37 protein-coding genes are annotated in these 47,254 nt (G+C 35.9%); 10 read left to right on the top strand and 27 right to left on the bottom strand.

Annotated elements, in window-relative coordinates:
- Positions 1 to 160: 160 nt before the first annotated feature.
- Positions 161 to 952: an alpha/beta fold hydrolase gene (locus ABYT26_RS09815; RefSeq protein ID WP_372753350.1), complete on the bottom strand. Its 792-nt coding sequence runs from the start codon at positions 950 to 952 to the stop codon at positions 161 to 163.
- A 468-nt stretch (positions 953 to 1,420) separates the two neighbouring features.
- Between ABYT26_RS09815 and ABYT26_RS09820 the strand changes: the two genes are divergently transcribed.
- Genes ABYT26_RS09820 through ABYT26_RS09830 form a run of 3 tightly spaced genes read left to right on the top strand, consistent with a single transcriptional unit; the run spans position 1,421 to position 4,804 of the window.
- Complete coding sequence (locus ABYT26_RS09820; protein ID WP_372753352.1) at positions 1,421 to 2,083, top strand: succinate dehydrogenase cytochrome b subunit; 663 nt, start codon at positions 1,421 to 1,423, stop codon at positions 2,081 to 2,083.
- 15 nt (positions 2,084 to 2,098) lie between these two features.
- Positions 2,099 to 4,039, top strand: coding sequence for a fumarate reductase/succinate dehydrogenase flavoprotein subunit (locus tag ABYT26_RS09825; RefSeq protein ID WP_372753354.1), 1,941 nt, complete (start codon positions 2,099 to 2,101; stop codon positions 4,037 to 4,039).
- A 3-nt stretch (positions 4,040 to 4,042) separates the two neighbouring features.
- Positions 4,043 to 4,804 carry a succinate dehydrogenase/fumarate reductase iron-sulfur subunit gene (locus tag ABYT26_RS09830; RefSeq protein WP_372753356.1) on the top strand — a complete coding sequence of 254 codons (762 nt, stop codon included), beginning with the start codon at positions 4,043 to 4,045 and terminating at the stop codon, positions 4,802 to 4,804.
- 70 nt (positions 4,805 to 4,874) lie between these two features.
- Here ABYT26_RS09830 and ABYT26_RS09835 read toward each other — a convergent pair whose 3' ends face one another.
- The 3 genes from ABYT26_RS09835 to ABYT26_RS09845 all read right to left on the bottom strand — a co-directional run bounded on the left by ABYT26_RS09835 (position 4,875) and on the right by ABYT26_RS09845 (position 6,536).
- The gene (locus ABYT26_RS09835; protein WP_372753358.1) at positions 4,875 to 5,102 is read right to left on the bottom strand and encodes a septal ring lytic transglycosylase RlpA family protein; all 228 of its coding nucleotides are present in this window, start codon (positions 5,100 to 5,102) and stop codon (positions 4,875 to 4,877) included.
- A 1-nt stretch (position 5,103) separates the two neighbouring features.
- Positions 5,104 to 5,355, bottom strand: coding sequence for a septal ring lytic transglycosylase RlpA family protein (locus ABYT26_RS09840; protein WP_372753360.1), 252 nt, complete (start codon positions 5,353 to 5,355; stop codon positions 5,104 to 5,106).
- Positions 5,356 to 5,432: 77 nt separating this feature from the next.
- Positions 5,433 to 6,536 (bottom strand): hypothetical protein, encoded by a 1,104-nt coding sequence (locus ABYT26_RS09845; RefSeq protein ID WP_372753361.1) that lies wholly within the window; start codon positions 6,534 to 6,536, stop codon positions 5,433 to 5,435.
- Positions 6,537 to 7,006: 470 nt separating this feature from the next.
- On the opposite strand from ABYT26_RS09845, the gene ABYT26_RS09850 reads away from it, so the two are divergent.
- Positions 7,007 to 7,762: a hypothetical protein gene (locus ABYT26_RS09850; RefSeq protein WP_372753363.1), complete on the top strand. Its 756-nt coding sequence runs from the start codon at positions 7,007 to 7,009 to the stop codon at positions 7,760 to 7,762.
- Here the strand turns inward: ABYT26_RS09850 and ABYT26_RS09855 are convergent.
- Complete coding sequence (locus ABYT26_RS09855) at positions 7,730 to 8,656, bottom strand: lysostaphin resistance A-like protein (RefSeq protein ID WP_372753364.1); 927 nt, start codon at positions 8,654 to 8,656, stop codon at positions 7,730 to 7,732. The two genes, ABYT26_RS09850 and ABYT26_RS09855, sit on opposite strands and share 33 nt — an antisense overlap.
- Before the next feature lie 160 nt (positions 8,657 to 8,816).
- On the opposite strand from ABYT26_RS09855, the gene dusB reads away from it, so the two are divergent.
- Positions 8,817 to 9,812 carry a tRNA dihydrouridine synthase DusB gene (dusB, locus tag ABYT26_RS09860; RefSeq protein ID WP_372753366.1) on the top strand — a complete coding sequence of 332 codons (996 nt, stop codon included), beginning with the start codon at positions 8,817 to 8,819 and terminating at the stop codon, positions 9,810 to 9,812.
- A 27-nt stretch (positions 9,813 to 9,839) separates the two neighbouring features.
- Here the strand turns inward: dusB and ABYT26_RS09865 are convergent, their stop codons facing one another.
- The 4 genes from ABYT26_RS09865 to rbfA all read right to left on the bottom strand — a co-directional run bounded on the left by ABYT26_RS09865 (position 9,840) and on the right by rbfA (position 12,860).
- A complete protein-coding gene (locus ABYT26_RS09865; protein WP_372753368.1) occupies positions 9,840 to 10,487 on the bottom strand; it encodes a hypothetical protein in 648 nt (215 codons plus the stop codon).
- 9 nt (positions 10,488 to 10,496) lie between these two features.
- A complete protein-coding gene (locus tag ABYT26_RS09870; RefSeq protein WP_372753370.1) occupies positions 10,497 to 11,171 on the bottom strand; it encodes a hypothetical protein in 675 nt (224 codons plus the stop codon).
- A gap of 95 nt (positions 11,172 to 11,266) precedes the next feature.
- Entirely contained in the window at positions 11,267 to 12,484 is a 1,218-nt protein-coding gene (locus tag ABYT26_RS09875) for an FtsX-like permease family protein (protein WP_372753372.1), read from the bottom strand.
- 40 nt (positions 12,485 to 12,524) lie between these two features.
- Entirely contained in the window at positions 12,525 to 12,860 is a 336-nt protein-coding gene (gene rbfA / locus ABYT26_RS09880; protein ID WP_372753374.1) for a 30S ribosome-binding factor RbfA, read from the bottom strand.
- Between the two features lie 159 nt (positions 12,861 to 13,019).
- On the opposite strand from rbfA, the gene ABYT26_RS09885 reads away from it, so the two are divergent.
- A complete protein-coding gene (locus tag ABYT26_RS09885; protein WP_372753376.1) occupies positions 13,020 to 13,217 on the top strand; it encodes a hypothetical protein in 198 nt (65 codons plus the stop codon).
- Positions 13,218 to 13,274: 57 nt separating this feature from the next.
- Here the strand turns inward: ABYT26_RS09885 and ABYT26_RS09890 are convergent, their stop codons facing one another.
- The 7 genes from ABYT26_RS09890 to ABYT26_RS09920 form a co-directional block, all read right to left on the bottom strand.
- On the bottom strand, positions 13,275 to 14,903 hold the full coding sequence (locus ABYT26_RS09890; protein ID WP_372753378.1) for a RagB/SusD family nutrient uptake outer membrane protein: 1,629 nt from the start codon (positions 14,901 to 14,903) through the stop codon (positions 13,275 to 13,277).
- A 236-nt stretch (positions 14,904 to 15,139) separates the two neighbouring features.
- Positions 15,140 to 18,310 (bottom strand): SusC/RagA family TonB-linked outer membrane protein, encoded by a 3,171-nt coding sequence (locus ABYT26_RS09895; protein WP_372753380.1) that lies wholly within the window; start codon positions 18,308 to 18,310, stop codon positions 15,140 to 15,142.
- A 20-nt stretch (positions 18,311 to 18,330) separates the two neighbouring features.
- Complete coding sequence (locus ABYT26_RS09900; RefSeq protein WP_372753382.1) at positions 18,331 to 19,851, bottom strand: fasciclin domain-containing protein; 1,521 nt, start codon at positions 19,849 to 19,851, stop codon at positions 18,331 to 18,333.
- A gap of 47 nt (positions 19,852 to 19,898) precedes the next feature.
- Positions 19,899 to 21,551: a fasciclin domain-containing protein gene (locus ABYT26_RS09905; protein WP_372753384.1), complete on the bottom strand. Its 1,653-nt coding sequence runs from the start codon at positions 21,549 to 21,551 to the stop codon at positions 19,899 to 19,901.
- Positions 21,541 to 22,998 carry a RagB/SusD family nutrient uptake outer membrane protein gene (locus tag ABYT26_RS09910; RefSeq protein WP_372753386.1) on the bottom strand — a complete coding sequence of 486 codons (1,458 nt, stop codon included), beginning with the start codon at positions 22,996 to 22,998 and terminating at the stop codon, positions 21,541 to 21,543. The genes ABYT26_RS09905 and ABYT26_RS09910 overlap by 11 nt, the downstream gene beginning before the upstream one ends.
- 20 nt (positions 22,999 to 23,018) lie before the next feature.
- A complete protein-coding gene (locus ABYT26_RS09915) occupies positions 23,019 to 26,276 on the bottom strand; it encodes a SusC/RagA family TonB-linked outer membrane protein (RefSeq protein WP_372753388.1) in 3,258 nt (1,085 codons plus the stop codon).
- Between the two features lie 151 nt (positions 26,277 to 26,427).
- Complete coding sequence (locus ABYT26_RS09920; protein WP_372753389.1) at positions 26,428 to 28,734, bottom strand: fasciclin domain-containing protein; 2,307 nt, start codon at positions 28,732 to 28,734, stop codon at positions 26,428 to 26,430.
- 621 nt (positions 28,735 to 29,355) lie between these two features.
- On the opposite strand from ABYT26_RS09920, the gene ABYT26_RS09925 reads away from it, so the two are divergent.
- Complete coding sequence (locus ABYT26_RS09925; RefSeq protein ID WP_372753417.1) at positions 29,356 to 29,796, top strand: YqaA family protein; 441 nt, start codon at positions 29,356 to 29,358, stop codon at positions 29,794 to 29,796.
- A 159-nt stretch (positions 29,797 to 29,955) separates the two neighbouring features.
- Positions 29,956 to 30,945 carry a tryptophan--tRNA ligase gene (gene trpS, locus ABYT26_RS09930; RefSeq protein ID WP_372753391.1) on the top strand — a complete coding sequence of 330 codons (990 nt, stop codon included), beginning with the start codon at positions 29,956 to 29,958 and terminating at the stop codon, positions 30,943 to 30,945.
- A gap of 85 nt (positions 30,946 to 31,030) precedes the next feature.
- On the opposite strand, the gene ABYT26_RS09935 is transcribed toward trpS, so the two are convergent.
- Entirely contained in the window at positions 31,031 to 31,588 is a 558-nt protein-coding gene (locus tag ABYT26_RS09935; RefSeq protein WP_372753393.1) for an outer membrane beta-barrel protein, read from the bottom strand.
- A 340-nt stretch (positions 31,589 to 31,928) separates the two neighbouring features.
- Between ABYT26_RS09935 and ABYT26_RS09940 the strand changes: the two genes are divergently transcribed.
- The gene (locus ABYT26_RS09940; protein WP_372753395.1) at positions 31,929 to 32,681 is read left to right on the top strand and encodes a lysophospholipid acyltransferase family protein; all 753 of its coding nucleotides are present in this window, start codon (positions 31,929 to 31,931) and stop codon (positions 32,679 to 32,681) included.
- On the opposite strand, the gene ABYT26_RS09945 is transcribed toward ABYT26_RS09940, so the two are convergent.
- From ABYT26_RS09945 to buk, 4 genes are all read right to left on the bottom strand, one after another.
- On the bottom strand, positions 32,678 to 35,431 hold the full coding sequence (locus ABYT26_RS09945) for a PAS domain S-box protein (RefSeq protein ID WP_372753397.1): 2,754 nt from the start codon (positions 35,429 to 35,431) through the stop codon (positions 32,678 to 32,680). The two genes, ABYT26_RS09940 and ABYT26_RS09945, sit on opposite strands and share 4 nt — an antisense overlap.
- Positions 35,432 to 35,655: 224 nt before the next feature.
- Complete coding sequence (locus tag ABYT26_RS09950; protein ID WP_372753399.1) at positions 35,656 to 37,962, bottom strand: FISUMP domain-containing protein; 2,307 nt, start codon at positions 37,960 to 37,962, stop codon at positions 35,656 to 35,658.
- Between the two features lie 27 nt (positions 37,963 to 37,989).
- Positions 37,990 to 38,355, bottom strand: coding sequence for a carboxypeptidase-like regulatory domain-containing protein (locus ABYT26_RS09955; RefSeq protein ID WP_372753401.1), 366 nt, complete (start codon positions 38,353 to 38,355; stop codon positions 37,990 to 37,992).
- Positions 38,356 to 38,632: 277 nt separating this feature from the next.
- Complete coding sequence (gene buk / locus ABYT26_RS09960; protein WP_372753403.1) at positions 38,633 to 39,739, bottom strand: butyrate kinase; 1,107 nt, start codon at positions 39,737 to 39,739, stop codon at positions 38,633 to 38,635.
- Positions 39,740 to 39,941: 202 nt separating this feature from the next.
- On the opposite strand from buk, the gene hemN reads away from it, so the two are divergent.
- Positions 39,942 to 41,306: an oxygen-independent coproporphyrinogen III oxidase gene (gene hemN / locus ABYT26_RS09965; RefSeq protein ID WP_372753405.1), complete on the top strand. Its 1,365-nt coding sequence runs from the start codon at positions 39,942 to 39,944 to the stop codon at positions 41,304 to 41,306.
- 351 nt (positions 41,307 to 41,657) lie between these two features.
- Here the strand turns inward: hemN and ABYT26_RS09970 are convergent, their stop codons facing one another.
- The 6 genes from ABYT26_RS09970 to ABYT26_RS09995 form a co-directional block, all read right to left on the bottom strand.
- On the bottom strand, positions 41,658 to 42,656 hold the full coding sequence (locus ABYT26_RS09970) for a 4Fe-4S binding protein (protein WP_372753407.1): 999 nt from the start codon (positions 42,654 to 42,656) through the stop codon (positions 41,658 to 41,660).
- A 181-nt stretch (positions 42,657 to 42,837) separates the two neighbouring features.
- On the bottom strand, positions 42,838 to 43,545 hold the full coding sequence (locus ABYT26_RS09975) for a DUF5715 family protein (RefSeq protein ID WP_372753409.1): 708 nt from the start codon (positions 43,543 to 43,545) through the stop codon (positions 42,838 to 42,840).
- Between the two features lie 201 nt (positions 43,546 to 43,746).
- Positions 43,747 to 43,941 carry a DUF1289 domain-containing protein gene (locus ABYT26_RS09980; RefSeq protein WP_372753411.1) on the bottom strand — a complete coding sequence of 65 codons (195 nt, stop codon included), beginning with the start codon at positions 43,939 to 43,941 and terminating at the stop codon, positions 43,747 to 43,749.
- A gap of 174 nt (positions 43,942 to 44,115) precedes the next feature.
- Positions 44,116 to 44,514, bottom strand: coding sequence for a DoxX family protein (locus tag ABYT26_RS09985; protein ID WP_372753413.1), 399 nt, complete (start codon positions 44,512 to 44,514; stop codon positions 44,116 to 44,118).
- Positions 44,515 to 44,718: 204 nt separating this feature from the next.
- Positions 44,719 to 46,329, bottom strand: coding sequence for a carboxypeptidase-like regulatory domain-containing protein (locus ABYT26_RS09990; protein ID WP_372753415.1), 1,611 nt, complete (start codon positions 46,327 to 46,329; stop codon positions 44,719 to 44,721).
- A gap of 1 nt (position 46,330) precedes the next feature.
- Entirely contained in the window at positions 46,331 to 46,675 is a 345-nt protein-coding gene (locus ABYT26_RS09995) for a BlaI/MecI/CopY family transcriptional regulator (protein WP_372753419.1), read from the bottom strand.
- Positions 46,676 to 47,254 lie beyond the last annotated feature (579 nt).

Below are 47,254 nucleotides of genomic sequence, written 5' to 3' on the forward strand. Positions count from 1 at the left end.
AATAAATCTTTTGGTTCCATAATAAGTGTGCTTTTAATATGAGACTAACGTAAAGTTATTTCCAATTTTTTTCTTGAGCTAGAAAAGGGCTCCGAAAAAATCAGAATAACTTTACTTACACACTTTATGGGATACTGCTCAATTTTTTGCAAACACACTACTAGCATTCATAAATTATTCTAAAAATCTCTCGCAGGCATTCCTGGCGCTGCTCAATAAACCCCATGTGTCCCGAGGTTTGAAGTACGAAAGGAGTTAGTCCGTTTTCTTTTGCAATTTCTCCAGCCACTTTCAAAGGAATAAAATTATCTTCCTTGCCCATAATGCTCACTTTAGGCATATTCAATGCTTTTAACACTTTGTTTCTATCAGGTCGATTCATCATTGCATTTAGAGCGGCAATAATTCCTTTGTCAGATGTTTTGCAGGCAATCTCTGTTATTCGTTTTATTTCGTGAGCATATTTATTCTGATTTTTATTCGAGAAGGTTTTAGGTATATTGCTTTTGCATATCAATTCCTTTTTGCCTTGCAGAACCAGCTCAATTTCTCGCTGTCGATTTGCCTTCTTATCATCAGTGTCGGCATTAGGCGAGGAGTGAAACAAACAGAAACTTTCCAATTTATCTACGTATTTATCGGCGAAAGCCAAGGCTACGTATCCACCCATAGAGTGACCAATAAGGTTGATTTTTTGAAGTTGAAGATGATTGGCAAGCTCATTCACAGCTTCGGCCATTTCTTCAATGCTACAGGAATCATTAGTTAACTCCGATAGGCCATGTCCTGGTAAATCAAGAGTGATTACCCGAGCCAAACGTGACAAATCCTTGGTAAAAGTCTCAAATGTTTCCAGAGATTCTAAATAACCATGCAAAAAAACTACTGTATTGCCTTTGCCTTGGTCTCTATATCGCAGTTTGTAGTCGTTAAGTTCTAAGAATTGATCCATGTGATTGTTGCTTTTTTATTCAAATGTTTTTATTGTTTATATTTTTCATCCATTAAAGGAATTATTATGCTTTTTATTCTGTTCAGGATTTTTGTTCCACTAATCGCGCTACAGCAATTAAATTGCATTTTTTCCCTGTTAATGCTTGAGTTTTTATTAATGATTAACGATTCTAAATTAAAATAATATCTTATAAAGATTGTTCTATAACATATAAATATTTGATAACTTGCGAACTTTGAGGCGAAAGCATTAAGGAATTAATTCTGCAATTCACTAATTATTAGATTCATATCCTTATTTCAACATCTAAAAATCTAATAATCTGAAAAATAGCCTTGTTATAGAATCAATCTAAATAAATAAGGATATGTTCCTAAATATCGTTTCATTGCCTGATTGCATATACATTTGCGCATTAAAATAGTAACGTTTACAAAAAAGCAGTCTAATTAAATCTTTAAACTTATGAGCAGTTTTTTAAGTTCTTCTATTGGGAAGAAGTTGATAATGAGTTTGTCAGGACTTTTTCTTGTGCTATTTATCTTAGTACACCTGATATTGAACTCCTTCCTAATGTTTGACAGTACGGGAGAGTTGTTTAATGCCGGAGCGCATTTCATGTCCTTGCCAATAATTCGTTTTGGTTTGCAGCCTGTTTTGGCGGGTGGTTTTATTATCCATATTATTTATGCGATAATTTTAACCCTACAAAATCAGAAAGCTCGTCCACAGAAGTATGCATCTCAGGATTTGAAAGAAAGCAGTACCTGGTCGTCACGAAACATGTTTGTTTTGGGTGGTTTGGTTTTGGTTTTCATCGCTATGCACTTGATGCATTTCTTTGTACCAATTCAAATTACAGGATTGGGTGAAGTAGCAAGCGACTATGATCTAGTTGTTGCTTTATTTACAACAGGAACTATGGGAATGGTTTATACCGCATTGTATGTATTGGGTGCTATTCTGTTGGGACTTCATTTGGCTCACGGATTTTGGTCAGCTTTCCAATCAGTTGGTTTAAGCAATAGTATTTGGAGAGCAAGATTGGAAAAAGTTGGTTACATCTATGCAATTTTTGTTGCTGCTGGATTCACAATCATTCCATTGTATTTACACTTTTTTGCTTAATAATAAAAAACGGTTATGACAGTATTAAATTCAAAAATTCCAGCCGGACCATTAGCTGAAAAGTGGTCACAGCATAAGGCAGCCATTAAGGTGGTTAGCCCTTCGAATAAAAGAAAGTTAGATGTTATCATTGTGGGAACTGGTTTAGCCGGTGGATCTGCTGCCGCTTCAATGGCAGAAATGGGATATAATGTCAAAGCATTTTGCTATCAGGATTCAGGTCGTAGAGCTCACTCTATTGCTGCTCAGGGTGGTATTAACGCTGCTAAAAATTATCAGAACGATAACGATTCAGTTTTTCGTTTATTTTACGATACAATTAAAGGGGGTGACTATCGTGCTCGCGAGGCAAACGTTCATCGTTTAGCTGAAGTTAGTGGCGATATCATCGACCAATGTGTTGCTCAAGGTGTTCCTTTTGCACGTGAGTATGGTGGAACATTATCTAACCGTTCATTTGGTGGGGTATTGGTAAGTCGTACTTTCTATGCTAGAGGTCAAACCGGACAGCAGTTATTGTTAGGTTGTTACGCTTCTATGAATCGTATGATCGGACAAGGACAAATTGAAATGCACGAACGTAATGAGCTTTTAGATATCGTAATCATCGATGGAAAAGCTCGTGGTATTATTACTCGTAACCTGGTTACTGGTGAAATAGAACGTCATAGTGCTCATGCGGTAGTTCTTGCAACTGGTGGATACAGTAATGTATTCTTCCTATCAACAAATGCAATGGGATGTAACGCTGGAGCTGCATGGCAAGCCTATAAAAATGGTGCTTGTTTTGCGAATCCTTGCTACGTGCAAATTCACCCAACATGTATTCCAATTCACGGAGAACAGCAATCGAAACTGACTTTGATGTCAGAATCATTACGTAACGATGGTCGTGTTTGGACTCCAAAGAAAAAAGAAGATGCAGTTAAATTGCAAAAAGGTCAGATAACTGCGAATGATATTCCTGAAGAGGATCGTGATTTTTACCTGGAAAGAAGATATCCATCTTATGGTAACTTGGTTCCTCGTGATGTTGCATCTCGTGCTGCTAAGGAAAGATGTGATGCAGGTTTCGGAGTTAACGAGACAGGTAAAGCAGTTTATCTTGATTTCAAATATTCTATCGAAAGATTAGGAAAAGATGTAATCGAAGCTCGTTACGGTAACTTGTTTCAGATGTATGAAAAAATTACTGCAGCGAATCCTTACGAATTACCAATGCAAATTTATCCAGCTATTCACTACACAATGGGTGGACTTTGGGTAGATTACAACTTGATGACTAACGTTCCTGGTTTGTATGCAATTGGTGAGGCTAACTTCTCCGATCACGGAGCTAACCGTTTAGGAGCTTCTGCTTTGATGCAAGGTTTAGCTGATGGTTATTTCGTATTGCCATACACAATAGGTGATTATTTGGCTGATGAAATTCAAGTTCCTCGTATTGATATAAATCATGCTGAGTTCGTGAAAAAAGAAAAAGCTGTTAGCGATCGAATGACTCGTTTATTCAATATTAAAGGTAGCAAGACAGTAGATTCTTTCCACAAACGTTTAGGTCATGTAATGTGGGAATATGTTGGAATGGCTCGTAACGAAGAAGGCTTAAAATTAGCAATTAAAGAAATCAAAGAAATTCGTGAAGATTTCTACAAAGATCTTCGTATTCCTGGCGACTATGATGCTATGAATATTGAATTGGAAAAAGCTGGACGTGTTGCTGACTTCCTTGAGTTGGGAGAATTATTAGCTTATGATGCTTTGGATCGTAAAGAATCTTGTGGTGGTCACTATCGCGAGGAATCGACTACTGAAGAAGGTGAAGCTAAACGTGATGATGAAAACTTTGCTTATGTATCGGCTTGGGAATACCAGGGCGAAGGAAAAACTCCTAAGTTGAATAAGGAAGAATTAGTATTCGAGAATGTGAAATTAACTCAACGTTCATACAAGTAAGTTATGGCAGACAAGATATTAAAAGAATTAACGATTAAGGTTTGGCGTCAGAAGAATGCCAAAGCCCAGGGTAAGTTCGAGACTTACAAAATCAATAATATATCAACAGGAACTTCATTTTTGGAGATGCTTGACATCTTGAATGAAGAGTTGATTAATGGTGGAACTGAGCCGATTGCTTTCGATCACGATTGTAGAGAAGGTATCTGCGGAATGTGTAGCTTGTTCATCGATGGACGTGCTCATGGACCAGATGACGATATTACTACTTGTCAGTTACACATGCGTAAATTCGAAGATGGTGCAACTATTACCATTGAGCCTTGGAGAGCTGGAGCATTTCCAGTAATCAAAGATTTAATGGTAGATCGTACTGCTTTCGAACAAATTCTTCAGGCAGGTGGTTACATTTCTGTGAATACAGGTGGTGTACCAGATGGTAACGCAATTGCAATTTCTCAGGACGATGCTGAGGAAGCTATGGATGCTGCAGCTTGTATTGGTTGTGGTGCTTGTGTGGCTACTTGTAAAAACTCATCGGCAATGTTGTTTGTTTCAGCTAAGGTATCTCACCTTGCTAAACTTCCTCAAGGTCGTGTTGAAGCTGCTCGTCGTGCGAAGAGCATGGTGGCAAAAATGGACGAAATGGGATTTGGTAACTGTACCAATACCGGAGCTTGTGAAGTGGAATGCCCTAAGGGAATTTCAATTGCAAACATCGCTCGTTTGAACCGTGAGTTCTTAGTAGCAAAAATTAAGGATTAATTAGACTGTAATCCAAATATCGAGAGCGTTACCCATGGGTAACGCTCTTTTTTTGTACTGATATTTGTAGCTATTCAAAAACAAACAACATTTCCTCTTTGAAAGGAATCGGATCTGAGATGTACTGTATGGGTATCATTTCAAAATCCTTTTGATAAATTTCGACAGAAACAGCAAACACTCCCTCATTGATATTACCTATCTCTTTTATTGCCGATTTTGATAGATCTATGATTCTGCCTTTAGTAAAGGGTCCACGATCGTTTATGCGGACTATTACAGCCTTGTTGTTGCCCAAATTAAACTTTTACCCATGTTCCAAAAGGAAGGCTTCTGTGGGCTGCAGTATAGTCTTTATGAAGATATATCTCTCCGCTTGCTGTTTTCTTGCCTTCAAATTTGTTGGCATAGAAACTAGCCTTACCCACTTGAGGAAATTCATTTGGGTTTTGACTGTATAATTGGGAAGAATGAGCTGAAAAGATTAATAGGAGTAATAGGCTTAGTAAAGAGAAAACTACGGGATGTGAAATGGATTTCGGAGTAAGCATATTAACATTCAGTTTTTAGTATGGGGCTAAAAAAATCCGGTCGAATGACCGGATTTACAATTTTTTTAGATCTTATCTTAGTCTTCACTATTGTTCATATAGTAGGCTTCATGAGCTACTTTGTTTACTACATGATTCACAAAGTACATGTCGTACATCGAACTGAATATTTCAGTCATTTTATCAAGAGTTCCATCCCCTAATAACTCAGATAGGATAACAACCGATCCATCAGCGAAAGTAATTTGCAAGTCTAGTCCTTTTCTGCAGAAAACATGCTCATCATCAGTAGATTCACTTGTGTCTGAAACCACTTCAATAATTGCATCTTCCTGAAGTTCTCCATCTTGATAAACAAGATAGGAATCGCTACTTGAACTCTTTACAATTTCAATAGCACCTATGGCTAAAGTATATTCGTATGATCTTCCGTTTTCTTCGTCGTTTTTGTAAAAGCTAAGAGCCTCTTTAAATAGCACATCTTCACCATTTTTCAGCATGTAAGCATACTGTACGGTATCGCCATACTGAAATTCTATTCCTACAGAATAATCATCGGTAAAGGTATATTTCGATTCATATTCATAATTTAAATCCTCAGAAATAGACCAATTTACGTACAATTCACCAGCAGCCTCTTCTTCCACTTCGATGGATGAGTTTAGCAAATAGTTAAATTCAAAACCACCTGAAAAAGAATAGTTGTATTGTGTAGTAGTAATTACAAAGTCGTTTACTAAGGTACTATCACCTTCTTCTTCCAAATACAAATTCCACGGATTGTTTGCTTTTTCTTTTGGCAATTTTACAACAAAATTATCGCTGTCTCCAGTTTTTTCAAATTTACTATTATACGACATTTTTGTTTCTGTGGTATCTTCAGCAATAGCGGCACTGTATTCGTAAACACCTTTGATATCGTCAAGAGTGATTGCTGCAGAAAACCTACTGTCATCATCTTCGGTACTTGTTTTAGTATCCGAATCGCTTAAGGTAAGAATTTCATATCCTTTCGATTCGGTGATTGTGCTAACAGCAGTGCTTAAAGTGCTTGTTTTTGCAGTTAAAGATTCTTCTAGAGTAAGATCGTTTTCAGTATTACTATCCGAGCTTTCTGAGCAGCTAAAGAGGGCTACCGAAAAAAATAATATAGTCCCAAAGGCAAGCATGTTTCGTTTCATAACTTTAAATTTTAAGTAAAAAATATCTGGTTTGCGATTAATCTTCGTCAACTAAAAATAGGTTTAGATTAAACTCAAGTAAAACGAACAAATAGGATACCAATCTGCTTAATGGGCTTGCGAATTTTTTCATAGGTTTGCTAAAGACTTGTAAAAATGGGTGTAACAAGTTTTGTGAAGTAGAATAAAAGATTAGGATTGAGTTTTATTTTCATTTCGATTTTGTGTGGAATTGGGGAATATTCTGTAGAATTACTCTACAAAGACTGTATTTTCTTTGGGAAGGAAACTATTCGATTCTATTGTGGAATATAATATCAGATCTATCTCAACTGAAACAGGGTGTTGATAGAAGTTAAATAGGATTTGGTAAAAAAGCAGAGGCAATGAGTGCGAATGGCATGTATGCTTGACATATTTTTAGTACATTCGCTTTAACCCTTAGGTTTTCATTTCTAGATATTTTTTTTATGCCATATAGAAGACTTCCAAATACTGATTCAGCACGTGTTCGTGCATTAAAATCAGCCCTTGATAGTAGTTATCGTACCAATCGTTACGATCTTGCTTTTTCCTTTATTCTTTTACAGAAATTGGAAACATTTTTGCCTCATTACGAAATGGCCATTCGAAATCATAGGCAGGCCTCAAAACAGCAATCCATTAGAAGTAAGGAATACGGTGAAAAGTTGCGCAAGGCTCGTTTGTATGTTTCTCATTTTATTCAGGTTTTAAATTTCACCATCATTCGTGGGGAATTAAAACCTAATGTTCGCGAATTTTATGGACTAAAAGTAGATTCAAAATCGGCTCCTTCCTTGGTAAAGGATGCGAAAGTGATCGAATGGGGTGAGAAATTAATTAAGGGTGAACAAGAACGAATGAGAACAGGTGGAAACCCTATTTACAGTCCTTCCATTGCCCTGGTTCGTGTAAATTGCGAAAATTTTAAAGAAGCGTTCGACAATCAAAAAACATTGCAGAACAATACGCAACGCTTTTCGGAGAAAGTAGCAGAATATCGCAACGAAGCCGACCAGCTAATTCTGGATATTTGGAATGAGATTGAAAAAAAATTTGTGGGTATAGCCGATGAAGAGCGTCGTAAAAAATGTTCTGAGTATGGAATTGTGTATGTGTGGCGTAAGAGTGAAAAAGAGAAATTGAAACAGGTAAAAATGGAAGAGGAGAACTCACCCGTTTTGCCTTTCTCTAGTCCTGTATAATTCGAATAGAAGTAAAGTAATAATAAGAAGAGAGATGCATCCACTGACCCAAAATCCCGAATCGTTTCCCCCAAATTTTTCAATGTCCTTGGGAAGTACTCCTTTGTGAATAAAGTATGTTAAGCAAACTGCCATTCCATTGTTCAGCAAGTGGGCTAAAATAGGTACCCATAAATTTTGCGTCCAAATTAGCAAATAACCAAATAAAACACCCATTGCCATTCGGGGTAAAAAACCAAAAAATTGCATGTGTAATGCCGCAAAAAGAAAGGCAGTAATTAGGATTCCCCAATGCACACTTTTTACCATATCAGAAAATACTCGTTGAATAATCCCTCGAAATAAGAGTTCTTCCCCCAATGCAGGAATCAGGGCAATTAGAATCAAGTTGATCAACAAATCGAATGGAGTTTCCATCACGAGGAATTTATTGGTAATTTCTTCGGCTTGGCTTTCACTATTTCTCATCCATTCTTCCACACCCGAAAGAAATTCGGGCAGTTGTAAATGAGAGTTGATATCGGCTAATAAATTAATAGCTGGTAAGGCGAAAATGATGGTTAAACCGGCTAAAATAAATTGGGAGGATATAAATTTTCGGTTCAGAAACAGATAGGATGTTATTTTTCTACTTAAGAACCAGGCAATTATAAAAGGGGGAATAATAAACATTCCCACAGAATAGATGGCTTGATAGAATTTGAGTACCCCAATGTTGGCCGAAGCAGAATTTATATCTAAACTTTGTGCACTGTTGAATATATTCACATCAAAAATAATGTAGGAGAGAAGGCTGCCAGCAAATAGGCATAAGGAAAAGGAAGCCACAACAACAAGCAAGCTCATCATTAGTTGCGAAAGAGGAGAGTAATGAGCTAAAGAGCCTTTTAACATGTTCGATCTGTTTTTGGTTTGAAAAGCAAAAGTAGTAAATAGTATTAAGTATTAAGTACAAGTGCGAAGCAGAAAGATGCAAGTAACAAGTAGAAAGAAGTATATCAAGTGGGAAATATTTTTCTGTTATCTTTGCGCTCAGATAAAAAAGTAGAGCAACGTGAAGATAGGAAATCTGGATTTAGGGGATAGGCCAGTTTTATTGGCGCCAATGGAGGATGTTACCAATCCGCCATTTCGAGTTTTGTGTAAGCGCTATGGCGCCGATTTAATGTATACCGAATTTATTTCGGCTGATGCATTGGTTCGTTCTGTAAATAGAAGCATGAAAAAACTCACCATTTTAGAGGAAGAGCGCCCTGTTGCCATTCAAATATATGGCAAGGATGTTGACCCCATGGCTGAGGCTGCTAAGATTGTTGAGGCTGCAAATCCTGAGTTTATAGATTTGAACTTTGGCTGTCCGGTGCGAAAGGTAGCTACCAAAGGAGCCGGTTCGGGCATGATGAGGAATGTACCGCAAATGCTAAAGATTACCGAAGCAGTTGTTAAGGCAGTGAATATTCCGGTAACGGTAAAAACCCGCTTGGGTTGGGACGAGGATTCGAAAATTATTGTAGAATTAGCAGAACAACTGCAAGATGTGGGAATTCAGGCTTTGACCATTCATGGCAGAACACGTTGTCAGATGTACAAAGGAGAAGCCGACTGGAGCCTAATTGGCGAGGTGAAGAACAACCCTCGTATGCACATTCCGATTATTGGCAATGGCGATATTACGAATCCTGTAAAGGCAAAAGAGGCTTTCGATAAGTATGGTGTTGATGCCATCATGATTGGTCGTGCTTCGGTTGGAAAGCCTTGGATTTTTCGAGATATAAAGCATTATTTTAAAACAGGAGAGTTATTGCCTCCAGCTACGGTAGCTCAGCAGGTAGAAATGCTTAAAGAGCAAATTGAGGCGGCCATGGAGTGGATTGATGAGATAAGAGGAATTCTGCACATGCGAAGACATATGGCAGGCATGTTTAAAGGTTTGGTAAACTTTAAGCATACCAGAATTGAGATGCTTCGAGCAAACCATTATGCCGATTTGGTTCTGATTTTAGATAGAATAGCCACACAATGGGGTAGCATTCAGATGGAGGATGAGTAAAAAAAAAGACGCCGAAGCGTCTTTTTTTTATTGGATAATTTTAGGCAATTCGTTAATAAAGTAGTCGGGATTGAAAACCATATAGCTTTCGGTTCGTCGACTCCAAATCATATCTACTTTTTGCAGATATCCTTTTTGAAGCCTTCGGATTTGCTCCGGATTGATTTCCAGCTCGGCAGTATAGGTTGTGAACTTATAGTTTGGATATTCTTTGGGTTCAAAATTTCGCCTGTATTGCAATTCAACCAACTCTCCATTGGAAAGTGTGAATATCATTTTTGATGTTTTTGTGATGAATCCGAAAAAGCGAAATCCTTCCTCGTCCATTATTTTCCAATTGGTTTTCAGAATTACTTTTCCACCTTTCGATGCAATTTGAAATTCTGATTTTACTTGGTTCTGTGTTTTAGAGAATTTTGCCAATTTTTCACTGACTCCTTGAATTACAGTTTGTGGTTTTAATTCAACATCTCTAAAAATAAAAGCTTTATCGATTTCTTTCTTTGATCTTAGGGGAGCATTCTGGACTGGCTTTTTTTTCACTTCTTCGTATTTCCAGGTCCCATTATCAAAAAGCAAAACAGTTTTTCCATCAGGAGTTCTTATTTTTTTTTGAGCATTTACTGGTGCTACTGCAGCTAGAAGGACTAGAGTTATAATTACTAAATTTTTCATGTAATGGAATTATTCTGTGATTTGTGGAATGGCTTCAATAAAGTAGGAAGGAGCAACAATTTGGTATTCTTCTGCTCGGCGGCTCCAATTCATAATTGCTTTCATTACAATTTTATTCTTGAGCAATTCCAATTGATCCTTTGTAATTTCGAGTTGAGCCGAATAGGTAGAAAAACCATACTTTTCGAATTCTTTAGGTGAAAATTCCTCTTTAAATACCAGGTCGACAACCGTACCGCCCAATAATTCTAATCGTAGAAAGCTGTCTTTTTTAATAAAACCAAAGTAGGAATAGGCTTCGGCATTCATTATTCTCCAATCGGTGGTTAAACGAGCAACACCATCTTTTGACTGAAGAGTGAAATTGCATTGAACAATGTTTCTATCCTTGAAATATTTTTTCAGTTTTTCACTTGGTCCTTCTATAAAAGTGCATTTTTCAATTTCAGCATCTTTCAGAATAAGACTGTCGTTGGAATTAGCTGTTTCGATAAATTCTGATTTAATCGAATTTTCAATGTGTAAAGCAGTTGAGTCGGCACCATTATCTTTTTCTACATATTCCCAAGTACCGTTTTCGTAGAGATTTACAACTTTTCCTTTTGAGGTTAGGGCTTTTTCTTGTGCTTTAGTTACGAAGGAAAAACCAAGTGCTAAAAAGCAAAAAACAAGGATTTTTTTCATTTTTAATGATATTTTAGTTCTATTTGAGACAGGTAGTTTCACTACACAAGAATTTAAACGCAGTGCATGATGTTTTGGTATCTCATCCAATTAAATTAATTGAATTGCAGGAAACGTTTGGTGATGTAGCGAACCGGATAACGCGAAGCGACATATCCAATGAAAACAACAGTTGTAAAGATGATAAAAATATCGGTAAAATGAACCTCTACTGGATAGGAATTCATAATAAAAGCGCCGTTTCCCGAAAGGGTTATCAGTCCATATTTAATTTGTACAAAGCAGATAATAAGTCCTAATGTTACGCCAGATGTGGCGCCAATAATAGAAATGAGCCATCCTTCGAGAAGAAAGATTTTTTGAATTGTTTTTTCTTCGGCTCCCATACTTCTCAGCGTGGCTATGTCCTTCTTTTTATCTAAAATAAGCATGGTTAAGGAACCAATCACATTAAAGGAAGCAATAAGAAGAATAAAGGCCAAAATAAAAAAGATGGCCATTTTTTCTGATTGCATCATTTTAAACAGAACGTCATGTAATTCGAATCGGTTTTTAACCTGAAACTTATCGCCCAGTAGCTTTTGAATTTCATCTTTAACTTTTTCTACTTCCTCCGGATTTTGAATGGCGAGCTCTATGGCACTTACTTCTTTCTTATAGTCAAATAAATTGCGAGCAAATTGGAGAGGAACCAATACGTATTGAGAATCGAAATCTTGCTGAATGGTAAAATAACCCGAAGGATATAAAAACTCTGAGCTAAACGCATCCATTGGGTTCAGACCTAATTTAGCATCTCGTTTGGGAACGTAAAATTTAATAAAATCCGTAAAGCTTAAACCAACCCCTAAATCGAGGGCAACGCCATAACCTAAAACTGCAAAGTTGTATCTTCCGCTATTCAGAATAAACTGGCCTTCAACCATCATGGTATCAATGCCTGTCATAAGCGTAAACTCTTCGTCTACGCCTTTTACAATTGCCGGCCGTTGTTTGTTTCCGTATTTTAGGAGCGCATTTTCTTCCAATACTTCCGAGTAGAAAACTACAGTTTCCATTTTTCGGATCTGTTCGAAAGTGGAATCTGGAACGAAGGTTTTGCCAGTAGCAGGAAGAATTTTCAGATCGGGATCGAAACTTCCAAATAAACTCCGAATTAATCCATCGAAACCATTGAATACCGATAGAACAATAACTAAAGCCATGGTTCCAATTGTCACACCAATAACCGATATCATGGAAATGACATTGATTACATTCTGTTTTTTTCTGGAAAACAGGTATCGTTTGGCAATGTGAAAAGGAAGATTCAAAATATAATGGATTGAAGAAATGAAAATACTTACGCGACCATTAAGCAAGTAGATTATCGATGTTCTCGATATAGTCGAGAGAATCGTCTACAAAAAAGGCTAATTCAGGAACAATTCTAAGTTGTTTTCCGACCTTATTGCCTAAAATTCGGCGAATATTTTTTGTGTTCTTTTTGATTAGTACAAGAGTTGCTTCGCTTTCATTGGAAGGGAAAACGCTAAGAAAAACCTTTGCAAGTCCTAAATCGGGGCTGATTCGAACGGTGGTAACCGAAATCATTTTACCGCCAAAAAGATTTCTTGATTCCATTTGAAATATTTCGCTTAAATCTTTTAGCAACAATCTTGAAACTTTGCTTTGTCGTGTAGTTTCCATATATAATCTTATAAATTTTTTACAAAGATAGAATAAAAGTCTGGAAGAGTTCGATCGTTATAAGCCTCTTGAAAAGTAAAATGGAAATATGTGCAGATTAAGTTTTATGACTTTTACCTTTCTCCCTTAAGCTTGTAACTTTTTTTATCTTTGGCAGCAATGACAGAATTGTTTGAATATGGATATTGGGGTTTGTTTTTGGCGAGTTTTTTGGCAGCTACGGTTTTGCCATTTAGTTCAGAAGCCATCTTAAGTCTTTTTGTTTATTCGGGTTGCCATATTTTCATAAACATAGCCATTGCGAGAAAAATTAACTATCTATATTTTAACCGATGTAATACTTTATTTGATGCTTAAAGGGTTAAAAAAAAAGGGATGTTATTAACATCCCCTTTGTATCTATATGTTATTTGTTTATTCTACTTCCTCTTCTTCGTCGTAGGAAATAAAGTTACTTGGTATGGTTAATGGTAAAAACCAATTTTCACTATTCGATAAAGTAGTTCTAAGTACTTCGGCTGTCGATAAATCGCCTGCTGCAGTAAATTTAGCAGCTACAGCATCTGCCACAATCGAAGCATCATTATTTCGTAATGCAGAACGTACTAAATCAGGCCAACGTGTTCCTTCAAATGCAAGTTCTAAAGCAGCCTCATTAAGAATTAACGCATCAACTTGTTTTATTGAATCACTTAGGCTAGTAGCCCCTTCAACAGTAACAGGTGCTAAACCCGCTCTACCACGAATTCCCAGGTTACCCGAAGTAGCTACTCCACTCGAATTTAATACGTAATACTTATCTGGATCGAAATTTAAAAACGCCTGAGCATTACCACTAAACTGAGGATAATCACCTGACTCATTCAACAAACCATTGTTAATGATGTATAAAGCATGTGCTGGATATCCAGCAGCATTAATGGCTTCGGCCAAACGAAGGTACACTCGTGATACTCTATCGTACTTGTAAAAGTCAGTATCAAGTTTTGATATTGCATCATCGGGGTTTTGATCTTCAAACATAACAGAAGCTCTAAAGTCTCCTTCTGAGAATACAACACCATCGTAAATATTTTCCTGAACGCTCCAATTTAAATTTATAGCTTCAGATGGTATCACTTGCTCCTCTAGATTGTCATATAAATTATTATATTGTCTGTAATCCTCGGTATAATAAGTATAAAAAATCAATTCAGATGTTGATGATGAGAACAGGTTCTCCCAGGCATTACTAGTTGTATAGTTGCCATTATTTTCAGAATGTATAATACCATAGGAGGTTGTTAAATTATAAGCAGATGTTCCGCTGGTAACCACTTCATCTAAATACATTTTATAATAAGTGGCTGCCATGGTATAATTCTGTCTCCACAAATAAAGCTCACCTAATAAAATATTATTATTTGGCACCATTCTGTAAAGGTATGCGCCTTGCGAACTAACGTAATCATCGGCATCTATACTTTCGATATTAGAATAAGGAAGTAATGCATTTATTAAGCTATCCATAGCTACAGGTAAACTAAGTAATGGATATTCTTTTGTTAAATCATCAGAACTTTCAATAGGAGAAGTAATAAAAGGCAGTTCACCAAAATTAATGGCTATTTGTAACTGTGCCCATGTTCTTACTCTTAAGATAGATACATACTCATCTAATAAATCGTTATCGTAAGCTACGGTATCAATACCTTCGAGTCCGTAGTTACAATTATTTACAATCGAATATAATAAGGTAGGATCGAGATAGCTATTATCCTCATCATTTTGGTGCAAAGCAATTTGTCTCAATTCATCTTCGGTTTGATCTGTAACGTCAACCAAATCGGCTCTCATTTCGCCCCAAACAAAATACTGTTCTGTAGCGTCCTGCATTAACGAAAGTACGCCAAACAAGGATGCTCTGGCATCTAGTTCATCGTCGCCTAAATAATCCTCTTTTAACAGAACCTCTTCGGGATCTACCTCAAATATGTCATCACAAGCAACCAATGTTACAGAAGCTATGAGAAAACTTAGTATTATATTTTTATAATTTTTCATCTGTTTATAATTTAGAAAAATGGTGATAGTCAGTTCAAATTGTAATCATCCTCTTGAGAGCCTAATTACTTGTACTGTCCATGCCGGTTTCATCTATTTAAAATTAGTATCAAGATAAGCCTGTCCATATTCAGCGAAAGATGCTGGTAAAATCACCCAGAGACATAATGTCTCTGAGTTTTTTAATTCTTATAGGACTTGTCTTACACTTATCCATGATAATTTTAATCTGTTATTTACAAGCCAACTCTAATTCCAAAAAATACTGACTTATACTGAGGTGTTAAACCTGCATCAATACCTTGTTGATAACTAGTACCAGACATACTTACTTCAGGATCGTAACCTAAATAATCGGTAAAAGTTAACAAGTTATTAGCGGTTACAGAGAAAGTAATGTTCTGAATAAAACTTTGTAATATTTTAGGACTATAAGCAAGAGACAATGTTTTTAATCTGATATAAGAACCATCCTCAATCCAACGATCAGAGAATCTAGAGTTGCCTGTAGGATCTCCATATTCAGCTCTAGGCATATCAGTATTCTGACCATCTACTTGCCAACGGTTAGCAACTGCCGAACTTTGGTTTGAGAAATTCTCCATTGACTCCAAGTTTCGTCTTAACGAATTGTAAATGTCGTTTCCTTTACTGAAGGTAAATAAACCTGAAAGAGATACATTTTTATAGCTAAAGGTAGTGCTGAACATTCCAGTGAAATCAGGATTCGGATCACCAATTACTACACGGTCATCTTCGTTAATTTCATTATTAGAATCATCAACATTTACAAATTTAACATCACCACCTACAAACGATTGGTCGAAACCTTGTGCATCCTTCCAGCTTAAACCATCAGCTTGGGCTTCGCTCTGAGAGTTATAAATACCATCTGTTTTATAACCATAGAATAGTCCAATTGAAGAACCTTCTTTATTTAAGATAGTAGCATCAACACCATCGATATCAAAAATATTAGTACTTCCTGGTAAGGAAACAATTTTGTTTTTATATTTTGAAATACTAGCAGCTACATCCCACTGGAATGATTTTCCGTTTATGATTCTAGTATTAAAACCAATTTCGAATCCACTATTCTTAAGTTCGCCATCATTATTTATATAACTTGAATAACCATAAATAGGGCTTACCTCTTTAATATTTAGCAGTTTATCGGTATTGTTTTCGAAGTAATCAGCTGTAATTTGCAGGCGCTCGTTAAAAAGAGCTAAATCAACTCCGAAATTCATCTTACGTGTTCTTTCGTACTGAATACTAGAGTTTGCTAAGTTACCACTCACTAAACCAGTACCTCCTAGAAATCGAGTAGATACAAAATACGATTCAGCCACATAATTACCAAAACCATCGTTACCAGTTAAACCATAACTAGCTCTAAGCTTAAGAAGATCCATAAGCTCAACGTTTTTCATAAAGCTTTCTGAAGAAACAATCCAAGCGGCTCCCAATGAAGGAAAGATACCAAAAGTGTTGTTTGAGATTTTTAAACCTCCATCTATTTCTTCACCAAAACGAGAAGAACCATCAGCCGAAGCATTTAAACTTAAAAAATACCGGTCTAAGAAGCTATAATCAACATTGGCATATACTGCTAATGATTTCCAATTACCCACACTACCCGAAGTAATATAAGTACTGCTAGATCCATCTTCTAATGCTGTAAATTCATCATCAGAGGAGTTTCCACTTGAAGAATAAGAATTTTCGTAGTTATTAGAATTAAAACGAGCTCCTAAATTGGCCGATAAACCATGTTTGTTAAACTTTTTAGTATAACTCAAACGTGAATCGTTAAATATGGCTAACAATCTTTCGTGTCTCATTTCTGAACTACGATAAGTTGTATCTCCATAGGTGGTAATTCCGTAAGTAACCCCATTACTTGGGTAAAATACTTCATCTCGGTTTTTAAGGTAGTTTACACCTAATAAGGAACTGAATTTAAAATTTTCATTAAACTCATACACTACATTAAAACTACCAAACAACTTATAATTAGTATTTTCCTGGCTTACATTATCAATAATCGCTTTAGGATTACTATAACCAGAAATTTCATCAACATCAGAGTAGTTCGTAGTTACATCACCTGTGCTATTATACACGTATGGAGAAAGCAGGGGTGATTTAATTAAAGCTGTGTAAATAGGCGATGAACGCTCTACCATGCCGTCGTCGAACAATATGTTTTTTTGAAAACCAACATTTAAGTTAGTATTGATAGACAACTTATCGGTAATATTAGAAATGGCATTAAATCGAGTAGAAAAACGATCAGAAGATGTTTTATCTACAATTCCATTTTGATCAACATAACTGATAGATAGACCATATTTTGCTACAGCATCACCACCTGTTACTCTAAAGTAATAATCCTGACTAGAACTATTTTTTAATACTTCATCCTGCCAATTGGTATCGTTATGATAGGCTGAATAATTTTCGTACGAAGAATTTTCATTTAAGTAAGGCAGTTGTGCAACCTGATCATTGGTATACAAACCTGAACTTCCTACCTGATCGACCAAAAAGCTTTTGTACTCATTGCCATTCATCATCGGCAGATTATCAGGAGCTATATTAACACCTCCCTGTACCGAGAAATCAATTTTAGTAGAAATGTCTGTATTTTTGGTTGTTTCAATCAGGATTACTCCATTTCCAGCTTTAGAACCATATATAGATGCTGCATCCTTAATTACCGTAATGTTGGCAATATCTTTTGGATTAATATCTATTAAAGGATCGTAAGCAAAACCATCAATCAATGAATTAGAGAATGTACTAGATTCTAATATCTGACCATCGACAATAATAAGAGGTCGAGAAGAACCATTTAACGAACTTAATCCACGAATAAACATATTAACACCTACTCCAGGTACTCCTGAGCGTCCTATCACTCTTAATCCAGAGGCTTTACCCTTCATAAGGTTACCAATAGACTTATCGGTTGCTAGCACATCGCCTTGTAAAGAGACTATTGAACTGGTTACCGAAGTTTTTGTTTGGGTGCCCAAAGGCATCAAAACATCTCCATAAACCGTTTCGAAGCCATCCTTATGAAGTTTGATATTTACTTCTTTTCTTCCTTTTAAGGCCACTTCTTTAATGGAATAATCTGCACCTTTTACTACTAATGTAGCGTTGGCATCAGAAGTTACAAGAGTGTATTCTCCTTCGATATTGGTAATTACAGAAACGGAATTACCAATTCGAATGTTGATCCCTACTAAAGGTTCATTTGATGCGGCATCAAACACGACACCTTTAATAGTATCTGATTGGACTGTTTGTCCCTGCACATTCACAGAAACTGCTAATGCAAGGATAAACATCCAGGTTGAAATATTTTTAAGTTTTATCTTAATAGACTGATACATCATATCAATATTTAGTTTTATTATTACTCTGCAGGAACTAATTCTATATAATCAATGCCAAATACACGATCGTACAATACTAGCTCTGCTTCACTTACATCAACAAATACCTTTAGCTTAACGATATACTTATTGTCACTGTTATCATTTACATAAACAGGATTAGTATAGGTACTTCCAATTTTCATTGAACTATTTTCTTCGTTACCAATAACTATACTTTCTATTTCATTCGTAACAGTTTTAGCATCAGCATCGGTATAACTAAATTCAAATTTTAATTTAGTATCCTTAGAAGCGCCAATCGGAGAAAACTTGATATAAACATCATAATCGGCAGACAAAACGTAGCTAAACTCAACTTCGAAATAATTATTGGTTTCCTTGTCATCAGGATTCTCATCTAACTGTATTTTGTTAGTAAATAATCCGGAAGCAGTAATGTCGTAGTCTTTTTTGATGGTTAAAGCTACTGCATCACCTACGGTTCTTCTCGCCGAATTTTCTACTTCGTACCTGATCGGTTTATAGACCAGATCTTCTGGAGTAAGGTCGAAATTATTAACCGCCAAAATATTACCATTACTCAACCTAATACTTTCGTCAACAGAACCAGTATTAATAATACCACAGTTACCAAGAGTATTGCACACAGTAGTACCAAGTTGATCGTTGCTTAGCTCGTCAAAATTCAAATTATTAAAAAGCGTAGCGTTAACATTTGTGATGGTGCTATCTTCAACAGGGTGTTGATAATAATCTTTAAAAGAATCATAAGCAACAGCATACACATCATCTGATAGAGCTATATACGAATGGCGTTCTTCTTCATTATTTAAATCGCCAACTAAATCGAAATAACTGTTGGTGCTAATAAAAACCGAATCGTATACATTTTTACCCAATGAATTTTGACCAATTATGGTACTTACATCCGCATCAAAAACAATCGACTCGTATTGGGAAATATAATCGACCAATGTAGAAAAACCATCCGCTTCGGATAAGTAGTTCCAAATATTTGATTTTACACTAACTACATCTCCAATTTTATGCAAAATTCCATTACTGCTTAAGTTATCACCTTCGATTACCTCAGCCTCATCAAAATATACCGTACCATCCACCATTGAATTTTCGACATACTTATCGTTAAACATTTTCACCAATATATCTTCACTGGCAATATCGCTGGAAGTGTAAGAGTATCTACTGATATGATTACCTATTAACTGGTATAATGCATCGGCATCATTTAAAATATCATCCGATACAGTTGCAAGTGCATCGTTAGTAGGTGCCCACACAGTGTAGGCTTGTGTGTAGGTTAACAAGGTATCGTAACCGGTTTGCTGTAAAAGGCTATAAAATGTTGATAACTCAGCATCTTCAGCAATGAGTGATTTCAGATTTTGCTCTAAGGCAATATCAATCTGGTTAAAATGCTCATCACTAACCTCATCATCACAAGACACTGTAGCGAATACTAACGCTATAGATGCAATAAGGCTATAGACCAATTTATAATTATATATATATTTCATATTTATTACTTTTTTGTCATATTTCATATTTTTTTAATAGCTCAATATTACTCTACAGGAATCCACTCGAAGTAATCAATTGGCATAGCACCAGACCTGGTCGTTACTAATTTAATGGTATGCTGCTTTTGTTCCGGGCACAATAACTCATCAGTAATATGAAATCTTAATACTGTGGATTGATCATACTGAGAAGCACCATCACTAACTCTAGTTATTGATTTTAATCCATGTCTCCAATGGTTAGCTTGCATTTCAGTAGAGTCTGGCCAACCTATAGTTGTAGTGTTAATTACTAAATCGTAAACAGTACCAATTGGTTCATCGTCCCAATATATTTGAGCAGCACCACGCGACCTTTTAGAACCATTTCCACAAACAAAGAAATCATACTGACCTTTTGGAATAACCGGTGTAGTAAACTCATAATACACACAATTAGATAAACCCAGTGCACATCTATTAAGATTACAATTGGTATTTTTACACATATACCGTATCAAATTATCTTCTGGATACCAATAAATATTTTCATAAGCATCCTGAGTAACCTTGTCGTAACTATTTACAAGTTTGGCCTTTGCTTCAGCAGAATCGAAAGCTGGATCCCAAATAATATATGAAGCCTTAGGAACAAAAACATCCATTATTGTATCAACGGTATGATATACTCCATTTTTAGCCGGATAATTACTCTCACTCATTACCAATGAAACCCAGGTATCATTTTCTCCAGTTTCAGTTTCATTTAATTTTAAAGAAAAATCTGTTTTCTCCACTTTTACTGCATCTCCCTCTGAAACAGTACTTATAAATCCAGTTGAAAAATCAGATGAATAGCTAAAGGCTTCTGCAGCATGATAACCAACAAATATATTTAGCGGGTTTTCCGTATTTTCATAGTCATTGTCATTGGGAGAAATAAGATCAGTTAAATCCTGAAAAGAAGTAACACCAGATAATGCGTAAACAGAATCTGTTTCGGCCAGAATTGTATACTTCATTTTATTACCTGACTCTGTTGTTAATTCATTAAACTGATCGTAATAACCTGTTTGCTTAAGTGCTTCAACAAAAATACTATGCTTTCCTGCTGTCTCTATCACAGTAGAAATACCATCAACAAAAGGATCTAGTACTTCGTCAATACTATGTATCACTCCATTATCTGTTGTTATATCATAGTTTACTAACTGAGCCTGTCGGTTAATGGTTACATTTGCCAAACCGCCTCCCTCTAAAAAGGAAGTTGTTAAAAAATCGCCAGAGTAGGTTGTGTCGGTTAAACGTCCCTCGGAAAATGAGGTAGACAATTTTTTAGTAGACATGGTATGAAACTTTACAATTGTTTTTAAAGCATCAATTTGCTCGTCGGTTGTGAGTTCATCGATAGAACTTACTCCCCATCTCTCCTGTATATAGGCTGTAATGGCGGAATTTACAGGAACAAAACAGGTATATGAACCATAAGACTCTAAGGCACTATAGTAACCTGTTTTTTTAAGCATGGTTATATATTCTGAAAAAGATTCGGGCTGAGCCTCTAAAGTTTCTGTAAGAGTCGTTGTATCTGTTGTAAAATAGTTGCCTTCACTTAAACCATCATCACAACTGTACATAACAGCACTTAAAACACCGATAAATGCCAAACTGAAAATTGTTTTCCAATTATTCATCATTTTGCTTTTTTTAATATTCATAATAAGGGTTTTGCTCCAGATTAGGATTCAAGTCAATTTCATCTTGATAGATAGGTAAGAAATAAGAAGCTGTATCTGTATAGTAACTCTCTATCTCTTCGTAATCATCAACTCCTGCCTTGATCGCAACCAAATCGGTAATTAAATTTTGGTCTTCAAAATTGTTTCTACGTGCGAAACGTAATAAATCGTACCATCGCTTTCCTTCGTAGGCCAATTCCATTTGTCGTTCTAATAAAAGTTCTTCTTTTAGTCCCGATACAGAAATTTCAGCCAATGAAGCCGTTCCTGTTGCACGTTCGTGTACTTGATTAATTAAATTATAAGCCTTATTAAGATCTTGCTGTGTGTCAGATAATAAATACCCTTCTGCTTGCATCAGCAAAACATCGGCATATCGGTAAAATATCCAATTATTATAAAATTCAGAAGTTGTTCTATATTCTCCTGTTTTACTATCAACGCCTGTAAACTTAAAAATAGCACCTGTTGAGCTATCATAGGTGGTGTTATCAGCTCTTACATCATTTGGATCCTCATACAAATCAGTAATATTTGTGTAGGTCTGAAAATCGGCAGTAGAGCTATAGTAATAATAATTAATCATTGCCGAAAAAGAAGTGCTAAATTGAAGTTCGAAAATACCTTCGGATGAGTTCCCTTCAAAAAATATTTGGTCGAACCAATCTGAGCCATCCACCAAACTATATTTATTCAAATCGATTACCGACTGGCAAGCATCAATGGCTTTATCAAACTGATTATTCCATAAATAAATATCTGCTAGAAGAGAATATGCTGCACCTTGTGTCATTCGTCCTTTATCGTAGGCTGCACTTTCAGTATAACTATCTGCCAAATATTCAACTGCATCGTTTAAGTCGGAGGTGATCTGAGTTAATATTTCTGCTTCGGTATTTTTAGCAACGTAAAAATCGGTTTGATCACTTAAGGTAGCTGTTGTAATCAATGGTACTTTCTTAAAATTACGAACTAGAATAAAATAAACCAATGAGCGTATGGCTTTTGCTTCAGCCTTATACCTATTTAACTCTAGCTCAGTAAATGTTTTGTCTAATTCCTTTGCCTCATCGGCATAAGCCAAAACAGTATTGCAATAGTTAATTGTGGTATAAAAGTTACTCCAACTCACTAATGAATTACTAGCAGTAAGCGCATTCTTCAACATATATCCTTGAGAACTACTACCACTCTTGGCGATTAACATATCAGCTCTTAACTCTCCCCATTGTATTACCCTAGAGATAAAATTATTTACATTCATGGAAGCATAACAAGCAGCAACAGCTGAAGATACCTGCTCCTTTGTTTGCCAAAATTCATCTTGAACAAGGTCATCTTCTGGTTCTAGTGTTAAATAATCATTACATGATGTGGTTAACATCAACATGAATGAAACAACCAGATATAATTTATATTTTTTCATTTTATATCGTTTATTCATTATTAAAACTTAATACTTAATCCAATGGTAACTTGCTTTGATCTTGGGGTTTTGTTGGTATCATATCCCATATCTTCCCAATCATCACTTGCTCCTGTTTCAGGGTCGGAACCGCTATATTTAGTAAATGTTAATAAATTATTACCTGTTGCATATACTGATAACTCATCTAGATTAATCCTTTTAATAAAAGCTTTAGGTAATCTGTATTTTAGGGTAATAGACTTCATTCTTAGAAAAGAAGCATCCTCTAAAAATCGATCAGATCCCAAAGTATTGACTTGACTATTATAATAGGCTCTTGGTACATTTGTAACGTCTCCTTCTGAACGCCATCTGCGCAAAGCAGCAGTACTTTGATTATCCCAATCATCTAAGCTTTCGGTATTCATTCGCGCTATATTTATTACATCTTGTTTATAGCGAAAACTAAAGAAGGTATTAAAGCTTAAATTTTTATAGGTTATATTTGTCCCAAAACCACCATGTAACAATGGGTTGGCATTACCTAAATAAACAACGTCTAATCGATTGATATTACCATCATGGTTAATATCTTCGTATTTGGCGTCACCTGCAGCAAACGAATAAGAGTTATTGAACTTCATCATTTTAGGTTGCCCATCAATGTCATAAATAACATTCCCTTCAGCAGTTGTTGCATATAAATCTCCAGAAGTACTATAAACACCTTTAGAGCGATATCCATAGAATGATCCAATTGGATTATTCTCCTGAATACGTCTTAAATATCCATCTTCTCCTGTAACAAGTGGATCACCTGATTCCACGTCCATGCCGTCTACAATCTTAGTAATCGTGTTTTTATTTCGGGATATATTGAAACTAAGGTCTAGTTTCAAATCTTTTTTCCGTATCACTTTAGCCATTATACTAACTTCCCAACCTTTGTTTTCCATATCGCCCTGATTTACGTAAGCCAGAGATGAGAAACCTGATGTGGTTGGTATACTAGAATTCTTATTTAGCATATCTTTAGTTTCCTTGATATAGAATTCTACATCAGCATTTACCCTGTGATCCATCATAATTAAGTTGAATCCAAGATTTTTTTGAATTACGGTCTCCCATTTTAAGCCCTTCAATTCAATACTACTAGGGTATGATGGTCGTACATCAAGATAATCCCAACTGTAATTAGAATAGGTATTATAGGCTCCGTAATTAAAACTAGGCGATCTACCATTCTCTCCATAACTACCTCGTAAACTAAATTCGTTTATTATCTTAATCGATTTCATAAACTGTTCATTAGTTACGATCCAACGAGCCGACATACTTGGAAACAATCCATAACGGTAATCATCTCCAAAACGAGAGTTACCTTCGTAACGGGCACTTCCACTTAAAATATATCGATCTTTAAACATGTAGTTAAACATGAAGTTACCGCCTACACTTCTATAACGACTATAGCTAGTTGATAAATTACTTCCACTATTTTCGATATTGGCAGCTACAACAACAGACTCTAGCGTACTACCAGGTGTATTTGAGGTTGAGACTACATAGGTTTGACTTGTTTTATCATAGGTAGTGAAAATTCCACCTAGGTATAGAGAGTGATCCTCATTTAAGTTTGGTTCCCAGATTAATTTATTTTCGGTACTCAACACAAAAAATTCACTATCCTTTAAATAAGAATAATTGTTAGAGTAGCTGGTCCAATAGTCTCCAATTGCAGCCTCAGGTGTAAATCTGGTGGTCATATCATTATTACTATCATATGATAGAGTGGAATGATAAGTTAAGGTAGGAAATGGCTTATACTCAATTTTAAAGATGGGTCTGATTCTGTTATTTTCGATATTATATTTAGCCAACTTTGCCATTGCTACTGGGTTGTAATATACATCACCATCACCCTGAATATTCGTTATTGGGGTAAAGTAGGCATCTGTTTCATTGCCATATTTATCTAATTCATAAATAGATTGATTAGGCATTTTAAGTAAGGATAAACCTCTAATGTTTGTTGTTGAACCATTTACTTTACTTGTATAGGATTTATCAACTGAACCATGACTATAGGATAACTCTGTAGAAATTTTAAGCTTGTCAGAGATATTATAATCTAAAATAGCACGTGTTGTGTACACATCATTTCCAGTACCTAATGTGGTTCCATCTTGAGTTTTAGCACTAGCTGAAATACGATAATATGCTTTTTCACCACCACCACTTACCGAAAAGTTATGCAGGTGAGTATAACCAGTTTGAGTAATCTCCTTAATCCAATCTACATTTTTATTGTAATAATCATATAATTCATAAGTAGGATCGTATTCTACTTCAGGATAAGACTCCGCACTGGCGCCTCTTGAAAGGTTTATATCTTTCATCAAAGTTGAATATTGATCTCCGCTTAATAATGGAATACCTGATGGCTGAACACCCATAGTACCTTTGTAACTATACGAAAAACGAGCCTTACCTCTTGATCCACGTTTTGTTTTAATCCTTAATACTCCGTTTGCTCCCCTTGATCCGTATTGCGCCGTAGCAGCAGCATCTTTAAGTACCGATATTTCTTCGATATCATCGGGAGAAACGCCTATTAATGAAGAGTATTCATCTGCATCAGCTGAACCAAAATCGAATGAATCATCTACTTCAGTTTCAAATGGCACTCCATTAATAACAATTAATGGTTCTGATGAAGCATTTAATGAAGATGTACCACGAATACGAATAGACATTCCTGCACCCGGTTCTCCTGAATTAGCAACAATATCAACACCACTTAAACGACCTTGAAGTTGATCGACCATAGAAGAAGAAGATACTTCACTTACCTCTTTTGCAGAAATAGTTTGGATGGCCGTAGCAACCCTCGTTTTAGCCATATTAAACTCACCTGTATTTACGTTTCTACTAGCACGAATTACAACTTCATCTAATTTAGAAAATGATTCTTCAAGTTTAACATCTATTTTTCGTTTGTTTCCAGGAATAAACTCCTGAGATTTAAATCCAATAAACGAATAAGATAAGGTATGCTTTGGATCGGTGATTTTGATTACATAATTTCCATTGAAATCAGTAATTGCCCCAGTAATAATTCTGTTCGATTTATCCTTCTCTGCAATAGTTACTCCTGGTAATGGTTGTCCATCTGTTTTTGACACAATATTACCTGTTATAACCGTTTTAGTTTGGGCGCTTATTTCGAATGTAGTTAGTATTGAAAATACTATCAACAGGCTGTAAAAAATATACTTTTTTATATAGACATTCATTTGCTTAAAATTATTTTCATTTGTCAGATGAAACTTGGATGAATATTGATTTATTTAATTTCTCGTACTTCTGTTTTTAGGTATTAACGTTGTGTTTTTAAAAATGCTTTACACAAGGCTAATAGGATAGGAGATACAAATCTTTTTATTTCTATCTTAAATAATCATCAATTTGGTGAATGACTACTTTTTTAGATAATACATTAGTAATATCAGTAGTTTCAGCCTTAACTTCCCCAGTAGTTACATCTTTTATGGTTATGCTTTGTGTTGCATAATCATTTTCGATTTCATACTCAATATAAACCGGAGCATAATCTACAATCTTGTCATAATACATCGATGAGTAGGTGCCTGATGTTTCTCCATCAGTAGGTACAGAAACCAAAATGCAGTGTTTTTTAGCGAAATTTGCTAAATCAATAGTAGCCTGAGCTCTATCTAAAGAAGACAATGCATTTAATGAAGATGTTGTTGGATCTGGTATTACACCATCATCAACAGCTTGTTGAACTGCTTCATTAGTTGGCACAAATAAGGTGTAGTTTTTCTTTGTGCTGATAAAACTAATTAGGTAGTCATCATCGCGATCAGCTATAGCTACTTTTACTCCAGCTCCATCAATTACCTCTACAAACCTAGAATAGGTCGATAAATCTTGAAGTAAAGTACCATAAGTATAGTATTCTGGTCTTGAGATAAAACTACTCATTTCATAAAAGTTTCCATTCTCAGTAATTCTGGTAGATGCAATAGAAACAGGTGTTTCATTAGCAATATCACCACCTCCTGAAATTTCAGAACCATTTACATAAACATATTCTCCACTCATAGTTTGGTAATAGTTACTATTACCCATGTTAAATGCGTCTTCTACAATTTGATTTTCTATAATACTGGCTAATGTTGTACTTACATAAGATACATCTGTTGATGAAGGAGTGACTTCATCCGGATCGGGATAAATGCGATTATCAGAAGCATCAGGATCACCTGTAACTTGTAAATAAGTTTGCTCTGGATCTCCATTTGTTGGAAACACAACGGAAACTATACGCGTACTACTATTTGGGTCAGCCACATCGATAAACTGGTCATTTTTAACACCCATTACAGAGTAACTAACTCCTTTACTTTCCAGTGCTGAAGCAATATCTAATTCCTGAACTGCATCTAGCATGATTGAATAGTCCTGATCTAGCAAAAGTGGTCCCATCACAGTAGAAAAACAGTCGGCTTCATATATTTTATTGACACCTACTACTAAGCCATTACTACAATACTGTTGTTCAACTACATCATCTTCAGTTAAATTAACAGGATCTAAACCCACAGTATATGTTTCGCCAAAATGACTTGGACAAATATCCCAGAACCTAGTAAAGAAGTTCATATTGGCAAACATGGCCAAAACATCTAATGGCATATCATCATATGAAGAATAATAGTCTGCCATAATATTATCTGAAGCTAAATAGCTAGTTAAGGTTTCATTGGTAGGAGCTAGTAAACCTGTAGAATAAACCTCTGTATAGTTAATGTTAGCTATTAAGTTAGGATAGGTTTCATGGTTTGGCTCAAAAGCGATATAGTTACTTTCTACTCCATTAAGGAAACGTAATTGAAAAATAGAGTCATTGGTTATCTCATCGGTATAACTATATTTAAAGTAGCCAAAGCGATCAATAATACTTTTAAAAATTGAATATTTACTATCATTCTCTTCGTTAGAAAGCCATTGATACATATTTTGTCGAGGCTCAATTACTTTATCTAAATGATAAATTAATCCATTTTCACCAATCAAACCAGTTTCTACCACATCTGATTCAAATACTTTCATACCTCCTTGAACATAATTTTGTCCTGGAAACATAAAGTCATAATCTTCGAATTCAACATAGTGGCCAGTTAATTCGAAATATGCATCTAGAAAATAGCTGGTAGTCTTTAAAACTCCTCTACTCTCATCTACCCAATAGGTTTTATTAGGCTCATTTAGACTATTAGGGTAATTATTGGAATTCATTTGAGTTAACGAATCGCTATATTGTGTATATCTCCGATATGAATTCCCTTCGTACCACCCATTAGAATAGTAGGTTAATGTTGTTGTACTATAAGAGTCAATAATAATTGAATACTTAATAATATTAGTTAACCTAAGTTCTGGGATTTCTTCAAATGAGGTATATCCATTTTCGTCCATAAATTCTTCAAAAGCGGTATCATCAAATGCAAAAACTGTCCATGATCCTCCGTTTTTTAATGAGGTAGCATATTCCGTTTTATCAAGGCAAGCTAAATAATAGCTGAACTCGCCTGTAGATTCCAGCTGTTGATAAATTGGTCCCTCCAAACTATCAGGCCTCGCATAAACAAGCTCATCGGGTTGACAAGCTAAAGCCAAGAGCGCTAGCATTAATAGTAAAAAATTAAAATAGTAAATGTGTTTCATAGTAAGTTATATAATAAGGATTTCAATTTTTTCATCTATTCTTAATACTACTGCATGTCTTAGTAATGCAATCGTTAGCTTTAATTCACATAAAAAAGAGTGATAGTATGTAAGATTATTAAAGTTAGTAATACATAACTGGTCAGTTTTTTATGTACAATAAATTTCACTTGTGTAAATTTCATCACAACAAATCTAGTTTTCTGAACCTGGGTTTGGTAAGAAAAAAATTTCAAATTATATGATTTTTGTTGCATTGTGGGTTTATATACCTGACAGTCAGAGCATAACAACTTTAACATTTTATAACATTTTTTAAATATTTGCGCTTGTATCACTAATTTTTAAACTAAATTATATTTATGAGGCAAAAGAAAACAAACGAAGAAAGCCTTAGGTTAGAGGATTTTTGAGATCGAGAAGGAATTATTTCTCGCAAATTTGGACATGACTTACAATTATTGGAAATTGTTATGCTTGAAAGTGAGTGTATAGATCAGGCACAAAAGGATATACAATTAAGAAGATATTAGCCTCTATATTCATAATAAATTGTTTAAGTTACGTTGTGTAATAGACACTTTCTTCACCATTATTAATTAATATCTATCTTTGGCAGCAATGACAGAATTGTTTGAATATGGATATTGGGGTTTGTTTTTGGCGAGTTTTTTGGCAGCTACGGTTTTGCCATTTAGTTCCGAAGCCATCCTAAGTCTTTTTGTTTATTCGGGTTACGATATTCCGCTTACCATTGCCATTGCGAGTTTGGGAAATTGGTTAGGAGGTATGTTTACTTATTATTTGGCCTATTTGGGCAAGTGGGAGTGGATTGAGAAAGTCCTGCGAATAAAAAAGGAAAAAGCTGAAAAAACCAGATTATTCTTGAAAGGCAAAGGAAGTGCGTTGGCTTTCTTTTCTTTTTTGCCTTTTGTGGGCGATATAATTCCTTTGGGTTTGGGTTTGCTCCGTAGCAATGCACTTTGGGTTGCCCTATTTATGGCAGCGGGAAAGTTGGGCAGGTATATTGTTTGGGCATGGTTTACTTTGCAGTTTATGTAAGCATTCAGAAAAATTATTTTCATTAAATCTTCTACTTTCAAATAGATTAGCACGATTTCGGGCCTTCAATATTTTTTTTGTTCGATTCGTTTCATAATTTTGCGAGATAATTTTTTCAATATAAACGGCTCAAAGCTTGAGCTATTAATAAATCAGATCATGAATACAGTAGTTAGTGGAATTCGGTCGACAGGAAATTTACACCTGGGAAACTATTTCGGAGCAATAAAGAATTTTGTTCAAATGCAGAACGATAACAATTGTTTTTTCTTTATCGCAGACTGGCATTCCTTGACTACTCACCCCAACCCTGCTGATCTTCATTTAAATGTGAAACAGGTTTTAGCAGAATACCTTGCCTGTGGAATCGATCCTGAAAAGGCAACCATTTATGTGCAGAGCGATGTTCCTGAAATTCCAGAGCTTTATTTGTTGATGAATATGAACTCCTACCTGGGAGAGTTGGAAAGAACGACCTCTTTTAAAGATAAAGCACGAAAAAGTCCTGAAAATGTAAATGCGGGTTTATTGACTTACCCCGTTTTAATGGCTGTTGATATTTTAATTCACAAAGCACAGTATGTGCCGGTTGGAAAAGATCAGGAGCAGAATTTAGAAATGGCTCGTAAATTTGCCAAGAGATTCAATAATATCTACGGAGGAGATACCTTTCAAATTCCTCAACCCTATTCGTTTACAGGAGAATTTGTTAAAATTCCAGGATTGGATGGATCAGGAAAAATGGGAAAATCGGAAGGAAATGCCATTGGTTTGGTTGAGGATCCTAAATCAATTCGTAAAAAAGTGATGAAAGCGGTTTCGGATAGTGGACCAACTCAAATGAATCAGGAAAAGCCTGAAGCCATTCAGAATATGTTTAGCTTACTAGATGTGGTTTCTACAAAAGATACTTACGATTTCTTTAATGATAAATACAACAATTGCGAAATTCGCTATGGCGATCTTAAAAAGCAGTTGGCCGAAGATATTATCAATTTCACAGCTCCAATTAGAGAGCGTTTTCTTGATATTTACCAGGATGACGCTTACCTGCGAAAAGTAACTCAAGAAGGAGCTGAGAAAGCTCGCGAAAGCGCTGCTAAAACCTTAGAAGAGGTTCGTCACCTAATTGGTTTCCGTAAATTTTAAAAACGATAATACTGATACAGATAAAAAATGCCATCCCGTTAAGGATGGCATTTTTCTTGCAATTTTTTGCACTTAGGCAGATGTTTTAGTTTTCGCCACCTCCAAGGTGAAAGCCTAACTTAATCGAGCTATGGTTAAAATCATCGAAACGTTCATTTTGATCAAAAATAAGGCTATACTGAAAGCAGATATCTAAATGCCCGAAGCTAAGACCAATTTTGGGTGAAATTCCTAACTTCGAACCCAATTCAATTTCTGTATTTTGTCCCATGCTTCTACTAGTTATTGACTCAAGCTCATAAATCCCAATATCAATACCTGCAAAGGGACGGAGGTTATCGTTGCTCACATAGTAGTCAATTGTTGTAGCATAGCAATAGATTGTTGACACGTCTAAATAATCTTCATCTACTGCCGTGAGCTCTGTCGATTCATATTTAGCACCCAAAAGAAGATTATCATTTACATGAAATTTTGGATTCACGTAAAAACCAAAGCCTGCATCCAATTCGTCGCCACCTGGGTTCGAATAACTAGCTCCTAAATCGATACGAAATGATCTAAAAGAGCCATAGCCATATTGTGCTTCTGCAATTCCTGAAATTGCAATAAGAACAAGGAAAATACCTAAAGATTTTTTCATAACTGATCAATTAATTATGTAGTCGGTTTTTTTAAATAATTTAGTTTGTGGCTGATAGTTAATTCTTTACTTTGTGTTCATGATACGAAATATTTAAATTTATGTTCTCTTAAATCAAAAAATAAGAATGTGAAACAATTCACATCCTTGATTTGAAAATGGCTTTTGCAGTAGTATAAGTATGGCTTTCATATGAATTTTATGAGGATTGGGGATCCAAATAAATAATCTTACTTTTGAATCATGATAAATCCTTAGTGATATTTTTACAGCTCTTGTTGGGCATTAATTAGGCTCTGCAAGTTGCTTTATTCTAGTTATATTAAATTGTGATTCAAAAATGAATGTTTTAATATTTCCCATCAGATTTTTATACAAAGTCTACTTCTTCCTGTATTTCGTACTAAGCTTAGTTCTTTTCTATCCGATATTTAAGTATTTGTTAGCGAAGAAAGAACGTTTTCCTATGGCCTTTAAGGTGATAAGAATTTATGCTAAGGTTTGGCTTTACGGATCTGGCATTTTTTTACGTGTAAAAGGGCGGGAAAATATTATTACTGATCAGCCATTTCTAATTTGTTCCAATCATAGTTCCTTTATCGATCCGGCGACCTTATACATTATTTTTCAGCAGTATTTTGTGTTTACAGGTAAAAAGGAAATTGAAAAGTGGCCCTTGTTTCATATTTTTTATACATCAGGAATGAATATTTTGGTGGATAGGAAGAATCGATTGGGTGCTTTAAAAAGTTTTAAAAAAATGATGGACGTAATTGCTGAGGGCAATCCTTTGGTTATTCTACCGGAAGGAACAATTCCTGAAAATGCTCCTAAATTGGGTGATTTTAAAGCTGGAGCTGTATCCATTGCCATCCAAATGGGTATTCCCATACTGCCCATTACGCAAACCACCAATTGGAAAAGATTGCAGCGAGGAAGTATGTTCAAAGGAAATGCGAGTCCTGGAATTGCCGAAGTAATTATCCATCCTGTTATAACTACTACCGGGCTAACAAAGCAGGATGCAGAATCGTTGTCAGAAAAATTGAAGGCGGTTATTAATCAGCCTTTGGTGGAAAAATATGGTGTTTAGCAATGACATGGGATCTTAAACGAGAATTGGGATCCCTTTCCTTCTTCCGATTTCATCCAAATTTTACCACCGAGTAATTCGGTATAGGCTTTTGCTATGGACAAGCCCAGTCCCGATCCTTCAATAGTTTTGGTGTTATCGGTATTCACTTGCCTAAAGCGTTCAAAAATTATTTTTTGTTGATTTTTAGAAATCCCAATACCAGTATCCTTCACATAAAATTCGATAGACTGCTCTTTTTTCAGGCAGCCAAATTCTATGGATCCTTTATTGGTGTACTTTATGGCATTTTTAATTAGGTTAGTAAGAATTGAATCCAGCATAGAAGGATCGGTTACAATTATCGAATCCGATGCTGAAAGCGAGTTGTTGAGGGTAAATTCAATTTTACTTTGAGATGCTTCGGGCAGAAAAAAAGCATATTGTGAATCAAGAATTTCACTAATATTAAGTTCTTGTGGTTCTGGATATATCTGTTTGGTTTCAATTTTAGATATCTCAATAATATCATTGATAGTAGAAAGCATTTTGTTCCCACTTTGCATGATAATATTTACATATTTATGATGCTTTTCGATGCTTAAGTGTGGGGTTTGCAAAAGTTCGGCAAATCCCAGAATCCCATTCATAGGAGTGCGTATTTCATGGCTCATATTCGCCAAAAAGGCTGTTTTTAGCTTTTCACTTTCTTCTGCTTTTTCTTTGGCAATAGTTAATTCTTGTTCAATTTTTTTCTGATGGCTAATATCTACCAACATCGCTAAAAATTCTTCTCCAATGGTAATTCCCGACACTAATATCTGCTTCATATTTCCATCTTTACAAGTAATATTGTAGATTTCAGGAATTATATCTGTTTGATTTTTTATTGCTAATTCCATTGCTTTTTCCCACTTGTCGATTGAAATTTTTCGATATTCTGGATTTGGATAGGCAAGTTTCCACCACTTTTCCATGGTCGGAATTTCATCAAGAGTGTATCCAAACACATCTAGAAACTTAGTATTGACATACTTAATCTCTCCTGTTTTATTGTCTACATTACTAAGGGGAATAGGAGCTTGTTGCACAAAGCTTTTAAATTTTGCTTCACTTTTTGCGATTTTTGCTTCCGCATTTTTCTGATCGGTAATATCTCTGTGCATAACCACAATATTGGTTACCTTATCAAATTCATCTTTTAAAGGATAAATACGAGTTCGCAACCATCTGCTTCGGCTTTGGTATTCGGCATTTAAATCACTTTCGGGGTTGTACTCATGATCTGGAAGGTCGATGGTTTCTCCTGCATAGGCTCGATTAATGTATTCTATTATTCCAGTAGCATGAACTTCGGGACTGTTTAAAATATTGTATTTGAAAAGAGTGACTTCTGAGGGAATTTCCCAAAGTTCTTCATAAGCCTTGTTTACTGATATTTGTAAGCCCTTTAAATCATATATTTCAACAACAAAAGGCGATTGTTCCATTAATAGGCGAAAGCGCTCTTCGCTTTCTTTTAGTTTTGCTTCTGCTTTTTTTCTCGCACCAATGTCTTGAAAAATGCAATTGGTCTGTTTAAAAGTTCCATCGGCATGACAGTTGGTAACTCCATCCAGAGAAATAAACTTGTAATGTCCATTTTTATGGCGAATTTTGAATTCAACGTTATTTACGTAGCCACGTTTTTTAAATGTTGGAAAATTATTAAAAAAGTTATCTCCCCATTGGGGATGCAAGAAATCTCGGTAATTCTTCCCAACAACATCCTCTCGTTCGTAGCCTAAAAAGTTCAGCCAGGTGTTGTTTACATCAATTATATCTCCATTCGTATCTAGCGAATGGTATGGAATGGGAGCACTGTTGTAAAGGGTTTTGTATTTTTTTTCACTTTCTTCTAGTTGATGTTTATACAGTATTCTCTTTATTGCATCTTCCAATCGTCTACCTATCTCTGTAAGCATTTTTTGTTCAAGTTCAGTCCATTTTTCAGTTTTTTTGCAACGATGTACTCCCAAAACAAAACCAGTATCTTGTTTGTTGATAATCATTTCAGATTTAATCTGAAAATGGCTACGGATCTCATCTGTAGAATCCGATTCTGTGTATAGAATTTGGATCTTATTTTGCTGATTTATTTTTTGAGAAAGAATCTTTTGATAATTCCTACAATCTTCATCTAAACTAGAAATTTTCGAAAAATATGGAGAAACAATTTTAACAGTAGGGAATATGAATTGATTTTTACGATTTAGAATGGGGAAAAAAAAGCTTCGATCGGTTTTAAGAACATCTTGAATCAGAACAAGTAGATCATGAATCATTTTTTCGATATCACTACTATTCTCGATAATCACATGTGTTCTTTCCATGCTATCGATGTAAGAGGAGAGCTTTTCTTGTGCTGATTCATATTCGCTAATATCTCTGGCAATTCCTAGTATTAGTTTTTCATCATTTTGAATCAGGAGTGTAACACTGAGCTCTGTGCTGTATTTCGATCCATCTTTTCGCTGGTGTATAACATTCAGTTTTAGGTGGTTTTTCTCATTAAGAAGATGCAATATTTCTTTAAGCTGTTCAGGTGTTTTATAGTTTTTGTTAATATCCCATATAGACATGTTGAGAAGCTCTTCCCGGGTATAACCTAAATTATAGCAAGCCTGTTCATTTGCCTCAATTAGCTTTCCGGAATAATTAGAAAGAAACATTGAATCTCCGGAGTTCTTAATTAAGGATTGGTATAAATTGTTTTGCTTTGGTTTAGGCATATCGTTCAACTATCAAATAAAATGAGCGTTACTCAATATACAAAAAATAAGTTTTTGTTGTTAAAGTTTCTAATGTTTATTTCTACAGATAGAAACTGTTTTTTAGCATTCATTTCTAATCGTTAGAATTCGAAAATAAAAAAAAGAAAGGCAATCGTAGTGGTTTACGATTGCCTTGTATTTAGTGGGTTATAAAAAACGATGTTTTCTTTTTCGACTGTTTTTTACTTATCTCTTACACACCTAATAGTTAGTTTACTATCGGGATCCGAATTATCCCAGTAGCTAACTTCTTCATCAAGATACATGAAGTAGGGCCATTCTCCTTCTTCACTATCGGTATATTTTAGGTAGTAAGCAGCTTCGTTCCCCTCAATGCTACCACTCCAGTTGGTTCCGGTAGATGTGGCCGAAAATCCTGATGTGTTGCTTCCATTGCTAAAGGAATCCGGATCGAGCAATTGAAGCGTTCCTTTTGTTTCCATATTAAGTTCTTCGTACATGGCATCGTACTCATCGGTTGTAGGAATGTGCCATCCACTTGGGCAAACATCATCCATAATTAAGTAGGAATAGTAGACCACATCATTCACTTTGGAATACTTGCTCGAACTTGTCGCCGTGTATTTTAAGTTCTCAGACATCCAGTAGTCATCACCAATTTTTACAGCTGCATAGGTGTTTCCATCGCGGGAATCGGTAAAACTAATTGCTCCCGGTATAGATGTTACGAAAGAGGCAATTTCGCTGCTTTCCGACAAATCGTCGTTGGCAGCTACTACCTGCCAATAGTAGGTGGTGTTCGAATTTAAAATAGTGCTTGAAGTATATTTGTAAACGTCATCCTCCTTTGTAATTGTTCCTTCGTAAATTGATTCGAGTGATGATTTATCGGTTCCCAATAGAATGGTAAAGACCGGGTTCACATCCTCATCATCGCTTTCCCAGCTGAATTCGATGCTTTCCGGATCGAGACCTTTTGAGTCTTCTGTAGGTGCAATAAGCTGAGGTGTTGAAGGAGCAATTTGTGACGAACCCACAGTAAAGGACCAAATAGGACCTGAGGTTTTGTCTCCGTCAGAATCTTTAGCAATAACTTGCCAGTACATGCTTTGGTCGGCAGTAATATCGCTTAGCGTGTAGTAGTTGTTTTTAATATTGGTAGCCACTGCATTTTCACTAAGTTTCGATTCATCGGTTGAAGCATATACTGTATAAGTTAGTTCATCATCCTTGTTGTAATCTTTGCCGGTCCAGCTTAATTTAATTTCATCCTGATAATCGACTGATTCCTTATCTTCGGGACTTGGGTTGGATGGACTTTCGGGTGCCTGATTGAGGTAGGTTTCTACCGAAAATATTTCAGCATTGTAATTGATTTGATTCTTTCCAAATATTTTCATTTTAGCACCGGCATTCAAGGCTGCTCCAGCATATAAATCATAGTAGAATCCATCTTCGGTATTGGCGCCAGCTCTCACACCACCATAAATTGGGAATTCGATGTAGGGCGAAAGTTTTTTATAGATCTTGTATTTTAGTTTTGCTTCGATATAACATTCGGCGCTTACCTCAACTTCACCAGTAGGTCGTAAAAGGCTAAATTCATGATCGAATGTCTTATAGTTTCCCCATCCTGTTCCTCTTACATAGGTGATGCCAGCCGAGAAACTAAGTTCATCTGTGAGGCCAATCGTTGCACTCGCTACTGCCGAAACACGCACTCCTGCACTCAGGGTAAGTTTCGGCTCTACAAGAATGGGGACACTTCCACAATACACTACAATCTTATTAAATGCAATACTTGCAATATCTTTTTCTAACTCTTTAGTTGAAGAGATGGTTGAGTCTTTTTCGGTAGTAACAGAGATTGATCCCGTTAATTCGGTAGAAATAGATCCTGAATAACCAATTTCGAATTTGCGGAGTTTAAAACGTTTAATTTTTAGTTTGGTACGGATGTCGGAGCTTAGGGTAACCGAACCGTTAATACCTAAGCTAAAAATTTCATCTTCATCGGTTAAGTTAGCTGAGATATTCACCGATAAATTACTTTTCGTATTGTTCGATTTTGTGTCGTTTAGCGAAATTGTGGCTCCATCGCTTAAGCTTTCTATTTCATCAACTTCCGAATTGGTAAGAGGTGTATCGTACCAAAAATCAGCATCTTCAATGGCATCTTCCAGGGTGGACTCTGATGTAGTTAAATAGATTTGGTCGTCAGTGCGCGTGATTGTTTCAATCTGAAGTAGGTATCCGCCGTCGTATTCGCTTACCAGAATATCGCCTTCGTTTAGTTCCATATTATCCTCAATAGAACTTGCTAAGGTCATGGTTTGATTTACAGTGTCGATATTGCTAACAGCCGCTTCCCATGTTTCTGTGCTGATGGTTTTGGTGGTTTCAGGAACAATGGCTTCAAAGGTAAGGCCTTCATCTTCAGTAATCTCTTGTTCATTGTAAATTTCTTCATCGGAACATGAACTGATGAGAAGGAGCAAAAGAAAAAATAGGGGATATATATTTTTCATAGATTTTTAAGTTAGAATTAGATTGGCTTATTGGATGGACTCGATTTGAATGTTTAGGACGCGGATTTCATCAACTTGTAAACTATCGCTTGTGGCAATAGTTCCATAGGTGTTGTTTAAATCATCTTTCTCAACATACACATAGTATTGAATTTCTTCAAGGTTTTCGAAAGCAACATGTCCCAGCGAGTCGGTTGTTAAGGAATCAATTTTGTTGGTTTTCTCGTCCCAATCATCTCGGTTGTCAAAAAGGGAAACGCTCGCATATTCAATTAAGATACCATCGGTATCGCTAACGTTAATTTCCAATTCAGGAGCATTGGAAATGTAATCTGTGTCGGTGCACGATCCTAAAAGCAATGTAAATGCTAATAGCAAAAGGTAATGTTTCATAGTTTATTTTTAATAAGAATTTATTTTCTTTCGGTCATTGGGTTAATAGCATCGCGAAGAAATAATAAATAGCTAAAAACAGGGTGGAATATGGGAGGGAATTGCGCAAAAGGGGGTACTACATATCTACGTCAAAACTCTTAATTTTCTTTTTGTGAGAGTGTTATATTTTTGTGGATTGCGGGTAAAAATAGGCTCATTTATCGATTTAGAGTCGAATATGGTATTTTGTAGGCAGGGAAATGGGAATAACAAATACTATTTATTGTGATTTCATTTAGTAATCGAGGGCAATTTCTTGCCCATCTATTACTCGGAAAATACCTTCGGCCAGAGCTTGCATTTCATTTTCACCAGGATAAACAAAAAAGTTTGTTAAGCTGCCCACATATTCTTTTAGGTCAGAAATAAAGCGATCCGAATAGGCAATTCCACCTGTTATAATGATTCCGTTCGCCTTGCATTTTAAGGCTATGTGGTATGCACCTATTTCTTTGGCTATTTGGTACACAAAAGCATCGTAAACGAGCTTTGCTTTCTTACTATTGGCATCAATAAGTTGGAAAACATCGCGAAGATCATCTACGCCCAGGTAAGCTTTTAAACCACTGTTCTTGCTAAGTAGTGTTTCTACTTCGTTTCTGGGCATAGAATAGCATAAATCGAGAACGCCTCGTGTTGGCAGAGCCCCGGCACGGTTGGGAGAGAAGGGGCCCATTCCTAGTAAAGCATCGTTCACATCAACAATTTGACCTCCTTTAACGGCTGCAATAGAAATTCCACCACCCAAATGGGCAATTACGTATTTAGTCTTTTCAAAAGGAATGTTTTGTTGTTTGGCAATTTTGCGAGCAGTCATTTTCATGTTCAAAGGATGGCCTCTTCGGTTTCGTTCAATGCTTGGTACGCCTGAGATACGCGCCTTTTCGCAAATATTACCTGCCGATACTGGATCAACAGTATAACTTGCTTCTAATTTAAAATGTTTAGCAAGCTTATGAGCTAGCATACAGCCTAAATTGGAGGCATGGTCGCCGTAAGTGCCCATTTTAGCATCATCCAGAAAGTGATTATTGATTTTATAGGTGCCGCCTTCCAAAGGTTTTACAATTCCACCTCTTCCTACAACGCCTACAAGTTGAAATTCTTCCGAATCGAGCATTTGATCAAATCCAGCCTTCACCATTTGGTAACGATAATCGAATTGATCGCTAACCCGTTGAAATGTATCTAAATCTGCTTGCGAATGGCGAATGATTTTTTCATCAATAAGGCCTGATCTGTTGTATATTGCGATTTTCGTAGAAGTTGAGCCAGGATTAATTACAAGCACAATTTCATGTTTTGAATGTGCGTTTGGATGCTTTGTGATCTCTTTTTTCATTCTTGTTGAGGCTTAATCTATTTTCAATATCAGATTTATTTGAAGGAATGTAAAGTTAAAGCTACGGATTTAAATTATGGGCTACAATTCGAGAAGAATTCTTGTGTGAATAGTCTTAATGTATTTCTAAAAAGCATTAGGCTCGCTTTCTTTCAAAAAAAGATATCTTTGTACGAAATTAAACCCATAAGATGTTTTAGTTATGGATAGAGAATTATTAATTAATAAATACAATGTGCCGGTTCCCCGGTATACTAGTTATCCAACAGTGCCTTTTTGGGGCGATGAACAACCCCAAGTGAGCGATTGGTTGAAAGTGGTAAAAAAGACTTTCGACGAATCAAATGCTGAAAAGGGAATTAGTGTTTATATACATTTGCCTTACTGTGAGCGACTTTGCACCTATTGTGCCTGCACTAAAGTGATTACTCGTAATCATGATCTTGAAGATCAATATATTGATGCATTGCTAGCAGAATGGGAGATTTATCTGGAAACTTTTAAGGAGAAGCCTATCATACGGGAGCTTCATTTGGGAGGTGGAACGCCTACTTTTTTCAATCCTGAGAATTTACAGAAACTAATTAATGGCATAAAAAAGAATGCTCAATTGCATCCTAATCATGAATTTAGCTTCGAAGGTCATCCAAATAATACAACTCGTGAGCATTTGCAGGCTCTCTACGAGGTTGGATTCCGTAGAGTTAGTTATGGTGTACAAGATTTCGATCCGGAAGTTCAACGGGTGATTAATCGGCCTCAAAGTTTCGAGACGGTAAAGGAAGTAACTCTTGCTGCGCGTGAGATAGGTTATGATTCAGTGAACTTTGATTTAATTTATGGCTTGCCAAAACAGCAGTTGAGTTCGGTTCGCGATACCTTCGATAAGGTGTCTGAACTAAAACCCGATCGCATTGCTTACTATTCTTATGCTCATGTGCCCTGGAAAACTAAAGGGCAACGCATATTTACCGATGCTGATATTCCCGATAGTGCGGCAAAAAGAGCCTTGTACGATTTGGGAAAAGAGAAATTAGCCGAATTGGGCTACAGCGATGTGGGAATGGACCATTTTTCCTTGCCTCACGACGAATTGTATGTCGCTCGCGAAGAGAAGCGATTGCACCGTAATTTCATGGGATACAACACTTCGCACACCGAATTGCTCATTGGATTGGGAGCTTCTTCTATTTCCGATGCGAAGTATGCTTATGCACAAAATGTAAAGGATATCAAGCAATATGAAAAGGCAGCCAAGGCTAAAGAATTGAATTTGGTGAAAGGTTATTTCTTGAGTAATGAGGATGTGATCGTGAAACGCGCCATTCTGGATATTACCTGTCGTCGTGAACTCTTTTTTTCCGACAAGGTGAAACAGTACTTGCCAGAAAGTATTCAAGAAGAAATGCAGGTAATGGTCGATGAGGGAATTATCAGAGTAGATGATGAGAAATTGGAAGTGACAGATTTGGGTATGATTTTCCTCCGAAACATTGCAAAATTGTTTGATAACAAACTACGATACGCAAAAAGCGGGGAAGACAAGATGTTCTCGAAATCCATATAAAAAAGGAAGGTAAAAAAATCCGCTATTCAGAGATGAGTAGCGGATTTTTTTAGGAGTTTTATGGAAATGGTTTATTGGGTGCCGAATCAATTTCTTACTCAATTACCCGTTCTGGTTTTTTTATTACCAATCCCTTTCACTTTTTTTGCTTTCTTCCTAGTTATTTGTTGTCCGTTCTAAAAAGCAAACGAATAAGAACTAACGAAAGAAACTTTTAAGGATTCGATTGGTGAAATTCCCTCGAATTTTTAGCCAAACGAATAGCCTGGTGGTAGCTTGCTTATAGGTTTCAGGGTGTTATTTTCACGTTCAATATATTCCTGGTAAACGGTATTAAATAACCCAAAGTAATTAATTGTGTTTTAGTTCATTTCTGTGCGGATATATATTCAGATATTCCTCTTTGCTTATGTTGTTTTGCCATTTACCAGATAGCATAGCCATAAGGGTGATGCTTAGAAAGATGAGGATAACGGATATGGCAACCCATTTTTTTGAAATGCTTTTATTGGAAGTTATTGGTTTAATTGTTAGTGTATTTTTTACCGGGCAAATATCCAGACATTTCATGCAGGATGAGCATTCATCGGAAATAACGGTTTTAAGCGTGGCAACTTTTAGGAAGGAAGGACAAACCTGCGAACACTTATTGCAATGGATACACGATTGGCTATTCCTTCTTATTTTATTAGGACTTAATAGTCCCATGAGATTCATAATAGCTCCGAAAGGACATAAATACCTGCACCAAAAGCCTCTGAACACAACGGATAGAAGGATTAAACTAGAAAAAACCACTATAGATAAACTGCTGATATTCGCGAAGAAATCGTACATCCTAATGTCGCAGATTTTATTGAAATCTCCATCGAGAAAACTTTTTAATGCGGGTGTTGTCATTCCCAAAAACACCACCGCCATAAGTGCTAGCAATAAGTATTTTAGCGACCTGAGAATTCGGTCTATAATTTTGGGCATTTCTATTTTTCTTCCGAAAACGAATTCTCCAAAATCAGCTAGCTTTTCCGATAAAGCTCCAAACACACATACCCAACTGCAAAACGACTTGGGAAAAACAAAAGACATTAGTAAGAAGCTAATGAAGAGCATGAAGCCCGCTGGATGAGCCAAATGAATAATGCCGGTTTTAATAAAATAAACCAAGCTTAGCAATGAACTAATGGGCAAAAAGGCATCTACTCCTGGGGGTCGGCTATGAAAAGCTGTTAAACCATCTGTGGCCAGATACTGGTTAAAAAAATAGAAATCGAGCCCAATCCATACACAGAGAAGAACAAAAATTACTTGTATCAAAAACCGCCATTTTTGCAAGGCTCCTTTTTTTATCATCACGCTATCTTTTTTAGTAAGTTATACAGGCTGTGCATGCAAATTATTCCAGGGCCAAAGATAGCTTATTCCTTCTACAAGGTTTTATTTCATTTACTAAAAGCGGCTAATTTGTATTTGGTAAAAATCAGTAATTAGGGGGGATATGTAAGGAGCTGTAAGAGAGCAAGACTTGCTCTAATCAGATTACCGTTATATGAATGCACTTGGTCTGCTTTTCCAAAAGCACATAGCATTTGCCTTCGTCCTGCATTTTTAGGAGCACACGCAGCAGAATGTTTCGAAGACGGTAGGAGTAAACGGGTTGACTGTTACCGCGCTCAAAAAAACGGGTTTGCGATATATCAAAAGTTCTGCCATAATAATGTGACGATTTATTGAAGGTGGCATTTACATTTTTTTTGCGCAGCGATTTTTGATCGTCGAGGGTTCGCAATATCGAGGTAACCGAATACCTGTATTTTCGGAGTTCTAACTCTTCGAGTTGATTGCAAAACCGTTCCCCCAATAAGTCTAAGAATTCTACCGCAGGTTCCTGCAGGTAGGGAAGCGAATTGCTTAAATGCGGTATTTCATAGTACTCATTGTCGTCAATTCGTTCCAGATTGTAACGTTCTCCGAATTCCTCGGGATCTGCTTTGTACTCCTCTTTCGAGAGCAAAGGCTTTTTCAAGCCCTTTTGCTGTGCTATTTTAACATGAGAATCGTTATTGTAGCGGCGCAAAGCCTTACTTTCCTTTTTCGACAGAACGGGGATGGAAACCTGAGCCTCGGTTTTGCCTTTGGGCTCCCTATTCATAAAAATAGATAGTAGGGCTATAAAGGTTAGTAAGAGTCCTGTAAGTTGCAGGCCTTTACGGATATTGGGTTTCAGTTTACGTTTCGTCATCGCTAGGTTTTAGGGAAACAAAGGTAGGAAAAACAGGCTATAGTCATTTACCTACTGTTTTTTGTTTTGCGGAATGATTTCCTTAGTGAGCTTTTTTGGGTAAGATCCTGATTGGGATGAGCTGAATGAGTTGGGCTTGGTCAGAAAAAATCCCGAATCTAAGTCCGGGATATTTCTATCGTGATAAACGAAATAGCATTTCTATCTGAAAAAAGTACCTGTTGCTGTGTCGGGCGCATTTCTGCGATCTGCCGCTTTTTTAATGACTTCTTCTTTTTCTTTATTCGTGTAAAGCGACCAGTTTCCAATTTCCTCGGTGGTTCTTCTACAGCCAAAACACACATCATTGCTGTCTTGTCGGCAAATGCTAATGCAAGGTGATTGTATATCTTCCATAATAATGTTATTTAAATTGAATACAAATAAAGACAAACTTGTCTGTTTTTCAAAATATGACAGCAGAATTTTGGCTTAAAAAAATCCCGAACTATGTAGTTCGGGGAATTTTTGTTGTGTGTAGTATTACCGTGTTTTTTATCTGTATAAACTTGTTTAGGAAATAGCTCTTAGTTAATCCCACCTATTAGATGTTGAAATAGCATATTTCCCAGCTCCTGTAAAAACTAGGGACAATGCAGCCGATGCATATAAAAGGATCAATTCAATTTGAAGACCTCCAGTTTTTGATAGTGCGAAAATATCTCCAGAATGGGCTAAAAACAAAGCGCTTATCATTCCCATTAAAAATATGATTGCAGCTACTCTTGTCCTCCAACCAATTAGTATAAGTATTGGAGCAAGTATTTCTGTAATATACACTCCATATGCCATTAGTTCTGGTAAGCCATTATGTACCAACATTCCTTTTATTGGATCTATTCCTCCTAATTTGGCAAATCCATGAAATAGCATTAAAACGGCTATTACTACTCTAGTGATTAATATTCCTGTGTTGTTTTGTGTATTCATTTCAATAATTTTTATTTTTTTACAGAGTTTTGACTTTCTCCGATGTGAAAAGTTTAATTCATGTAATAAAAAGTTTGCAATTTTATTCGCACTAATGGGTGAAATTGGAGTAAACCTACAAGCTAAAACATCCCGAACCATGCAATTCGGGATGTTTATGAATTCTTATTGTTGCTTTCAGAAAAACGTGATTCTTATTTCTACTTATTCAAATTCAACGTCAATTAGATATTTTACAGGAACTGCTTTTCCGCGCTGTTTTCCAGGTGTCCATAATGGCGATTGGGCAATAATTTCTGCAGCCGCTCTCCCTAATTTGTCATTATCTTTTTCAACAACTTTAGTATTGATAACTTTCCCTTGCGGATTTACTGTGAACCCAATTTTTGCTTTCCCTGTCAGATCGTATTTTTTTGTTTTTGATTGAACAAACTTCGTAAGTGCCTTAGAACTTCCAGGGAATTGTGGCATATCTTCCACTACAACAAACACCATTTCTTCTTTTTCGCTTTTATGTTGTTTTGTTTTTTCAACTGTTTTTGGTGGTGATGGTGAAGTTGGAGGTGATGGCATGTTAAAACAGGCACTGGTATAAATTATCTCATCTTCCATTTGAAAAGTACATTTAGCATTTTGTATGGCCGAGCTCGAAGAAGAGATTTTTTTAACGATTGTTTTTAGTCCAACAAAGGATACTACAACAGTAGTTGTTAGTGTTCCATTTGCATCAACTTCTGGGTTTGGATCAACCAAATTAAAAGTTCCGTCTTTATCAACCACTGTTCCAATTGATGTTCCTTTAATCATCACAGAGGCTCCATGAAGTGTTTCTTTTGTTTCTTTGTGAATTACCTTACCATGAATGCTAAGTTCTTTTTCACCTTTTACTACTTGAATAGATAGATCATTATCAGTAATGATAGGATTTTTATATCCATATTTGGGTTCGGCAAAAGCAAATAAAAGCAGTGCTACAACGGGTATTACCCATATAAATCGTATCCATCGTTTGTTAGAAGTTTTCTTTTTCGTCATCATTTTTAATCGGTTTGCGTTAAGAGCAAAATTAAGGTTGTTGGTAACTCCAATAATCTGCATGCCCATTAACTGATTTACTAAAATAGCCTGGTATCGAGCCACTGTGTGTCCTTGCGCAAGAACACCTTTATCGGCCAGATACTCATGGTTTTGTTTAATTGATCGTTCAAAGAACCAAATAAATGGGTTGAACCAAAAGATGACTGTTAACAGTTCTATAAAAAGCAGATCGAACCAATGATTCTCACGAATGTGCACTTTTTCGTGGGCCAGAATTTCTGGCAGCTCGTTCTGTATATGAAATCTTGGATTAATAAATACAATATTGAAAAATGAGAAGGGCAAACCGTATTTTTCGTTTTCGACAATACGCATGTTGTAGATTAATTTTATGCGATTTTTTAGGATTAAATGAAGAAGTACCGATGCTTGAATAAGCAAACGAAGTAGGAAAATTATTGCTCCGGTAGTATAAACGACTCCGAGAACATGTTGCCAGTTAAAACTGTTTGCCAAGGTTTCAGATTGAGTAACAACCGGAATGTTTTTAAAGGTGTTGCTAATTGTTTGAAAAGCCCTTGTAGTATTTTGTGGTTCCACGAAAACGGAGTACTGAAGTGGAAAAAGAGGAAGTAGAATAGCTGCAATTAGAGCCGCTACTAAAAAACAGCGATTGGCTAAGTGAAATATTTCTTTGCGTAAAAAAAGCCAATAAGCAATGTAAAACAAAGAAATACCCGCCGAGGCGTTTAAAAGATATGTAAATATAGTTTCCATATTAGCTTTTATTTTCCTGATCGAATTCGTCTACAGTAATTTTTAGCATTTCTTCCAGTTCGTTAATGTTTATATTATTTTCTTTTGCAAAAAAAGTGGCCATTTTGGGAAACGAACCGTTAAAGTAGTTTTTTAGCAAGGAGCTGAACTGTACTTGAGTATATTCTTTTTTACTAACGGCAGGCGAGAAAAGATTGGTGTTTCCAATTTTTCGTCTTGAAACAAAACCTTTTTTCTCCAAAACTTTTAAAACAGTAGCAACGGTAGTGTATGCTGGTTTTTTCTCCTTAAAGCCTTCAACTACTTGTTTTACAACTCCTTCTTTTAAAAGCCAAAGGATTTGCATTACCTGTTCTTCTGCTTTTGTTAATGTTTTCATTTTATATTGCTGATAAAAATTTAGACTATAATTAAACTCTACTACAAATATAGTAAGGTGAAAAGTAAAGTGCAACTATATTTATAATAAAACTACTACACTTATAGTAATTATAAAGGGGGTGTAAAGCTATATAGCCTATATTCAGTGGTATGTACGTTTTTTTATTAAAGTGTAATTATTGTCACACAAACAAAAGTTAAGGAAGCTTAAAGTGTGGAAGGCGTGTGATGAGGAAAGTCTTAAACAGAAAAAAGTCTGGATCCCCACCCAGACTTTTCTACTAACCACTAATTACTAACCTAAATCTAATCTATGAAAAAACTTCTTTGTTTTCTTCTCTACAAATGTAGGGGATCGCATTGCAAAATTGTTGAAAGAAAAGTTAAGGAAAGCTAAAAGTGTGGAAGGAGCGTGATGAGGAAAGTCTTAAACAGAAAAAAGTCTGGATCCCCACCCAGACTTTTCTACTAACCACTAATTACTAACCTAAATCTAATCTATGAAAAAACTTCTTTGTTTTCTACTCTACAAATGTAGGGGATA

Source organism: Labilibaculum sp. (genome assembly GCF_041595635.1).
Classification (GTDB): domain Bacteria; phylum Bacteroidota; class Bacteroidia; order Bacteroidales; family Marinifilaceae; genus Labilibaculum.

Excerpts from the sequence above, each read along its gene's own strand:
- ABYT26_RS09855 (WP_372753364.1), bottom strand. The coding sequence starts at position 8,656 with ATGTTAAAAGGCTCTTTAGCTCATTACTCTCCTCTTTCGCAACTAATG.
- ABYT26_RS09990 (WP_372753415.1), bottom strand. The coding sequence starts at position 46,329 with ATGGAAACTATATTTACATATCTTTTAAACGCCTCGGCGGGTATTTCT.
- ABYT26_RS09945 (WP_372753397.1), bottom strand. The coding sequence starts at position 35,431 with ATGCCTAAACCAAAGCAAAACAATTTATACCAATCCTTAATTAAGAAC.
- ABYT26_RS09815 (WP_372753350.1), bottom strand. The coding sequence starts at position 952 with ATGGATCAATTCTTAGAACTTAACGACTACAAACTGCGATATAGAGAC.
- ABYT26_RS09925 (WP_372753417.1), top strand. The coding sequence starts at position 29,356 with ATGACAGAATTGTTTGAATATGGATATTGGGGTTTGTTTTTGGCGAGT.
- ABYT26_RS09975 (WP_372753409.1), bottom strand. The coding sequence starts at position 43,545 with ATGACGAAACGTAAACTGAAACCCAATATCCGTAAAGGCCTGCAACTT.
- buk (WP_372753403.1), bottom strand. The coding sequence starts at position 39,739 with ATGAAAAAAGAGATCACAAAGCATCCAAACGCACATTCAAAACATGAA.
- ABYT26_RS09915 (WP_372753388.1), bottom strand. The coding sequence starts at position 26,276 with ATGAATGTCTATATAAAAAAGTATATTTTTTACAGCCTGTTGATAGTA.
- ABYT26_RS09920 (WP_372753389.1), bottom strand. The coding sequence starts at position 28,734 with ATGAAACACATTTACTATTTTAATTTTTTACTATTAATGCTAGCGCTC.
- ABYT26_RS09890 (WP_372753378.1), bottom strand. The coding sequence starts at position 14,903 with ATGAAAAATTATAAAAATATAATACTAAGTTTTCTCATAGCTTCTGTA.
- ABYT26_RS09895 (WP_372753380.1), bottom strand. The coding sequence starts at position 18,310 with ATGATGTATCAGTCTATTAAGATAAAACTTAAAAATATTTCAACCTGG.
- ABYT26_RS09955 (WP_372753401.1), bottom strand. The coding sequence starts at position 38,355 with ATGAAACATTACCTTTTGCTATTAGCATTTACATTGCTTTTAGGATCG.
- ABYT26_RS09865 (WP_372753368.1), bottom strand. The coding sequence starts at position 10,487 with ATGAAAAATTTAGTAATTATAACTCTAGTCCTTCTAGCTGCAGTAGCA.
- ABYT26_RS09885 (WP_372753376.1), top strand. The coding sequence starts at position 13,020 with ATGACAGAATTGTTTGAATATGGATATTGGGGTTTGTTTTTGGCGAGT.
- ABYT26_RS09935 (WP_372753393.1), bottom strand. The coding sequence starts at position 31,588 with ATGAAAAAATCTTTAGGTATTTTCCTTGTTCTTATTGCAATTTCAGGA.
- ABYT26_RS09910 (WP_372753386.1), bottom strand. The coding sequence starts at position 22,998 with ATGAAAAAATATAAATTATATCTGGTTGTTTCATTCATGTTGATGTTA.
- ABYT26_RS09825 (WP_372753354.1), top strand. The coding sequence starts at position 2,099 with ATGACAGTATTAAATTCAAAAATTCCAGCCGGACCATTAGCTGAAAAG.
- ABYT26_RS09845 (WP_372753361.1), bottom strand. The coding sequence starts at position 6,536 with ATGAAACGAAACATGCTTGCCTTTGGGACTATATTATTTTTTTCGGTA.
- hemN (WP_372753405.1), top strand. The coding sequence starts at position 39,942 with ATGGATAGAGAATTATTAATTAATAAATACAATGTGCCGGTTCCCCGG.
- ABYT26_RS09870 (WP_372753370.1), bottom strand. The coding sequence starts at position 11,171 with ATGAAAAAAATCCTTGTTTTTTGCTTTTTAGCACTTGGTTTTTCCTTC.
- ABYT26_RS09970 (WP_372753407.1), bottom strand. The coding sequence starts at position 42,656 with ATGATAAAAAAAGGAGCCTTGCAAAAATGGCGGTTTTTGATACAAGTA.
- ABYT26_RS09850 (WP_372753363.1), top strand. The coding sequence starts at position 7,007 with ATGCCATATAGAAGACTTCCAAATACTGATTCAGCACGTGTTCGTGCA.
- rbfA (WP_372753374.1), bottom strand. The coding sequence starts at position 12,860 with ATGGAAACTACACGACAAAGCAAAGTTTCAAGATTGTTGCTAAAAGAT.
- ABYT26_RS09940 (WP_372753395.1), top strand. The coding sequence starts at position 31,929 with ATGAATGTTTTAATATTTCCCATCAGATTTTTATACAAAGTCTACTTC.
- ABYT26_RS09840 (WP_372753360.1), bottom strand. The coding sequence starts at position 5,355 with ATGCTTACTCCGAAATCCATTTCACATCCCGTAGTTTTCTCTTTACTA.
- ABYT26_RS09950 (WP_372753399.1), bottom strand. The coding sequence starts at position 37,962 with ATGAAAAATATATATCCCCTATTTTTTCTTTTGCTCCTTCTCATCAGT.
- ABYT26_RS09830 (WP_372753356.1), top strand. The coding sequence starts at position 4,043 with ATGGCAGACAAGATATTAAAAGAATTAACGATTAAGGTTTGGCGTCAG.
- ABYT26_RS09905 (WP_372753384.1), bottom strand. The coding sequence starts at position 21,551 with ATGAATATTAAAAAAAGCAAAATGATGAATAATTGGAAAACAATTTTC.
- ABYT26_RS09900 (WP_372753382.1), bottom strand. The coding sequence starts at position 19,851 with ATGAAATATATATATAATTATAAATTGGTCTATAGCCTTATTGCATCT.
- trpS (WP_372753391.1), top strand. The coding sequence starts at position 29,956 with ATGAATACAGTAGTTAGTGGAATTCGGTCGACAGGAAATTTACACCTG.
- ABYT26_RS09980 (WP_372753411.1), bottom strand. The coding sequence starts at position 43,941 with ATGGAAGATATACAATCACCTTGCATTAGCATTTGCCGACAAGACAGC.
- ABYT26_RS09995 (WP_372753419.1), bottom strand. The coding sequence starts at position 46,675 with ATGCAAATCCTTTGGCTTTTAAAAGAAGGAGTTGTAAAACAAGTAGTT.
- ABYT26_RS09820 (WP_372753352.1), top strand. The coding sequence starts at position 1,421 with ATGAGCAGTTTTTTAAGTTCTTCTATTGGGAAGAAGTTGATAATGAGT.
- ABYT26_RS09985 (WP_372753413.1), bottom strand. The coding sequence starts at position 44,514 with ATGAATACACAAAACAACACAGGAATATTAATCACTAGAGTAGTAATA.